Source organism: uncultured Maribacter sp. (assembly GCF_947500985.1).
Lineage (GTDB): Bacteria > Bacteroidota > Bacteroidia > Flavobacteriales > Flavobacteriaceae > Maribacter.
Genome location: NZ_CANMTX010000010.1, coordinates 1 through 57,671 on the forward strand (window position 1 = coordinate 1; position 57,671 = coordinate 57,671).

55 protein-coding genes and 5 tRNA genes (1 of these 60 running past the window's edge) are annotated in these 57,671 nt (G+C 34.2%); 26 read left to right on the forward strand and 34 right to left on the reverse strand.

Translation table 11 applies throughout. From position 1 onward, the window contains the following. The coding region (locus tag Q0871_RS16595) for an Ig-like domain-containing protein (RefSeq protein WP_299325654.1) at window positions 1–2,775 on the reverse strand (2,775 nt) is incomplete at its 3' end. A 377-nt stretch (window positions 2,776–3,152) separates the two neighbouring features. Here Q0871_RS16595 and Q0871_RS16600 point away from each other — a divergent pair. Then, window positions 3,153–4,742 (forward strand): peptide chain release factor 3, encoded by a 1,590-nt coding sequence (locus tag Q0871_RS16600; protein ID WP_299325657.1) that lies wholly within the window; start codon window positions 3,153–3,155, stop codon window positions 4,740–4,742. A 33-nt stretch (window positions 4,743–4,775) separates the two neighbouring features. Here the strand turns inward: Q0871_RS16600 and Q0871_RS16605 are convergent, their stop codons facing one another. The 25 genes from Q0871_RS16605 to Q0871_RS16725 form a co-directional block, all read right to left on the reverse strand. After that, the gene (locus Q0871_RS16605) at window positions 4,776–5,090 is read right to left on the reverse strand and encodes a DUF3467 domain-containing protein (RefSeq protein ID WP_073247363.1); all 315 of its coding nucleotides are present in this window, start codon (window positions 5,088–5,090) and stop codon (window positions 4,776–4,778) included. A 56-nt stretch (window positions 5,091–5,146) separates the two neighbouring features. Then, window positions 5,147–9,445 (reverse strand): DNA-directed RNA polymerase subunit beta', encoded by a 4,299-nt coding sequence (rpoC, locus tag Q0871_RS16610; protein WP_299325660.1) that lies wholly within the window; start codon window positions 9,443–9,445, stop codon window positions 5,147–5,149. Between the two features lie 62 nt (window positions 9,446–9,507). After that, complete coding sequence (gene rpoB, locus Q0871_RS16615) at window positions 9,508–13,317, reverse strand: DNA-directed RNA polymerase subunit beta (RefSeq protein ID WP_299325662.1); 3,810 nt, start codon at window positions 13,315–13,317, stop codon at window positions 9,508–9,510. Window positions 13,318–13,449: 132 nt separating this feature from the next. After that, a complete protein-coding gene (gene rplL, locus Q0871_RS16620) occupies window positions 13,450–13,824 on the reverse strand; it encodes a 50S ribosomal protein L7/L12 (protein WP_299325664.1) in 375 nt (124 codons plus the stop codon). Between the two features lie 51 nt (window positions 13,825–13,875). Continuing rightward, window positions 13,876–14,391, reverse strand: a complete 516-nt coding sequence (rplJ, locus tag Q0871_RS16625) for a 50S ribosomal protein L10 (protein ID WP_073247354.1) — start codon at window positions 14,389–14,391, stop codon at window positions 13,876–13,878. A gap of 25 nt (window positions 14,392–14,416) precedes the next feature. Then, window positions 14,417–15,106: a 50S ribosomal protein L1 gene (gene rplA, locus Q0871_RS16630; protein WP_299325669.1), complete on the reverse strand. Its 690-nt coding sequence runs from the start codon at window positions 15,104–15,106 to the stop codon at window positions 14,417–14,419. A gap of 18 nt (window positions 15,107–15,124) precedes the next feature. Further along, the gene (gene rplK, locus Q0871_RS16635) at window positions 15,125–15,562 is read right to left on the reverse strand and encodes a 50S ribosomal protein L11 (RefSeq protein WP_027067854.1); all 438 of its coding nucleotides are present in this window, start codon (window positions 15,560–15,562) and stop codon (window positions 15,125–15,127) included. Between the two features lie 79 nt (window positions 15,563–15,641). After that, window positions 15,642–16,193, reverse strand: coding sequence for a transcription termination/antitermination protein NusG (gene nusG / locus Q0871_RS16640; protein ID WP_073247351.1), 552 nt, complete (start codon window positions 16,191–16,193; stop codon window positions 15,642–15,644). Between the two features lie 8 nt (window positions 16,194–16,201). Next, window positions 16,202–16,390, reverse strand: coding sequence for a preprotein translocase subunit SecE (gene secE, locus Q0871_RS16645; protein WP_036155945.1), 189 nt, complete (start codon window positions 16,388–16,390; stop codon window positions 16,202–16,204). A 55-nt stretch (window positions 16,391–16,445) separates the two neighbouring features. Beyond that, window positions 16,446–16,521: transfer RNA gene (locus tag Q0871_RS16650), tRNA-Trp, on the reverse strand. A 99-nt stretch (window positions 16,522–16,620) separates the two neighbouring features. Then, the gene (tuf, locus tag Q0871_RS16655) at window positions 16,621–17,808 is read right to left on the reverse strand and encodes an elongation factor Tu (RefSeq protein WP_299325679.1); all 1,188 of its coding nucleotides are present in this window, start codon (window positions 17,806–17,808) and stop codon (window positions 16,621–16,623) included. Between the two features lie 55 nt (window positions 17,809–17,863). Further along, window positions 17,864–17,935 (reverse strand) — tRNA-Thr (locus Q0871_RS16660). Window positions 17,936–18,006: 71 nt separating this feature from the next. Beyond that, window positions 18,007–18,079: transfer RNA gene (locus Q0871_RS16665), tRNA-Gly, on the reverse strand. A gap of 47 nt (window positions 18,080–18,126) precedes the next feature. Beyond that, window positions 18,127–18,208, reverse strand: a tRNA-Tyr gene (locus Q0871_RS16670). 27 nt (window positions 18,209–18,235) lie between these two features. Continuing rightward, window positions 18,236–18,309: transfer RNA gene (locus tag Q0871_RS16675), tRNA-Thr, on the reverse strand. A gap of 104 nt (window positions 18,310–18,413) precedes the next feature. Further along, the gene (gene raiA, locus Q0871_RS16680; protein ID WP_299325684.1) at window positions 18,414–18,716 is read right to left on the reverse strand and encodes a ribosome-associated translation inhibitor RaiA; all 303 of its coding nucleotides are present in this window, start codon (window positions 18,714–18,716) and stop codon (window positions 18,414–18,416) included. Window positions 18,717–18,763: 47 nt separating this feature from the next. After that, complete coding sequence (locus tag Q0871_RS16685; RefSeq protein WP_299325686.1) at window positions 18,764–19,654, reverse strand: tyrosine-type recombinase/integrase; 891 nt, start codon at window positions 19,652–19,654, stop codon at window positions 18,764–18,766. Window positions 19,655–19,743: 89 nt separating this feature from the next. Further along, window positions 19,744–19,938: a 30S ribosomal protein S21 gene (gene rpsU / locus Q0871_RS16690; protein WP_027067859.1), complete on the reverse strand. Its 195-nt coding sequence runs from the start codon at window positions 19,936–19,938 to the stop codon at window positions 19,744–19,746. A 100-nt stretch (window positions 19,939–20,038) separates the two neighbouring features. Next, window positions 20,039–21,208: an acyl-CoA dehydrogenase family protein gene (locus Q0871_RS16695; RefSeq protein WP_299325689.1), complete on the reverse strand. Its 1,170-nt coding sequence runs from the start codon at window positions 21,206–21,208 to the stop codon at window positions 20,039–20,041. A gap of 10 nt (window positions 21,209–21,218) precedes the next feature. Further along, window positions 21,219–22,088, reverse strand: coding sequence for a helix-hairpin-helix domain-containing protein (locus tag Q0871_RS16700; protein ID WP_299325691.1), 870 nt, complete (start codon window positions 22,086–22,088; stop codon window positions 21,219–21,221). 8 nt (window positions 22,089–22,096) lie between these two features. Continuing rightward, a complete protein-coding gene (locus Q0871_RS16705) occupies window positions 22,097–23,785 on the reverse strand; it encodes an alanine/glycine:cation symporter family protein (protein WP_299325693.1) in 1,689 nt (562 codons plus the stop codon). A gap of 89 nt (window positions 23,786–23,874) precedes the next feature. Next, a complete protein-coding gene (locus tag Q0871_RS16710) occupies window positions 23,875–24,882 on the reverse strand; it encodes a TrkA family potassium uptake protein (protein ID WP_299325694.1) in 1,008 nt (335 codons plus the stop codon). A 3-nt stretch (window positions 24,883–24,885) separates the two neighbouring features. Next, window positions 24,886–25,113, reverse strand: a complete 228-nt coding sequence (locus tag Q0871_RS16715) for a PspC domain-containing protein (RefSeq protein WP_073247339.1) — start codon at window positions 25,111–25,113, stop codon at window positions 24,886–24,888. A gap of 11 nt (window positions 25,114–25,124) precedes the next feature. Further along, the gene (locus Q0871_RS16720; RefSeq protein ID WP_299325695.1) at window positions 25,125–26,411 is read right to left on the reverse strand and encodes a DUF2851 family protein; all 1,287 of its coding nucleotides are present in this window, start codon (window positions 26,409–26,411) and stop codon (window positions 25,125–25,127) included. A 58-nt stretch (window positions 26,412–26,469) separates the two neighbouring features. After that, window positions 26,470–26,778, reverse strand: a complete 309-nt coding sequence (locus Q0871_RS16725) for a rhodanese-like domain-containing protein (RefSeq protein ID WP_299325696.1) — start codon at window positions 26,776–26,778, stop codon at window positions 26,470–26,472. 139 nt (window positions 26,779–26,917) lie between these two features. Here Q0871_RS16725 and Q0871_RS16730 point away from each other — a divergent pair, with 139 nt between their 5' ends. The 14 genes from Q0871_RS16730 to Q0871_RS16795 all read left to right on the forward strand — a co-directional run bounded on the left by Q0871_RS16730 (window position 26,918) and on the right by Q0871_RS16795 (window position 40,096). Continuing rightward, entirely contained in the window at window positions 26,918–27,364 is a 447-nt protein-coding gene (locus tag Q0871_RS16730) for a MarR family transcriptional regulator (RefSeq protein WP_299325698.1), read from the forward strand. Window positions 27,365–27,373: 9 nt separating this feature from the next. Then, window positions 27,374–28,006 (forward strand): NAD(P)H-dependent oxidoreductase, encoded by a 633-nt coding sequence (locus Q0871_RS16735; protein WP_299325700.1) that lies wholly within the window; start codon window positions 27,374–27,376, stop codon window positions 28,004–28,006. 30 nt (window positions 28,007–28,036) lie between these two features. Next, window positions 28,037–28,618: a YceI family protein gene (locus Q0871_RS16740; RefSeq protein ID WP_299325703.1), complete on the forward strand. Its 582-nt coding sequence runs from the start codon at window positions 28,037–28,039 to the stop codon at window positions 28,616–28,618. Window positions 28,619–28,870: 252 nt separating this feature from the next. Next, on the forward strand, window positions 28,871–30,268 hold the full coding sequence (locus Q0871_RS16745; RefSeq protein ID WP_299325705.1) for an anthranilate synthase component I family protein: 1,398 nt from the start codon (window positions 28,871–28,873) through the stop codon (window positions 30,266–30,268). A gap of 1 nt (window position 30,269) precedes the next feature. Beyond that, window positions 30,270–30,839 (forward strand): aminodeoxychorismate/anthranilate synthase component II, encoded by a 570-nt coding sequence (locus tag Q0871_RS16750; protein ID WP_299325707.1) that lies wholly within the window; start codon window positions 30,270–30,272, stop codon window positions 30,837–30,839. A 69-nt stretch (window positions 30,840–30,908) separates the two neighbouring features. Further along, a complete protein-coding gene (trpD, locus tag Q0871_RS16755; protein WP_299325709.1) occupies window positions 30,909–31,904 on the forward strand; it encodes an anthranilate phosphoribosyltransferase in 996 nt (331 codons plus the stop codon). A gap of 51 nt (window positions 31,905–31,955) precedes the next feature. Then, window positions 31,956–32,741 carry an indole-3-glycerol phosphate synthase TrpC gene (gene trpC, locus Q0871_RS16760; RefSeq protein WP_299325711.1) on the forward strand — a complete coding sequence of 262 codons (786 nt, stop codon included), beginning with the start codon at window positions 31,956–31,958 and terminating at the stop codon, window positions 32,739–32,741. Next, window positions 32,741–33,367, forward strand: a complete 627-nt coding sequence (locus tag Q0871_RS16765) for a phosphoribosylanthranilate isomerase (RefSeq protein WP_299325713.1) — start codon at window positions 32,741–32,743, stop codon at window positions 33,365–33,367. Before trpC ends, Q0871_RS16765 begins: the two co-directional genes overlap by 1 nt. Beyond that, window positions 33,364–34,548: a tryptophan synthase subunit beta gene (gene trpB, locus Q0871_RS16770; protein WP_299325715.1), complete on the forward strand. Its 1,185-nt coding sequence runs from the start codon at window positions 33,364–33,366 to the stop codon at window positions 34,546–34,548. Before Q0871_RS16765 ends, trpB begins: the two co-directional genes overlap by 4 nt. A 6-nt stretch (window positions 34,549–34,554) precedes the next feature. Beyond that, window positions 34,555–35,319: a tryptophan synthase subunit alpha gene (gene trpA / locus Q0871_RS16775; RefSeq protein ID WP_299325716.1), complete on the forward strand. Its 765-nt coding sequence runs from the start codon at window positions 34,555–34,557 to the stop codon at window positions 35,317–35,319. A gap of 1 nt (window position 35,320) precedes the next feature. Beyond that, window positions 35,321–35,551 (forward strand): hypothetical protein, encoded by a 231-nt coding sequence (locus Q0871_RS16780; protein WP_299325717.1) that lies wholly within the window; start codon window positions 35,321–35,323, stop codon window positions 35,549–35,551. A gap of 231 nt (window positions 35,552–35,782) precedes the next feature. Further along, the gene (locus Q0871_RS16785; protein ID WP_299325718.1) at window positions 35,783–37,276 is read left to right on the forward strand and encodes a M20/M25/M40 family metallo-hydrolase; all 1,494 of its coding nucleotides are present in this window, start codon (window positions 35,783–35,785) and stop codon (window positions 37,274–37,276) included. Between the two features lie 103 nt (window positions 37,277–37,379). Further along, complete coding sequence (locus tag Q0871_RS16790) at window positions 37,380–37,820, forward strand: hypothetical protein (protein ID WP_299325720.1); 441 nt, start codon at window positions 37,380–37,382, stop codon at window positions 37,818–37,820. Between the two features lie 191 nt (window positions 37,821–38,011). Beyond that, a complete protein-coding gene (locus Q0871_RS16795; RefSeq protein ID WP_299325722.1) occupies window positions 38,012–40,096 on the forward strand; it encodes a hypothetical protein in 2,085 nt (694 codons plus the stop codon). A gap of 73 nt (window positions 40,097–40,169) precedes the next feature. Here Q0871_RS16795 and Q0871_RS16800 read toward each other — a convergent pair whose 3' ends face one another. Both Q0871_RS16800 and Q0871_RS16805 read right to left on the reverse strand, forming a co-directional pair. After that, the gene (locus Q0871_RS16800) at window positions 40,170–42,716 is read right to left on the reverse strand and encodes a phosphoenolpyruvate carboxylase (protein ID WP_299325724.1); all 2,547 of its coding nucleotides are present in this window, start codon (window positions 42,714–42,716) and stop codon (window positions 40,170–40,172) included. A gap of 297 nt (window positions 42,717–43,013) precedes the next feature. After that, on the reverse strand, window positions 43,014–43,682 hold the full coding sequence (locus Q0871_RS16805) for a uracil-DNA glycosylase family protein (protein ID WP_299325726.1): 669 nt from the start codon (window positions 43,680–43,682) through the stop codon (window positions 43,014–43,016). A gap of 83 nt (window positions 43,683–43,765) precedes the next feature. Between Q0871_RS16805 and Q0871_RS16810 the strand changes: the two genes are divergently transcribed. Next, window positions 43,766–43,894, forward strand: a complete 129-nt coding sequence (locus Q0871_RS16810) for a 30S ribosomal protein THX (RefSeq protein WP_073247302.1) — start codon at window positions 43,766–43,768, stop codon at window positions 43,892–43,894. 2 nt (window positions 43,895–43,896) lie between these two features. Here Q0871_RS16810 and Q0871_RS16815 read toward each other — a convergent pair whose 3' ends face one another. The 4 genes from Q0871_RS16815 to Q0871_RS16830 all read right to left on the reverse strand — a co-directional run bounded on the left by Q0871_RS16815 (window position 43,897) and on the right by Q0871_RS16830 (window position 46,782). Continuing rightward, complete coding sequence (locus Q0871_RS16815; RefSeq protein WP_299325729.1) at window positions 43,897–44,262, reverse strand: hypothetical protein; 366 nt, start codon at window positions 44,260–44,262, stop codon at window positions 43,897–43,899. Window positions 44,263–44,307: 45 nt separating this feature from the next. Continuing rightward, window positions 44,308–45,069: a peroxide stress protein YaaA gene (gene yaaA / locus Q0871_RS16820; RefSeq protein WP_299325730.1), complete on the reverse strand. Its 762-nt coding sequence runs from the start codon at window positions 45,067–45,069 to the stop codon at window positions 44,308–44,310. Window positions 45,070–45,159: 90 nt separating this feature from the next. Beyond that, on the reverse strand, window positions 45,160–46,191 hold the full coding sequence (locus Q0871_RS16825) for an RluA family pseudouridine synthase (RefSeq protein WP_299325732.1): 1,032 nt from the start codon (window positions 46,189–46,191) through the stop codon (window positions 45,160–45,162). Further along, window positions 46,192–46,782 carry a PASTA domain-containing protein gene (locus Q0871_RS16830; protein WP_299325735.1) on the reverse strand — a complete coding sequence of 197 codons (591 nt, stop codon included), beginning with the start codon at window positions 46,780–46,782 and terminating at the stop codon, window positions 46,192–46,194. A 175-nt stretch (window positions 46,783–46,957) separates the two neighbouring features. Here Q0871_RS16830 and Q0871_RS16835 point away from each other — a divergent pair, with 175 nt between their 5' ends. The 6 genes from Q0871_RS16835 (at window position 46,958) to Q0871_RS16860 (ending at window position 54,550) form a co-directional block, all read left to right on the forward strand. Next, the gene (locus Q0871_RS16835; RefSeq protein WP_299325737.1) at window positions 46,958–47,932 is read left to right on the forward strand and encodes a D-alanine--D-alanine ligase; all 975 of its coding nucleotides are present in this window, start codon (window positions 46,958–46,960) and stop codon (window positions 47,930–47,932) included. Between the two features lie 31 nt (window positions 47,933–47,963). Then, window positions 47,964–48,416: a pantetheine-phosphate adenylyltransferase gene (gene coaD, locus Q0871_RS16840; protein WP_133674577.1), complete on the forward strand. Its 453-nt coding sequence runs from the start codon at window positions 47,964–47,966 to the stop codon at window positions 48,414–48,416. Between the two features lie 123 nt (window positions 48,417–48,539). Beyond that, the gene (locus Q0871_RS16845) at window positions 48,540–50,381 is read left to right on the forward strand and encodes a PAS domain-containing protein (RefSeq protein ID WP_299325743.1); all 1,842 of its coding nucleotides are present in this window, start codon (window positions 48,540–48,542) and stop codon (window positions 50,379–50,381) included. A 63-nt stretch (window positions 50,382–50,444) separates the two neighbouring features. Then, window positions 50,445–52,349, forward strand: coding sequence for a PAS domain-containing sensor histidine kinase (locus tag Q0871_RS16850; RefSeq protein WP_299325745.1), 1,905 nt, complete (start codon window positions 50,445–50,447; stop codon window positions 52,347–52,349). After that, window positions 52,336–52,740: a response regulator gene (locus Q0871_RS16855; RefSeq protein ID WP_299325747.1), complete on the forward strand. Its 405-nt coding sequence runs from the start codon at window positions 52,336–52,338 to the stop codon at window positions 52,738–52,740. The genes Q0871_RS16850 and Q0871_RS16855 overlap by 14 nt, the downstream gene beginning before the upstream one ends. 67 nt (window positions 52,741–52,807) lie before the next feature. Beyond that, complete coding sequence (locus Q0871_RS16860) at window positions 52,808–54,550, forward strand: M14 family metallopeptidase (protein WP_299325749.1); 1,743 nt, start codon at window positions 52,808–52,810, stop codon at window positions 54,548–54,550. A gap of 3 nt (window positions 54,551–54,553) precedes the next feature. Here Q0871_RS16860 and Q0871_RS16865 read toward each other — a convergent pair whose 3' ends face one another. Further along, the gene (locus Q0871_RS16865) at window positions 54,554–55,144 is read right to left on the reverse strand and encodes an NUDIX domain-containing protein (protein ID WP_299325751.1); all 591 of its coding nucleotides are present in this window, start codon (window positions 55,142–55,144) and stop codon (window positions 54,554–54,556) included. A 7-nt stretch (window positions 55,145–55,151) separates the two neighbouring features. On the opposite strand from Q0871_RS16865, the gene pyrE reads away from it, so the two are divergent. Then, a complete protein-coding gene (gene pyrE, locus Q0871_RS16870; protein WP_299325753.1) occupies window positions 55,152–55,796 on the forward strand; it encodes an orotate phosphoribosyltransferase in 645 nt (214 codons plus the stop codon). 2 nt (window positions 55,797–55,798) lie between these two features. Beyond that, window positions 55,799–56,191, forward strand: coding sequence for an SRPBCC family protein (locus Q0871_RS16875; protein ID WP_299325755.1), 393 nt, complete (start codon window positions 55,799–55,801; stop codon window positions 56,189–56,191). Here Q0871_RS16875 and Q0871_RS16880 read toward each other — a convergent pair. Further along, the gene (locus tag Q0871_RS16880) at window positions 56,188–56,919 is read right to left on the reverse strand and encodes a biotin--[acetyl-CoA-carboxylase] ligase (protein ID WP_299325757.1); all 732 of its coding nucleotides are present in this window, start codon (window positions 56,917–56,919) and stop codon (window positions 56,188–56,190) included. The genes Q0871_RS16875 and Q0871_RS16880 overlap by 4 nt on opposite strands. Before the next feature lie 93 nt (window positions 56,920–57,012). Between Q0871_RS16880 and rsfS the strand changes: the two genes are divergently transcribed. Both rsfS and ftsH read left to right on the forward strand, forming a co-directional pair. Next, window positions 57,013–57,387, forward strand: a complete 375-nt coding sequence (gene rsfS, locus Q0871_RS16885; protein WP_133674568.1) for a ribosome silencing factor — start codon at window positions 57,013–57,015, stop codon at window positions 57,385–57,387. A 12-nt stretch (window positions 57,388–57,399) separates the two neighbouring features. Further along, window positions 57,400–57,671 carry the 5' portion of an ATP-dependent zinc metalloprotease FtsH gene (ftsH, locus tag Q0871_RS16890; RefSeq protein ID WP_299325762.1) on the forward strand. 1,753 nt of this gene lie beyond the right edge of the window, so 272 of the gene's 2,025 nt are visible here — the first part of the coding sequence; the start codon lies at window positions 57,400–57,402; its stop codon lies off the right edge, out of view.

Here is a 57,671-nt window from a genome sequence, read left to right on the forward strand (position 1 = left end):
TACAGTTGCCGTGTCACAATTTCCTTCCGCATCACATACCGTATACTCTATTACATCGGTTCCTTCAAAACCATCGTCCGGAGTATATGTAATCGTATCATCTGAAATATCATCAGGTGTACCACCATCATTAATTTCAACAGTTCCATTTGATGGATCGGTTACCGTTAACGTACCATCACTAGGAATACCAAAATCGTTATCTAAAATATCTATATCAATTGGAGTATCTATTGGAGTAGATACAGTATCGTCCACAACATCTAGAGCTACCGGTTCCCCTACAGTAATTGTTACAGTTGTCGTGTCACAATTTCCTTCCGCATCACATACCGTATACTCTATTACATCGGTTCCTTCAAAACCATCGTTCGGAGTATATGTAATCGTATCATCTGAAATATCATCAGGTGTACCACCATCATTAATTTCAACAGTTCCATTTGATGGATCGGTTACCGTTAACGTACCATCACTAGGAATACCAAAATCGTTATCTAAAATATCTATATCAATTGGAGTATCTATTGGAGTAGATACAGTATCGTCTACAACATCTAACTCTTCTATAGGAGTATTATCAGGATCTAAATAATCCGGAGTACCATCATTATCCGTATCGTCATTTGTTGGATCACCATCGTTGTTCGCATCCTCGTCCGATGTATCCAAACCATCACCATCATCGTCCAAATCCCTATAGTTTACGTCCTCCGTACCATCGGTGTCAGGCAGATCGTTAGCAGGGTCGTTGATCTCATCGTTGACATCAAAACCGTCATTTACATCAGAACCTTCATAACCATCGTCAAGTCCATCACCATCGGTATCTATACCGGTAAAGGTCTGATCAGGGATTCCGTCAAAATTAAAATCGTTGCCCTCATTGTTATCGGCAACAGAATCGTTATCACTATCTAAATCAAGGTAATCTACATTATCGATTCCATCTGTATTGACAGGTGTTAGCCCATCCGGATATGCACTGTTAACTCCATCGTTAGATGCATACGTTGCGGCATCGTCCTCGTTAGGAGCTATATAGCCATCTGTAGTCTGTGCCTCTGCATTATCTGGAATTCCATCGTTATCACTATCAATATCCAAATGGTTCGGTATTCCATCATCATCACTATCTAATGAATCAGTTAACGGATCGTTGTCGCCATCTAAATTAGGATCTTCAACACTGTCCAATATACCATCGTTGTCATCATCAAGATCTGCACTATCCGCTACTCCATCGCCATCAGTATCAGGACCAGTATTGGTGTCAGGATCTAAATAATCTGGAGTACCATCATTATCACTATCGTCATTTGTTGGATCACCATCGTTGTTGGCATCCTCATCAGGTGTATCCACACCGTCACCGTCATCGTCCAAATCCCTGTAGTTTACATCCTCAGTACCATCGGTATCAGGCAGATCATTAGCAGGGTCGTTGATCTCATCATTGACATCAAAACCGTCATTTACATCAGAACCTTCGTAACCATCGTCAAGTCCATCACCATCTGTATCTATACCGGTAAAGGTCTGATCAGGGATTCCGTCAAAATTAAAATCGTTGCCCTCATTGTTATCGGCAACAGAATCGTTATCACTATCTAAATCTCTATAATCGGGCTCAGCATCACCATCTGTATTAATCATATCAATACCTTGATTTCCAGAACCTTCATACGCATCGTCAAGACCATCCTTATCACTATCCAATCCTGAAGGAGGCACATATCCATTAGTTAACTGACCTTCAATATTATCAGGAATACCATCATTATCAGAATCTATATCCCTATAATCTGGTTTAGCATCACCATCTGTATTGTATTGAGGTTCAATACCCCCTTGACCGTAAACTTCATCTAAACCATCGCGTGTACTATCAATACCATCTGGTGCTAAATAACCAGCAGTAGATTGTGCTTCGTAATTATCTAAAATTCCATCATTATCAGAATCTATATCATGAAAATCAGGAATTCCATCACCGTCAGTATCTATAGGAGACAACCCAGCCTCATAAGAATCATCGATACCATTGTTATCATTATCACCAGTTGGTGGAATATACCCTTCAGAAGTTTGAGCCTCTACCTTATCTTTAATACCGTCATTATCTGAATCAAAGTCTCTATAATCAGGATACTGATCACTATCGGAATTTATCGGTATAATACCAAAACCAAAACTACCTTCATAAGCATCATCTAAACCATTTTGGTTTACATCGATACCTAAAGGAGCCACATATTCTAAATAAGGTTGAGATTCAACATTATCTCTTATACCATCAATATCAGAATCAAAATCTAAATAATCTACTATCGCAGCCCTATCAGAGTTAATAGGAATGATACCAAAACCATATGAGCCTTCGTAAGCGTCATCTAATCCATTATTATTATCATCAATACCAGAAGGAGCGACATAACTAATAGTACGCTGACCTTCATAATTATCTAATATACCATCTCCGTCAGAATCAATATCTAAATAATTCGGTATACCATCACCGTCCCTATCAGAAGGGTTCGTTAAGTAATCCCCATCACCATCTTCATTCTGATCTTCAACAGTATCTAAAATACCATCATCATCTTTATCTATATCTTCTACCGATTGTTCAAAAAACAGAATTGATGTATTGACTTCTTTAGATTCAAATCCGAAAACTTGAATACCAAGAAGCAATATCATTGAAAAAATAAATAGAAAAGAAAATCTGTCGGTATTAAAACCGTTAATTTTTATAAAAGAAATTTTACCCATAAGTGTTAGTGTTTTACTAATCACCATGGCATTACGCAGGATTTTTAAAATGTTCGTTATAAGAAAGTGGGGCTGTCTTATTTAACGATGCTAAGATATATTATAATTGAATCAACTCAAATTCTTTTTCGATTAACCAAGGAATTAAATGGGTAATCGACAGAAAAAGCAGGCTTTTTAATTAAGAATATTTAACATTTCAATTTTATTTACGATGAATTCTTAATAAAAGATCATAGAATATTTAAAATAGTAACCTTTAAAAACCTAAAACCCAATTAATCAAATAGATATAAAAAATAATAATTTAAAATTATCATACCTACAACCTAAATGTTAAGAATTGAATTTATATTACTTTTGCACAAATTTTGTATATGACCTTTAAGCAAGAAATAGAACGTAGAAGAACCTTCGGAATAATTTCTCACCCAGATGCGGGTAAAACTACATTGACTGAAAAATTATTACTTTTTGGTGGCGCAATACAAGAAGCAGGTGCTGTTAAGAATAATAAAATTAAAAAAACAGCTACTAGTGATTTCATGGAAATTGAAAGACAAAGAGGTATTTCAGTTGCCACTTCTGTTCTTGCATTTAACTACAAGGGTAAAAAAATCAATATACTTGATACGCCTGGTCACAAAGATTTCGCAGAAGATACTTTTAGAACCTTAACTGCCGTAGATAGTGTTATTGTTGTAATCGACGTTGCAAAAGGTGTTGAGGAACAAACAGTTAAATTGGTTGAAGTTTGTAGAATGCGTAAAATACCGATATTGGTGTTTATAAACAAAATGGATAGGGAAGGTCAAGATGCTTTTGACCTACTTGACGAATTAGAACAGAAATTAGGTCTTTCTGTAACTCCGTTAAGTTTTCCTATAGGTATGGGATATGACTTTAAAGGTATCTACAATATTTTCGAAAAGAATATCAACTTATTTAGTGGAGATAATAAAAAGAACATTGAAGAGACTATAGCATTTGATGATGTTACCAATCCTGAGTTGGATAAAATTATAGGAAATAAGGCAGCAACTGAATTAAGAGAAAACCTAGAACTGGTTTGGGGTGTCTACCCTAGCTTTGATAAAGAGCTTTATTTAAAAGGAGAACAGCAACCCGTATTTTTTGGTTCTGCATTAAATAATTTCGGAGTAAGAGAGCTTTTAGACTGCTTTATTCAAATTGCTCCTACTCCACGTTCAAAGAATGCCGAAGAACGTCTTGTAGCAGCTAACGAAAAAGAAATGACAGGGTTTGTCTTTAAAATTCATGCTAATATGGATCCAAAGCACAGAGACCGTCTTGCATTTATAAAAATCGTATCTGGTACTTTTGAACGTAACAAACCTTATTTACATGTAAGAAATGGTAAAAACTTAAAATTCTCTAGTCCGAATGCATTTTTTGCCGAAAAGAAAGAAATAGTTGATATCTCTTACCCAGGAGATATTGTAGGGCTGCATGATACTGGCAATTTTAAAATAGGAGATACATTAACTGAAGGAGAAAGTCTGCACTACAAGGGTATACCTAGCTTCTCTCCTGAACACTTTAGATATATAAACAATGCTGACCCAATGAAGTCTAAACAACTTAATAAAGGTATTGATCAGTTAATGGACGAAGGTGTTGCCCAATTGTTCACCTTAGAACTAAATGGAAGAAAAATAATCGGTACTGTAGGAGCTTTACAGTTTGAAGTGATACAATATAGGCTTGAGCATGAATATGGTGCAAAATGTAGCTACGAAAACTTTAACGTACACAAAGCCTGTTGGGTGGGTACTGAGAATAGAAAAACAGATGAATTCAAAGAATTTGAACGAGTAAAGCAAAAATTCTTAGCGAAAGACAAAAAAGGACAATTGGTTTTTCTAGCAGACTCTCAATTTTCTTTGCAAATGACACAGCAGAAATATCCATCAGTGAAATTTCATTTTACTTCTGAATTTGAATAAAAAAAAGCCCAACTTTAAAAGTTGGGCTTTTTTTTATGCTTCACCGGTCGGACCAAAATTCATTGGTATAGAAGGTTGTTCATAATCTTTTATAGTACCATTAGCTTTTTCAAACCGTTGTACATTATCATTCAATGCTTTTAAAAACTTTTTAGCATGTTGCGGAGTAAGTATAATTCTACTCTTAACCTTTGCCTTTGGAGCTCCTGGCATCATACTTATGAAATCAACTACAAATTCAGATACTGAATGATTTATTATGGCTAGGTTAGAATATATACCCTCTGCCATCTTCTCATCCAATTCAATATTAATTTGTTTTTGATTCGGATTCTTATTGTCACTCATATTACAGTTTTATTAGAAAAATAACCCCCAAATAAAATTTGAGGGTTAATATAAAATTAGAATCTTAATGCCTCTTTTCTGGCCATTATTTCATCATATTCTTCTTTGGACCCAACGATAATACTATCGTAGTCTCTCATACCCGTACCAGCCGGAATCTTATGACCAACGATTACATTTTCCTTAAGACCTTCTAATGTATCAATCTTACCACTTACAGCAGCTTCATTCAATACTTTAGTCGTTTCTTGGAACGATGCAGCAGAGATAAATGATTTCGTCTGTAACGATGCTCTAGTAATACCTTGTAGAATTGGAGTAGCAGTTGCTGAGACAGCATCTCTTGCTTCTACCAATGCCTTATCACCACGTCTCAATAAAGAATTTTCATCTCTCAACTCTCTTGGAGTTACAATTTGACCTGGTTTAAGGTTATCAGAATCACCCGCTTCCATTACTACTTTCTTACCAAATATTTCATCATTTTCCATAATGAAATCATCTTTATGAATCAATTGATTCTCTAAGAAAATAGTATCACCCGGATCTTGAATTCTTACTTTACGCATCATCTGCCTAACAACTACTTCGAAGTGCTTATCATTAATCTTCACACCTTGAAGTCTATAAACTTCCTGTACTTCGTTTACCAAGTACTGTTGTACTGCAGAAGGACCTTTAATTGCTAAGATATCTTCTGGAGTAATTGAACCATCTGACAATGGCATACCAGCTCTTACGTAATCATTCTCCTGAACTAAGATTTGATTAGAAAGTTTTACAAGATATTTCTTCACTTCACCTAATTTAGATTCAATGATGATTTCTCTGTTACCTCTCTTAATCTTACCAAAAGAAACAACACCGTCAATTTCAGATACAACTGCTGGGTTTGATGGATTTCTTGCTTCGAATAATTCAGTAACTCTTGGAAGACCACCCGTAATATCACCTGCTTTTGCAGATTTACGAGGAATTTTAACCAAAATCTTACCTTCTTTAATCTTATCACCATCATCTACCATAATGTGCGAACCTACAGGTAGGTTATATGAACGTAATGTTTCACCTTTAGCATCTTGAATCAATAATGTTGGTATCAACTTCTTGTTTCTAGACTCAGAAATTACTTTCTCTTGGAAACCTGTTTGCTCATCAATTTCAACTTGGTAAGTTACACCTTGCTCAATATTCTCATAAGCTATCTTACCCGGGAATTCTGAAACGATAACACCGTTATATGGATCCCAAGAACAAATAACATCACCTTTAGCAACCTTAGCTCCGTTTTCAATAAATAATTGAGAACCGTAAGGAATATTACTTGTACTTAAAGTAATACCTGTTTTAGCATCTACTACTTTTATTTCACTCGTTCTAGAGATTACAATTTCAGCAGGTTTACCGTCTGAACCTTCTCCTGTTACTGTTCGTAAATCTTCAATCTCAGCAACACCAGAGAATCTTACTTCTAGTTTATTATCTTCAGAAATGTTACCTGCAATACCACCTACGTGGAATGTTCTAAGTGTAAGCTGTGTACCTGGCTCCCCAATTGATTGAGCAGCAACAACACCAACAGCTTCACCTCTTTGAACCATCTTATTAGTAGAAAGGTTTCTACCATAACATTTAGCACAAATTCCTTTATCCGCCTCACATGTAAGTGCCGAGCGAACTTCGATTTTCTCAACCGGAGAAGCTTCAACTCTTTTCACATCAGCTTCCATAATTTGCTGACCAGCCTGAAGAATTAACTCTTCAGTCATTGGGTTATAAACATCATGCAATGAAACACGACCTAAAATTCTTTCACCTAAAGTTTCAACGATCTCTTCATTCTTCTTAAGCGCCTGAACTTCTACACCTCTTAATGTTTCACAATCTTCAGTGTTAATAATAACATCTTGAGAAACATCAACTAGTCTTCTAGTTAAATAACCTGCATCTGCAGTTTTCAAAGCGGTATCAGCAAGACCCTTACGAGCACCGTGAGTAGAAATAAAGTATTCCAGAATTGAAAGACCTTCCTTAAAGTTAGAAAGAATCGGGTTTTCAATAATTTCACCACCACCGGCAGTAGATTTTTTAGGCTTAGCCATCAAACCACGCATACCTGTTAACTGACGAATTTGCTCCTTAGAACCCCTTGCACCAGAATCAAGCATCATATATACCGAGTTGAAACCTTGCTGATCCTCACGGATACGCTTCATAGCCAACTCTGTTAACTGAGCGTTAGTAGATGTCCAAACATCAATAACTTGATTATATCTCTCGTTGTTGGTTATAAGACCCATGTTATAATTGGCCATAATACCGTCAACTTGAACATTGGCTTCACCAATCATGTCCATTTTTTCAGCAGGAATAATAATATCCCCCAAACTAAAGGACAATCCACCTTTAAAAGCGAATTCATAACCCATAGTCTTAATCTTATCCAAGAACGCGGCTGTAACTGGTACACTTGTTACAGCTAAAATATCTCCAATAATATTTCTTAAGGCTTTCTTATTAAGAACTTGGTTAATATAACCTGCCGCTTCTGGCACGTGATTATTAAATAATACACGACCTACAGTTGTAGGTATGATTTTATAAACCAACTCACCTTCTTCATTGAAATCTTTTGCTCTAACTTTTATTCCAGCATTCAGGTTAACCATGCCTTCATTGAAAGCAATCTCTACCTCTTCTGCTGAATAAAAAGTTAAACCTTCACCAATAATTGGAACTTCTGGTGTTGATTTACGCTCTTTGGTCATATAATATAGACCCAAGACCATATCCTGTGATGGAACCGTAATTGGTGAACCGTTCGCAGGGTTTAATATGTTTTGAGAAGCAAGCATTAATAATTGCGCTTCTAAAATTGCCTCTGGTCCTAATGGTAAATGAACCGCCATTTGATCCCCATCAAAATCCGCATTAAATGCAGTACATGCTAATGGGTGAAGACGAATCGCTTTACCTTCTATTAATTTAGGTTGGAATGCTTGAATACCTAAACGGTGTAATGTAGGAGCCCTGTTTAATAATACTGGGTGACCTTTCAATACATTCTCTAAAATATCCCAAACTACAGGTTCTTTTTTATCTATAATTTTCTTAGCGGACTTCACTGTTTTTACAATACCTCTTTCTATCAACTTTCTGATAACAAAAGGTTTGTACAATTCAGCTGCCATATCTTTTGGAAGACCACATTCGAACAAGTTCAATTCTGGTCCAACAACGATTACCGAACGTGCAGAATAATCAACACGCTTACCAAGTAAGTTTTGACGGAAACGACCTTGCTTACCTTTTAATGAATCTGAAAGTGACTTTAATGGTCTATTAGATTCAGTTTTTACAGCAGATGCCTTTCTTGTGTTATCAAACAAAGAATCAACAGCTTCCTGAAGCATACGTTTTTCATTACGCAAAATCACCTCTGGTGCTTTTATCTCTACTAATCTTTTAAGACGGTTATTACGAATAATTACCCTTCTATAAAGATCATTTAAATCTGAAGTCGCAAAACGACCACCATCTAATGGAACTAATGGACGCAATTCTGGTGGTATAACCGGAATTACTTTCATAATCATCCACTCTGGCTCGTTTTCTCTATTCTCTTGAGATTCTCTTAATGCCTCTACAACCTGTAAACGTTTTAAAGCTTCAGTTTTACGTTGCTTAGAAGTTTCTGTATTTGCCTTATGTCTTAACTCGAAAGAAAGTTCTTTAAGATCTATTCTACCCAATAAATCAATTAAACACTCTGCTCCCATTTTAGCTATGAACTTGTTAGGGTCAGAATCTTCTAAATATTGATTTTCTTGAGGAATAGTATCTATTATATTTAAATACTCTTCTTCTGTTAAGAAATCCATTTTTTGAATTTCTTCACCTTCAGGACCTTTAGCAATACCTGGTTGAATTACTACATAACGCTCGTAGTAAATAATCATATCCAATTTCTTGGATGGCAAACCTAATAAGTACCCTATTTTGTTAGGCAAAGAACGGAAATACCAAATATGAGCAACTGGCACTACCAAGTTAATATGACCTACACGGTCTCTACGTACTTTTTTCTCAGTAACCTCTACACCACAACGGTCACATACGATACCACGGTAACGTATACGCTTATATTTACCACAAGCACACTCGTAATCCTTTACAGGACCGAAAATACGCTCACAGAACAAACCATCGCGTTCTGGTTTATGAGTTCTATAGTTAATTGTTTCAGGCTTTAAAACTTCACCTCTAGACTCTGCCAAAATAGATTCTGGCGAAGCTAATCCTATTGAAATTTTATCAAACCTTTTTACTGGGTTATTATCTTTTATTCTAGCCATAATAGCGTGCTGATAATGTTTTAATTTGTTTTACTTAATAGTCTTCAATATAAAATATTGAACTATTCCTCAAGTCTAATATCCAAACCTAATCCCTTAAGTTCGTGCATTAAAACGTTGAAAGATTCTGGTAAACCAGGCTCAGGCATAGTTTCTCCTTTAACGATAGATTCATAGGTTTTTGCTCTTCCGATAACATCATCAGATTTAACCGTTAAAATCTCACGTAAAGTTGCCGATGCACCATATGCTTCAAGTGCCCATACTTCCATCTCTCCAAAACGCTGACCACCAAATTGAGCTTTACCACCCAATGGTTGTTGTGTAATTAATGAGTATGGTCCTATAGAACGTGCATGCATCTTATCATCTACCATGTGTCCAAGTTTCAACATATAGATCACACCTACTGTTGCAGGTTGATCAAAACGTTGTCCAGTACCACCATCATATAAGTATGTATGTCCAAATCTTGGAATACCCGCTTCGTCTGTGTAAGCATTAATCTGATCTAATGTAGCACCATCAAAAATTGGAGTTGCATACTTTCTACCAAGCTTAAGACCTGCCCAACCTAATACGGTTTCGTAAATTTGACCAATGTTCATACGAGAAGGTACACCCAGTGGATTAAGAACGATATCAACAGGAGTTCCATCTTCCAAAAACGGCATATCTTCATGACGCACTATTCTAGATACAATACCTTTGTTACCGTGTCTACCTGCCATCTTATCACCAACCTTAAGCTTACGCTTTTTAGCAATATAGACTTTAGCCAACTTCATAATACCAGCTGGCAACTCATCACCAACAGATATTGTAAACTTATCTCTTCTCAAGTTACCTTGTAAATCGTTAAGTTTAATTTTATAGTTATGAAGTAAATCTGCTACTAATGAATTAGTCTCGTTATCTGTAGTCCAGCTTCCACCAACTAAGTGAGCGAAATCATCAACAGAATTTAACATTTTCATTGTATACTTCTTACCCTTAGGTAATACTTCTTCACCTAAATCATTAAGAACACCTTGAGAAGTTTTGCCATTAACTATGGTAAATAATTTCTCAACAAGAACATCTTTCAATTCTTGGAATTTTACTTCGTATTCTAATTCTAATTTAGAAAGCTCTTCTTTATCTTCTGAACGTTTTCTCTTATCTTTTACTGATCTAGAGAATAATTTCTTATCAATAACAACACCTCTTAAAGAAGGTGAAGCTTTTAAAGAAGCATCCTTTACATCGCCAGCTTTGTCACCAAAAATAGCACGTAATAATTTTTCTTCAGGAGTTGGATCCGATTCCCCTTTTGGAGTAATCTTACCTATTAGAATATCACCAGGCTTAACCTCTGCACCAATTCTAATCATACCATTTTCATCAAGGTCTTTTGTAGCCTCTTCAGAAACGTTTGGTATATCATGTGTAAGCTCTTCAGCTCCTAATTTAGTATCTCTAACATCTAAAGAATATTCATCAACATGTATAGATGTAAATATATCTTCACGAACAACTTTTTCAGAAATTACAATTGCATCCTCAAAGTTATACCCTTTCCAAGGCATAAAAGCTACTACTAAGTTTCTACCTAATGCCAACTCTCCTTTTTCGGTTGCATAACCTTCACAAAGAACTTGTCCTTTCTTAACTCTATCTCCTTTTTGTACAATAGGTTTTAGGTTAATGTTCGTACCTTGGTTAGTTTTTCTAAACTTAACTAAGAAATACGTTTTACTATCTTCTTCAAAGCTGATCAATCTTTCGTTATCAGTTCTATCATATTTGATAGTAACTTTCTGAGCATCTACATACTCTATAACTCCATCACCTTCTGCATTGATCAATACTCTAGAATCTGAAGCAACTTGGCGCTCTAAACCTGTACCAACAATCGGTGATTGTGGCTTCAATAAAGGAACTGCCTGACGCATCATGTTTGATCCCATCAAAGCCCTGTTGGCATCATCATGTTCCAAGAAAGGAATTAAAGATGCAGAAATAGATGCAATTTGATTAGGAGCAACATCGGTATATTGAATTTCTGATGGATCTACAACAGGGAAATCACCTTCTTCTCTAGCAATAACCTTTTCAGCATCAATAGTACCATCTTCCTTCATAGGAATGTTTGCTTGCGCAATCTTCATTCCTTCTTCTTCTTCTGCACTTAAATAAGTAAAGTTCTTATAATCAACAACAGAATCAGTAACTTTTCTATAAGGTGTCTCTAAGAAGCCCATTGGGTTTACTTTCGCAAACACAGACAATGAAGATATCAAACCAATGTTTGGACCTTCAGGAGTTTCAATAGGACATAAACGACCGTAATGTGTATAGTGAACATCACGTACTTCGAAACCAGCACGCTCTCTAGATAAACCACCTGGACCTAATGCCGATAGCCTTCTCTTGTGCGTAATCTCTGCTAATGGATTCGTTTGATCCATAAACTGAGATAACTGATTCGTACCAAAGAAAGAATTAATAACAGAAGACAACGTCTTCGCATTAATCAAATCTATAGGTGTAAATACTTCGTTATCACGAACGTTCATACGCTCACGAATTGTTCTTGCCATACGTGCAAGACCAACACCAAACTGAGAAGATAATTGTTCACCTACAGTTCTAACACGACGGTTAGATAAGTGGTCAATATCATCAATCTCTGCTTTTGAGTTAATTAATTCAATTAAATATTTTATTATAGTAATGATATCAATTTTAGTCAAGACTTGCTTGTCCATACCAATATCCAACTGTAATTTCTTATTCATTCTATAACGACCAACTTCACCTAAGTTGTAACGTTGATCAGAAAAGAATAATTTATCAATAATACCACGTGCTGTTTCCTCATCTGGCGGCTCAGCATTACGTAATTGACGATAGATATGTTCAACGGCTTCTTTTTCAGAGTTCGTTGGATCTTTTTGTAATGTATTATGAATAATTGCGTAATCCGATTGCGCATTATTTTCTTTATGTAAAAGAACAGTCTTTACATCTGCATCTATAATCTCAGCAATATGTTCTTTCTCTAAAATAGTATCACGATCTAGAACAATTTCATTACGCTCAATAGATACTACTTCACCAGTATCCTCATCAACGAAATCTTCATGCCATGTATTCAAGACTCTAGCCGCTAATTTACGACCAAGTACTTTTTTAAGTCCGGCATTAGAAACCTTTACTTCTTCCGATAGGTCGAAAATCTCTAATATATCTTTATCACGTTCAAAGCCAATAGCTCTAAACAATGTAGTAACCGGTAATTTTTTCTTTCTATCGATATAAGCATACATAACTCCATTAATATCGGTAGCAAACTCTATCCAAGAACCTTTAAAAGGTATTACTCTTGCAGAATATAATTTTGTTCCATTTGCATGGAAAGACTGTCCAAAGAATACACCAGGAGAACGGTGTAACTGAGAAACAACAACCCTTTCTGCACCATTGATAACGAATGTACCACTTGGTGTCATATAAGGAATCGTACCTAAATACACATCTTGTACAATTGTTTCGAAATCCTCATGCTCAGGATCCGTACAATATAATTTTAAACGTGCTTTTAAAGGAACGCTGTAAGTAAGACCACGTTCGATACATTCTTGAATAGAATATCTTGGTGGATCTATGAAATAATCTAAAAATTCCAATACAAACTGATTTCTAGTATCAGTGATTGGAAAGTTTTCCATGAAGGTGTTATAAAGACCTTCATTACCTCTTTCATCTGATTTAGTCTCTAGTTGAAAAAAGTCTTGGAAAGATTTAATCTGAATATCTAAGAAATCCGGGTAATCCGGTGTGTTTCTTGCGGAAGCGAAGCTTATTCTTTCAGTATTATTTGTGAACATCTACGGACAGTGTTTTGATCGTGAGTACTAAATGAGTAGTATACCTCTTAATATACCTAATTCTATAAAATGGCTTAGGTCTAAACGCAAAAAGCGCAAAGACCTAAACCAAAAGTAATATGGTTGTTGCTATTATTTAAGCTCAACTTCTGCTCCAGCTTCTTCCAATGATTTTTTGATACCTTCAGCTTCATCTTTAGTAACTGCTTCTTTAACAGCTTTTGGTGCGCTATCAACGATATCTTTCGCATCTTTCAAACCTAAACCAGTTAATTCTTTAACCAATTTAACAACTGCTAATTTAGAAGCACCTGCTGCTTTCAAAATTACATCAAATTCAGTTTTCTCTTCTGCTGCTTCACCAGCTTCACCACCACCGGCAGCTACTGCTACTGCTGCTGCTGCAGGCTCAATACCGTATTCATCTTTTAATATATCAGCTAACTCGTTTACTTCTTTAACTGTTAAGTTAACTAATTGTTCTGCGAAATCTTTTAAATCTGCCATTTTCTATCGTTTAATAAAATTTTTAAAATATACTTAGTTTATTGTGCGTACTTATCTTTCAGATAATGTTTTAAGGATTCCAGCGATTTTTCCACCACCAGATTTAAGACCAGAAATAACATTCTTGGCTGGAGATTGTAACAATCCAATAATTTCGCCAATCATTTCTTCTTTAGACTTAATGCTAACTAAAGCATCCAAGTTTTCATCACCTATGTAAATTGCTTCTTCTACAAAAGCTCCCTTCAATAAAGGCTTCTTAGATTTTTTTCTAAAATTCTTTATCAATTTTGCAGGGGCATTGGCAACATCAGAAAACATAAGAGATGTATTCCCTTTTAATGTCTCTGGTAATTCACCAAATTCTTTCTCTGAAGCTTCCATCGCTTTTGCAAGCAATGTATTTTTAACTACAGCTAGCCTAATATTAGCTTTGAAACAAGCTCTTCTTAAATCAGAAGTTGTACCTGCGTCTAAACCTGAAATATCAGCCACATAAATTGTGGTGCTATCTGCCAACTGCGTAGTCAAATCTTTTATAACCGTTGCTTTTTCTTCTCTTGTCATACTTTTAATTTTTAACTACCAGCCGTTAAACTGACTTTGGATCTAATTGCAAACTAGGACTCATTGTGCTAGACATGAAAATTGATTTCATATAAACACCTTTTGCCGCAGTTGGCTTCATCTTATTCAAAGTATCTAACAACTCATTAGCATTATCCGCTATTTTATCAGCAGAAAAAGAAGCCTTACCTATCGCAGCGTGTACGATACCAGTTTTATCAACTTTAAAATCTATTTTACCTGCCTTCACTTCAGATACAGCCTTAGCCACATCCATAGTTACAGTTCCTGTTTTTGGATTAGGCATTAAACCTCTTGGTCCTAATACTCGACCTAAAGGACCTAATTTACCCATAACACTTGGCATAGTGATAATAACATCAACATCTGTCCAACCGCCTTTTATTTTCTCCAAATACTCATCTAACCCAACATAATCAGCACCTGCTTCTTGAGCCTCTGCTTCTTTGTCTGGTGTTACCAAAGCCAAAACCTTAACATCTTTACCAGTTCCATGAGGTAATGTTACCACACCACGAACCATTTGATTAGCTTTTCTTGGATCTACACCCAAACGAATCGCTAAATCTACAGATGCGTCAAATTTTGTATTGGTTATCTCTTTAATTAAAGCTGAAGCTTCTGTAACAGAGTATAATTTATCTTTCTCTATCTTCGAATGCGCTTCTTTTTGCTTCTTAGTTAACTTTGCCATTTAATTACTTTTAAGATTTTAAAAAGGTTTCTTTCCTGCTACCTTCATACCCATAGAACGTGCAGTACCAGCTATCATACTCATAGCAGATTCTACTGTAAATGCATTAAGGTCAACCATTTTATCTTCGGCAATTGCCTTGATTTGGTCCCAGGTAACACTACCTAATTTTACTCTGTTAGGTTCGCCAGATCCTTTTTTAATCTTAGCCGCTTCCAATAGCTGAATTGCCGCCGGTGGAGTTTTTACAACGAAGTCGAAAGACTTATCCTTGTAAACGGTGATAACAACTGGTAATATCTTACCTGGTTTATCCTGTGTACGAGCATTAAACTGCTTACAGAATTCCATTATGTTAACACCAGCAGCTCCTAAGGCAGGTCCAACCGGTGGCGATGGATTCGCTGCACCTCCCTTAACTTGTAGTTTAACTACTTTACCTATTTCTTTTGCCATTGTTTAAAATTAAATTGAAAGTGTGTTTACGGAAGCAACACTACTTTAATTATATGTATGTAACACTTATTCTAAATACTTATACTTTCTCTACTTGCATGTAACTAAGCTCTAATGGTGTTTTTCTTCCAAAAATTTTCACCATAACTTCAAGCTTACGTTTTTCTTCATTTATCTTTTCAACAGTACCATTGAAGCCATTAAAAGGACCATCAATTACTTTTACCGTTTCACCAAAGACAAATGGGATAGCAACACTATCTGTATTAACAGCTAGCTCATCTACCTTACCAAGCATTCTATTTACTTCATTCTTTCTTAACGGAACAGGATCTCCCCCTTTAGTTTCACCTAAAAAACCTATAACATTAGTAATAGACCTAATAATATGCACCATTTCTCCACCTAAATTGGCTTTGATCATGATATAACCAGGAAAATAAACTCTTTCTTTATTTATCTTCTTGCCATTTCTAATCTGAATAACCTTTTCAGTAGGAACAAGAACATCTTCTAAATAGTCAGAGAAACCATGACGCTCCACTTCACTCTCAATGTATCCTTTGATCTTATTCTCTTGACCACTGACAGCTCTTACAACGTACCATTTTTTATCCAATACTTCTGACATAGTCCTATCTAGTTTAAAACAAAGTTGAAATAAGATTTAATCACTTTACTAAAGACCGTATCTACTCCCCAAGTTGCCAAAGCAAAAAGGATAGAAAACACAGCTACAATAACCATCAAGTTAGATGATTCTGCACGTGACGGAAGAGTAACATTATTCCTTAACTCTTCAACGGATTCTTTTATATATGTGAACATTTAAATTCTTTTTACAATTTCAACAAATAGGATACCTATATTCCAAATTCTATTGTGGCACGGGAGGAGAGACTCGAACTCCCGACACCTGGTTTTGGAGACCAGTGCTCTACCAACTGAGCTACACCCGTATGAATAGCGATTATTAAATCACCTATTCTATTATTTGCATGTAAAGGTGTCCCGCTTGAGCAAGACACCCTTATACACAATACTCTTTTAGATTAAAATTAATCTATAATCTTAGTTACCTGACCAGCACCTACTGTTCTACCACCTTCACGTATAGCGAAACGTAGACCGATACTCAAAGCAATAGGCTGAATAAGCTCTACCGTAATAGTAAGGTTATCACCTGGCATTACCATTTCAACTCCTGAAGGAAGTGCAATGTTACCAGTTACATCTGTAGTTCTTACATAGAACTGTGGACGATAGTTATTATGAAATGGGGTATGACGACCACCTTCTTCTTTTTTCAATACATAAACCTCAGCTTCAAACTTAGCATGTGGCTTAACAGAACCTGGCTTACAGATTACCATACCTCTACTAATCTGAGATTTTTCAATACCTCTTAGCAAGATACCTACGTTATCACCAGCTTCACCTCTATCCAAAATCTTACGGAACATTTCAACACCAGTAACAGTAGAAGTCAATTTCTCAGCTCCCATACCGATAATCTCAACTGGATCACCTGTATTTGCAACACCAGTTTCAATACGACCAGTTGCAACAGTACCACGACCAGTAATTGTAAATACATCTTCAACAGGCATTAAGAAATCTTTTTCAACATCTCTCTTTGGAAGTTCGATCCACTCATCAACAGCAGCCATCAATTCCATAACTGTATCAACCCATTTTTGCTCACCGTTCAATGCACCTAATGCAGAACCAGCGATTACAGGTCCATTATCACCATCATACTCATAAAAAGAAAGTAATTCTCTTACTTCCATTTCAACAAGCTCGATTAATTCCTCATCATCAACCATATCCACTTTATTCATGAATACAACCATTCTTGGAATACCTACCTGACGACCTAATAAGATGTGCTCACGAGTTTGTGGCATAGGACCATCTGTAGCAGCAACAACTAATATAGCACCATCCATTTGAGCAGCACCAGTAACCATGTTCTTCACATAATCCGCGTGACCAGGACAGTCAACGTGTGCATAGTGACGATTAGCCGTAGAGTACTCTACGTGTGAAGTGTTAATTGTAATACCTCTTTCTTTTTCCTCAGGAGCGTTATCGATAGAATCGAAACTTCTCAATTCAGAAAGACCTGCATTTGCCAAAACAGTAGTAATAGCAGCAGTCAATGTAGTTTTACCGTGATCCACGTGTCCAATAGTACCTATATTTAAGTGCGGTTTGGAACGATCGAAAGTTTCCTTTGCCATGTTTAATGTATTTTATTCTTAGTTTATATTAGTGTACAAATTTATACCTTAATTGAGCCAATGACGAGAATTGAACTCGTGACCTCTTCCTTACCAAGGAAACGCTCTACCCCTGAGCTACACCGGCGTAAAGTGTTGAACCCACCCAAAAGATAGATTCCTGCCTTCGCAGGGACGACATTACTGTCAAATTTATAGAGCGGGAGACCGGGTTCGAACCGGCGACATTCAGCTTGGAAGGCTGACGCTCTACCAACTGAGCTACTCCCGCTTATAATATTACAATATTTCAATAAAATTCTTTAGAAAATAGTTTTGTGGGGAGAGCAGGATTCGAACCTGCGAAGACGTAGTCAGCAGATTTACAGTCTGCCCTCGTTGGCCGCTTGAGTATCTCCCCTCAAACTAATATTTTAAAGATCTTAAGAGCCGATGGAGGGACTCGAACCCACGACCTGCTGATTACAAATCAGCTGCTCTAGCCAGCTGAGCTACATCGGCTTATTTTACAACTATTTCTGTCATAAAAAAGCCCGCTATTTCTAACGGACTGCAAATGTATACTAGTTTTTTGTTTATTCAAAACAAATTTTAAAAAATTTTCATCAAGCTTGTAATCTTATTTTCTCTTTTTGCTTTATTAGCCTACGTTCCAGCGTACTACATGCAGAGTCTACAGCCTCTTCAAATGATTTACATTGTTTTTTTACCACAAATTTATCTTTAGGAACCGTAATCTTAATTTCAACTATTTTATTTTCTTTAGCACTAGTATTCTCCACTTTCATATAAACATCTGAGCTAATTACCTTAGAATAAAAGGTTTCCACCTTATCAAGTCTATTTTGAAGGAAATTAATCAACTTATCGTCTGCATTAAAATTTACCGATTGCGTATTTACTTTCATAGTCAGAAAATTTATGGCTTTAAGAATTCAGCCTGATTTTACAATAATTATTTATTTCCCCTAGGATGAGCCTTTGCATGAACCTTTTTCAACTCTGCAATACTATTATGGGTATACACCTGAGTGGATGCCAAACTAGAATGACCTAACAATTCTTTAACAGCATTTAAATCTGCACCCTTATTCAAAAGATGCGTTGCAAAGGTGTGTCTAAGAATATGCGGACTCGTCTTTACCTTTGAAGACACCTCTCTAAAGTACTTTTTTATTAATCTATAAACAAGAGTTTCATACAATTTATTGCCTGATTTCGTTAAGAACATAAATTTATCATCAATCACTTCATTCAGTCTTTTACGATTTAATAGATATTCTATAAATTTTTCTTTGGTTTCAGCGAGCATAGGTATAATTCTCTCTTTATTACGCTTACCTAAGACTTTTATAGTCATTGTTTCAAAATCTACATCTGACACTTTCAAAGCAATAACCTCTGCCCTACGCATACCGGTAACATAAAGAACATCTATTAACAGCTCATCTCTTATACCCTCAAAATCTTCTTTATATTCTATTTGCGATAGCACATTCTCCATTTCTAATTCAGAAAAAGGAATCTCAACCTTCTTTGCTGTCTTCAACGCCCTATGCTTACTCAACGGATTAATTTCAGTTATCTCAATTTTTTGAAGAAACTTGAAATAAGCTTTTAATGATGATATTTTTCTATTAATAGATCTATTGTTGATTTTTCTTTCTGATAAATCAACAATCCAAAATCGAACAATGTTGTATTCCACGATATCAATATCGCTTAAATCGTAATTAGACAAGCAGAAACCACTAAATTCAAGAATATCATTCTCATACGCCTTTGTAGTATGCGTAGAATAATTTTTCTCTAAGGTTAGATAAGAAATAAACTCTGTTAAAAACATAATCTAAAGGTATCAAAGTTTTAGGTCTGTTGAGATTTGAGCAAAAAAAATCCCGCAAATTGCGGGATTTTTATTTTATAAAACAAAATTTAGATTTCTTCTTGATCTCTAAGACCTTGAATGTACTCTGCTTTTTGTATTTGTGCTCTACGAACAACTGACGGCTTATTAAACTGTTGACGCTTACGTAACTGTCTCATTGTACCTGTCTTATCGAACTTACGTTTGAAACGCTTTAAAGCTCTATCGATGTTTTCTCCTTCTTTTACTGGTATTATTAACATGGGCTAAACCTCCTCTCTTTTGTGATTAAGGCTGCAAATATAACAACTAAATTGAAACAAGCAACCTTTAAACTGATTTTTAAAATTTTAATTAAGCTAACTATACTGTAGCTGGCTTATATTCTTTCTTATCGATAATAATTTTAGAAATAATTTCTCTCAATATTTCTGATGTTCCACCACCAATAGGCCCTAATCTACTATCTCTAAAGTTACGTGCCATTGGATAATCTTCAATATAACCGTAACCACCTAAAAACTGTAAACATTCGTAAGCGACCTCGTCTGCAACCTTTGTTGATTTTAATTTAGAGATTGTAGCTTCTTTAACTACATACTGCCCCTTATCTAAGCGATAAGCTACAGAGTAGTTATACTCTTTACACATATCTATATCTGCGTGAAGATCCACGACTCTATGTCTTAATGCCTGAAATTGATTGATAGATTTACCAAAAGCCTCTCTTTCTGACATATAATTTAGAGCATAGTCTAAAACATGCTCTGACCTAGCATGAGCATTAACACCCATTATCAATCGTTCTAATGAGAAATGTTCCATTATATATGAAAAACCCATGTTTTCGTCACCCATAAGATTCTCTGCAGGAATTTTTACATTATCAAATGCCAACTCGGCAGTATCCGATGCTCTCCAACCTAGTTTATTCAATTTATTTGCAGTTACGCCTTCACTATTTCTGTCTACTGCGAAAATACTGATACCCTTATTACCCAAATCAGGACTTGTTTTTGCCGCCACAATCATGTAATCAGCATATACACCATTGGTAATAAATGTTTTCGAACCATTCAATATATAATGATCACCTTGCTTTACAGCAGTGGTTCTCATCGCAGCAACATCGCTACCGCCAAAAGGTTCTGATATACAAAGACAGCCAATTTTATCTCCATCTACACTTGGTCGCAAGTACTTTTCCTTTAAAAATGAATCTGCTTCTTTATTTAAATGTGTCATTGCCAAGTATGTATGAGCCCACATTGCAGCTGCGAATCCGCCAGAATTTATCTTTTGTAATTCTTCTAAAAAAATAATAGTATAAAAAAGATCAAGACCAAGACCACCATCTTCTTCAGGAGTTAAAAGACCGAAATAGCCCATATCACCGAATTTCTTCCAAATAAACCTTTCTATTGTTCCTGTTTCTTCCCATTTATCAATATGAGGAACCACTTCTTTCTGTAAAAAATCTTTTAGGCTGTTCCTAAATAATTGATGTTCTTCTGTGAAGTACATACTCTGCATAGCGTTTTTTTTATAATGACAAATATAAAGCAATTCTATTAATACGCTCTGCCGGAAATTCTTCAACTTTCACTAAATCGTTCAAAGAATTAATACTTCCGTTGAGATTACGATAATTTACTATACTCACAGCGACGTGTTTTTGCAGATATATCAATTTAGACAATTCTTCTGCCGTTGCGGTATTTACATTTATTTTTATAATATCCGGTTTCGTTATCACCTTAAACTGTTTTAAAGCTCTTTCAACAACATCTGCCTCAAGACCATAAACATCAAACAATTGGTCGTCGATTAAAAAGCCACCCAAACGGTCTCTAAATTTTATTATTCTAGCTGATAACTTCTCCCCTATTCCACTAATCTTTTTTAAATCTTCTGCCGTGGCTGTATTCAAATCTTTCCAAATAACTTTCTTAGCCTTATAATTAGAAGTTGATGCGTTGGAAGTTTTACTCTTTCTGTTTTGAGTCCACTCTGGAAACTTAAAATATGGAGAGATTATATTAAGTAATGAATCGGAAACTTTTGTGATGTTTTGAAATTCTATTACAGAATTAACAAATTTATCTTTCCTTCTAAAATCATGTAATCTATCTATTTCCTCAACTGACATACCAAGTGTATAGCCCTTAAAATCAGTTATAAAATTAGGATTAAATGGATAAATCCGAATAGTATCTTTTTGTAACGAAATAACTGCTAAAGAATCAATTTTAGCCTGAACTACCGCATCATGCTTTAATAGTGAAGATTGATTTTCTGTATTAGATTGAAACAGATAATACCCCAGCTGAATACTAATTATAAAAAATAATAAAAAGAAAATCCCACTTCGTTCCTGTTTATTGAACTTGAAGTGGGATTTAAATGAAGTCATATTAAAACTTAATTATCTATAGCATCATATTTTAGCTTGATAGCGTCTAAGTATCTAGTCAATTGCTTTTTCACCACTGGGAATAAAAAGAATAGACCTACCATATTAGGGAATACCATTGCAAATATCATAGCATCTGAGAAATCCCAAATAGATTTCATACTTGCTGCCGCTCCAATAACAATAAACGTTAAGAATAATAATTTATAAACCATATCAGCTGTCTTACCTCTACCGAATAAATATTTCCAAGATTGCAAGCCATAGTAAGACCAAGATATCATCGTAGATACTGCAAATAATACCACAGCAATTGTTAAAAATACATTTGAGTAAGGAATGTATTCAGCAAAAGCTACAGCAGTAATACCTGCACCTTCATAAGGAACACCATCAATTAAAACTGAACCACTACCATCACCACCATAAGTGAAAGCTCCTCCAAAATTAAATATAATAATTACTATTGCCGTCATTGAACAAATAACCACAGTATCGATAAATGGCTCTAACAAAGCTACTAAACCTTCAGAAGCAGAATACTTTGTCCTAACTGCAGAGTGAGCAATTGAGGCAGAACCTGCACCGGCTTCATTTGAAAATGCCGCTCTTTTAAAACCTACCAATAAAACACCTATAAGACTACCAACACCTATTGCAGTTGGCTTAAATGCTTCTTCTACAATTAAAGCTATAGCGTCATCTACTAATGTATAGTTACTTAAAATGATATACAAACAAGCAACAACATACATTATTGCCATAAACGGAACCACTTTTTCGGTTACTTGAGCAATACGTTTTATACCACCAATAATAATAACACCAACAAGTATAGCTAAAACAAGACCTACTATAGCTCCTGCTGCAGTACTTTGCCAATTAAAAAGTTCTTTTATAACAATTGTCGCCTGGTTAGATTGAGCTGCATTACCTCCTCCAAAAGAGCCTCCAATACAAAAAATGGCAAAAATAACTGCCGCTACTTTACCCAAATTTTTAAAACCCTTTTCTTTTAAACCTTTACTTATATAATACATAGGACCGCCATAAACAGTACCATCTTCACCTACATCTCTATACTGAACCCCTAGCGTACATTCAACAAATTTTGTTGACATACCAAGAAGACCGCAGACTATCATCCAAAAAGTAGCTCCTGGACCACCTAGCGCAATTGCTAAAGCAACACCAGCTATATTACCATTACCTACTGTACCAGAAACTGCAGTTGCCAAGGCTTGAAAGTGACTTACCTCACCATCAGTACTTTCATCCCTAATCGTATCAATGATATCACCACTAACGGCAAGATCATTTTCCATACTTACAAGATGATCTTCAATATCGACATTTGATAAATCTTGACCTTGTGCAATACCATCTTCCCCATACAAATTTTGGGCTCCATGTTTTTCAATATCTTCATATTTACCGCGAACAGTATTAATGGCCTTACCAAAAAATCTAATATTTGGAAAACCAAAATATATAGTAAAAAACAAAGCACTACCTACCAATAACACTAATACAAATGGTATATCTGGATCGTGCCAAACATTGAAGAAAATAACTGCTGAGAAGAAATCTGAAATAGGCTTAAAAGCTTGATCTATTTGTTGATCTAATCCTACTTCTTGAGAAAAAATTAGAAAGGGAAATAAAAAGGTAAACAGGGTTAGAAGTTTATACTTCATAAGTTTAAAATTTATTTTGAATTAGTTAGTTTGTCTAGCAATATCCTAAAAATAATGGATGCAATCAAATATAAACGACAGAAAGATTATTATTCGATATTGAACATTTCGTTCAATATCTTTATTTGCTCAGGTCTACCTAACACTATGACCTTACTTTTTGGCTGTAGTTTCATATCTGCTTCAGGGTTTATGGTATACTCACCATCAGGAGAAATGTAACCTATAATAGTACACCCAGTTTTTCTTCGTAAATCTAAATCTCTCAACGAATTACAGTCTATCTGATTTGCAAAATCTTCAATAGCCACTTCTTCTAAATTGGTCGTATGCTCCCCTTCCATAGAAAGCTTATCCATAAATGTGATAAGGTCTGGCATAACTACCAAAGATGCCATATGATCACCTCCAATTTTATCTGGCATAATAACTTTATTTGCACCTGCCAAAATTAATTTCTTTTGAGAATTGACTAATGATGCTCTACTAATGATAAAAAGATTTTTTTTCATTTGTCTGGCTGACAAAACAACAAATAAATTTGCAGCATCATCTGGCAAGGTGGCAATTAAATACTTAGACCTCTCAATACCGGCTTCCAATAACACATCATCATCATTTGCATCACCTTCTATAAATAACACATCGTCTTCATATCGCTCTATTACCTCCTTATCTTTTTCTATAACTACAAATGGTCTTTTATATGCTTTTAGCCGCTCTGCTGCCTGCATACCATTTCGACCAAAGCCACAGACGATTACATGCTGATTTAAATTTGCGATGGCATTCTTCATTTTTTTCTTTTTTAGCAGTTCTACTGAATTTCTTGAGAGTAGGTATTCGGTAACGATTGATATAGCGAAACCGACTATAAATACACTTGTAACAATAAGAATTATTGTAAATATCTTGCCTTCAGGTCCCATTGGCCTAACCTCTGAAAAACCTACGGTGGTTACTGTAATTATGGTCATATAAAAAGCATCGACCCAAGAATAGTCGGCAACAATTCTATACCCGAGCACACCGAATGTCAAAACCATTAGCATTAATGCCAATGCCAAATAAATTTTAGACCGAAATAATTGCATCATATATTACAAATCAAAAACAGAATTTCGTTTCGTATAAATCAAATCTTTTATTCTAAGCCAGAAAGCCAAAAATAAATAAAGTGCAAACCCGAAGCCTACAGTTACAAAAGTGAGATAAATGAACGATGTTCTTACTACTCTTGCACGTATACCTAAACGTTCGGCTATTCTACCACAAACCTCATACCCTCGTTTCTGAAAATAATGCAGTAATTTATAAAATACGTTCATGGGGTATAAAATTAGACTTTTATATTCATTAAAGAAGCCCCAATAGCACAATCTAAACATTTGTCTTTTGCGCAATAATTTGTATACAGCTGTAGATATGTTTGAGAATCTTTTGCACTTTTAATAGATGTTCCCAATTTACCAAAGTTAGCTATAATACTGTTTTCTTCTTTTTTAATTTCTGACATCATCTTTAAAAACTTCTCGTTCTCTGAACCGCCTTTATACCGGCTGTACGCAAACTTCAACGGAATTATAGTGTTTATCATTAACAAGTTTAAAAAGGAATTTGAAATAACCTTTTTGCTCTTTTTTGAAATTTTACCAAAATTAAAATGGGTTTCCCAATACTCACTTGTTCCCGATTTTAAGATATGAGAAAAATTAGGCTCGTCATTTTCGATTAATGCATGAAATAAATTATTATTATTATTATTATTAGAGTAAATAGAGCTTAATTGAGCTAATCTAATGGTAGGAAAATTTGGCGGTCTCAACCTAAAAAACTCTGGAGACTTGAATACGGGACTTAAATTAAACTTATGTTTTAAAAATTGATATTCCTTTATCAACTCATTATAATACGTATCGCCTTCAATAGTAGTACTAAGTAAATTTGCTTGTCCTAAAAACAAGCTTTCCATTTGAAGTGGTTTATCATTTAATTTTCTGATTATTGAAAAATCAATTAATTTACCTATTTCAATAAATGCTTCTCTATTTATTTTGGACCCAAAAGTTTTTAAAAGCATTAAAAATAATACTTGCTCCCAGTCATTATTCGTAAAATCTAATAGCTCTTTGATAAAGATAGACTTCTGCTCTAACCGTTCTACAAACAAACGATCCAACCAATTGTTCTTTATAAATTCATCAACCTCATTAAACTCATTTTCACAATTAATGAATTTATAATTCTTTCTATCAAAAAGATTTTGATAGTTATTTAGCATAGCTAACGGTATATATTCTTTTAAAGATAAAGTAGGAATTTCACTTCCGTCTTTTCTGTATACTGCGATATCATCTTCCCAAACAACATGCAAAATTACATTGTCATAATTAGTATCATCTTGGTGATTATGCGCATACCAATCTGATGATTTTATATGAATCTCTACATTACCTGCCCACAATTGCCCATTTAACTCTATTTGAGCATTAAAAAAATCAGGTCCGCTTAAATGATTATGCATACCTGTTGAAACCACATGTACCTCCTCACCAGATGTAGACACGAGTTGGTTAATGGGATACTTTTTGTACTTCCATATAAAATGAAGTAAGTCTTCCTTCATTCTATAAAAATAAAAAACCCGCCGTTAAGCGGGTCAATTTTTTTTAAAAGAAATAAAATTATGCGGTTTCTCCTTCCCAATTCATAAAACCTCCTTGAAGATTAAATGCCTTATCAAAACCTAAACTATTCATTATTGCACATGCCTGACCACTTCTGGCACCAGATCTACAATACACATAATAGTTTTTTGTTTTGTCTAATTTCTCTAGCTCTGCTACAAACTCTTGACCTTTATAAATATCAATATTTATAGAATTTGGAATTATACCTTCTTCTATTTCTTCTTCTGTTCTTACATCGAGAATTACTGCATTAGAATCTTTCTCTAACTGCGCTTCCCATTCTTGTTGTGATAAATCTGCCATAGTATAAATTATATATTGTAAAAATAACCGATTTTTCCTTATCTGATTACCTCAGGTATTTTTAACAAAAATTTAATCTCTTTAAAAAACAGAACATCAAAATTACAATTACATTTGTATATACAATTATTGTATCAACATGAATGTAGAAGAAATCATTAAAACAAACCAAAGCATGCCTTTGCCAAAACGGACATTAATTCATATGGCATTGGTTGCAAATAAAATTGACGAAGAAATAGCAACGGTACTTAAACCTTTTGATATTTCAATTCAACAGTTTAATGTTTTAAGAATTTTAAGAGGGCAAAATGGCAAGCCTGCTAATCTTTCTACTATTAACGAACGCATGGTTACTAAAATGAGTAACACTACCCGCTTAGTCGATAAATTAATTTCAAAAGACTTTGTCAACAGAACTGTTTGTTTAAAAAACAGAAGAAAAGTTGAAATAGTAATCACAGAAGGCGGTTTGAATATGCTGAATAAAATTGATGGAATACTTTTTGAAGCAGAGAAGAGAATACTTAAAAACTTTGCCGAAGCCGAATTGCATGAACTCAATGAACTATTAAATAAATTTTAAGTTTTACCAATGAATTCAATATTAGAGAAATTAAACTGGCGTTATGCCACTAAAAAATTTGACAGCTCTAAAAAAGTGAGCAAAGAGAATTTAGAAACTTTATTAGACGCTGCTAATTTAACAGCTTCTTCTTACGGTTTACAACCTTATAAAATTTATGTAATTGAAGATGCAGACATTAGAACAAAACTAAGAGCTGCCTCATATGACCAATCTCAAATAACAGATGCATCATATGTTATTGTTTTAGCCAATAAGCCTACTTTTGACGATACTATGATTGATGATTACATTAATAACATCATGAAAATTAGAGGACTATCTAAAGATGATCTTGAAGGATTTTCGCAAACTATGAAATCTACTCTTTTAGATTTACCTGATGCGCAAAAGAACGCTTGGACATCTAACCAAGCTTATATTGTATTAGGTAATCTAATGACCATAGCCGCTGAAATGGAAATTGACACCTGCCCAATGGAAGGTTTTGATAAAGCTCAGTACAATGAAATTCTAGGTCTTACCGACAATGGGTTGAATGCTGCCGTAGTTTTAGCTGTTGGCTATAGATCTGCTGAAGATGAAACTCAAAATTACCCTAAGGTGAGATATTCTAAAGAACAAATTATCACTCATATATAAATTAAACACAATCATTTTAAAATTAGAAACATGAAAAAATCATTATTAAGTTTAGCATTCGTAGCCATTTTCGGATTTAGCGCTACAGCCTCTACACCAATTGATGGAGAGAAAAAAGAAATTAACGTTAGCGAAAGTACTGTTACATGGAAAGGTTACAAGGTTACCGGATCACATGATGGTAGCATCAACCTAAAATCTGGTCATCTAGAAATGAACGGAAAGAAATTAACTGGTGGTGAATTTGTTGTAGACATGACTACAATTTCTAATAATGATCTTGAAGCAGGGAGTGGAAAAGAAAAACTTGAAGGTCATTTAAAATCTGCTGATTTCTTTGGCGTAGAAAGTAACCCAACTGCAAAATTGGTTTTCACTTCTGTTAAGGCCATGAACGACAATTCATATACCGTAACAGGAGACTTAACTATTAAAGGTATTACAAAACCTATAACCCTAGTGGTTTCTATGTTTGAAAATAAAGCTACTGCAACACTTAAAGTAGACAGAACAAAATTTGATATTAAATATGGTTCTGGAAGCTTTTTTGATAATCTAGGAGATAAAGCAATCTACGATGATTTTGATTTAGTAGTAGACTTAGTACTATAATCGTTTTAATACAATCAAATTACAACAATTTAAAATCCCTTTGATAAATTTCAAAGGGATTTTTATTTTTGACTAGCTAAAGTTTGATAGTTTAAATTTCCTCTTTATATTTGATGCTCAATGAAAAATTTAATCGCAAATACTTGGTGGTGGAACAACTTACGAAAAACATCGTGAGCAAAGCATCATTGTAGTAAAACTATATAAAGGCTTGTCATCACGACAAGCCTTCTTTATTTTATAAAAGTACCTATGACCTATCAATTTAAGACATATCATAAAAAAATTCTTGCCGACACCATGACGCCGGTAAGCGTTTATTTGAAAATAAGAGACCGTTTTCCAAATAGTATTTTATTAGAGAGTAGTGACTATCACGCTAATAACAATAGCTTTTCGTACATCTGCTGCAACCCTATTGCATCTATTAAAGTGGAGAATGAGATTATTACAAAACAGTTTCCTGATGGCGCTATTGAAGAGATTCAAATTACAGTAGATACCAATGTTGTTGATATTATTGATACGTTCAGTAAAACGTTCAAGGCAGACACTAACGACTTTAAATTTATAAATAATGGTCTGTTCGGCTATATGGCTTACGATGCCGTTCGGTATTTCGAAGATGTAGATATATCTGTTAAAGATGACTCGATTCATATTCCAGATATTTACTATGCAGTATATCAAAACATTATTGCTATAAATCATTATAAGAACGAAGCTTATCTTTTTGCGCATTGCTATAACACAGAGAATAATATTCCTGAATTAGAACAACTGTTAAGTATTAGAAATTTTGCCACGTATAACTTTAAAATAGAAGGTGACAGAGAATCTAATCTAGAAGATGAAGAATATAGAGAACATGTAGACTTAGCAAAAAAGCATTGTCAACGTGGCGATGTTTTTCAATTGGTATTGAGCCGTCGTTTTTCTCAAGGTTTTAAAGGTGATGAGTTCAATGTTTATAGAGCGTTACGTTCTGTAAATCCTTCACCATATTTGTTCTATTTCGATTATGGAGATTTTAAGATATTTGGTAGTTCACCAGAAGCACAACTGATTGTTAGCGATGGTAAGGCAGAAATTCACCCCATTGCTGGTACTTTTAAAAGAACCGGAAACGATGAACAAGATGCACAACTTGCTAAAGAGTTAAAGACAGACGATAAAGAAAATAGTGAGCATGTAATGTTAGTAGATCTTGCACGTAACGACCTTAGTAGAAATGGTAGCGTAGTACAGGTAGAAAACTATAGAGAAGTACAGTTTTTCTCTCATGTAATTCACTTAGTTTCAAAGGTTACCGGAATAAAGAAAAGTGATATACCTACTATGAAGGTTGTCGCTGACACTTTCCCCGCAGGTACTTTAAGTGGCGCGCCTAAACATATGGCAATGCAACTTATTGAAAAATATGAAAAAACGAGTCGTGGGTATTATGGTGGCGCTATCGGTTTCATGGATTTCTCAGGAAACTTCAACCATGCCATCATGATCAGAACTTTTTTAAGTAAAAATCACAAACTACATTATCAGGCTGGCGCCGGATTGGTCGCTGCATCAAACCCAGAAAGCGAACTACAAGAAACATATAACAAACTAGGAGCTTTGACCAAGGCATTAGAAATAGCTGAAGAAATATAAGATGAAGAAAATATTAGTTATAGATAATTACGATAGTTTCACTTATAACCTAGTGCATTATTTAGAGGAATTAGGTTGTGAGGTTATTGTAAAACGTAATGACCAACTTACTCTAGAAGAGGTTGATGCTTTTGATAAAATTGTACTTTCTCCAGGTCCTGGTATTCCTGATGAAGCGGGATTATTAAAACAAATCATCGAAAAATATGCACCTACCAAAAGTATATTCGGTGTTTGTTTGGGGCAACAGGCTATAGCTGAAGTATTCGGTGGTTCGTTAATAAATTTGGATGAAGTGTACCACGGTATTGCAACTAAAATAAAAATCACAAAAGATGATATTATTTTTGAAGGGCTGCCTAATGAAATCGAAGTAGGTAGATACCATTCTTGGGTGGTGAATCCTAATTTACCAGAAGTTTTAGAAGCTACTTCTATAGATAAAAACGGACAAATCATGTCACTCCGTCATAAAACTTATGATGTACGTGCCGTACAATTTCATCCAGAATCTGTTTTAACTCCGCAAGGAAAAAAAATGCTTGAGAATTGGGTAAATGCAAAAGCATAGTAATGAGTATCAAGTACAAAGTAAAAACTTCTTTGTACCCTATACAAACTACTTAATAGTATTAAAAAAATGAAAGAGACACTTAATAAACTTATAAATCACGAAATACTTTCCAAAGAAGATGCGAAACGCATTTTGGTAAATATTGCGAAAGGTGATTACAACACAAGTCAGATTGCTGCTTTTTTAACAGTATATATGATGCGTAGTATTACTATTGAAGAACTTGAAGGATTTAGAGATGCATTATTAGATTTATGTTTGGCAGTAGATTTATCTGCCTATAACCCTATTGATCTTTGCGGTACTGGTGGTGATGGAAAAGATACTTTTAATATTTCTACTCTTGCCTCTTTTGTTACAGCAGGCGCAGGAGTAAAAGTTACTAAGCATGGTAATTACGGAGTATCTTCTAAATGTGGTAGTAGTAATGTGATGGAATTTCTAGGGATAAAATTCAGTAACGACGCTGGCTTCCTAGAAAAATGTATAGATGAAGCTGGTATTTGTGTTTTACACGCTCCCCTATTTCACCCTGCCATGAAAAATGTGGCTCCTATTCGTAAAGATTTAGGCGTAAAAACGTTCTTCAATATGCTCGGTCCAATGGTAAATCCTGCTTTTCCTAAAAATCAAATGGTAGGTGTTTTCAACTTAGAGCTTGCCCGTATGTACGGATATTTATATCAGAAAACCGATAAGAATTTCACCGTTCTGCATGCTTTAGATGGGTATGATGAAATTTCTTTAACGGGAAGTACTAAAACCATTTCTAACCATACAGAAAGCATGCTAAAACCATCTGATTTTGGTGTAAAACAAATTAAACAAAGTGATATTGTAGGCGGAGATTCTATTGATACTTCTGCTCAGATTTTCTTGAATGTTTTACAAGGCAGAGGTACAGAGCCGCAAAACAATGTTGTGTGTGCTAATGCCGGTATTGCAATAGCTACTGTAAATAACCTAACACCTTTAGAAGGTTTTGAAAAAGCTAAAGAATCGCTTTTAGGTGGACACGGACTAGCAGCTTTGAAGAAAATACAAGAACTAAGCAGAAATTAAGCAGATTACTTCATACCTTGAAATGACGAGGTAATAAAGAACATATATTTCATGAACATTCTAGATAAAATAGTAGCCGATAAACGCAAAGAAGTTGAATTGAAAAAATCGATCATTCCAGTGTCTCAATATGAAGCATCTGTACTTTTTAATCGAAAAACCAACTCTTTAGCTCAAGCACTTAAAAATAGTGATACGGGTATTATAGCTGAATTTAAACGTAGGTCTCCGTCCAAAGAAAGTATTAATCAAAATGCTAATGTTGGTCAAGTTGCCAAAGGTTATGAGAATGCCGGAGTTTGCGGAATGAGCGTACTTACAGATATTAAATATTTTGGTGGTGCTATCGAAGATTTAATTTTAGCACGCGCATCGGTTAATCTTCCATTACTACGTAAAGAATTTATCATTAGTGAATATCAAATAATCGAAGCCAAAGCATATGGTGCAGATGTTATTTTACTTATCGCAGCAATTCTAACAAAGCAAGAAATTAAGACCTATTCTGAACTGGCTAAAAGCTTAGGCTTAGATGTTTTATTAGAGGTACATAATGAAGAGGAACTTCATAAATCTATTATGCCAAGTTTAGATATGTTAGGCGTAAACAATAGAAACCTAAAGACTTTCGAGGTAAGTTTAGATACTAGTAAATCTTTATCAAAATTGATACCAGATGATTTTGTAAAAATTTCTGAAAGCGGAATTAGTTCTATTGATGCCATCAAAGAATTAAAACCTTATGGTTATGAAGGTTTTTTAATTGGTGAGAATTTTATGAAGACAGATAACCCTGGGAAAAGTGCCATTCAATTCATCAAAAACTTGAAAAACTAATGAAACTGAAAATTTGTGGAATGAAACTGAATACGACTGAAGTTGCGCAATTGCGACCAGACTATTTGGGCTTTATTTTCTGGGAACCCTCTTCTAGATTTTTTGAAGGTAAAATCTCCGAACTTCCGCATACGATTAGTAAAGTGGGCGTTTTTGTTGATGCAGAGTTAGATTATATCATTAATACAGTTCAGAAATATCAGTTACAAGGACTGCAATTGCACGGCCATGAAACTCCAGATTATTGTACTAAAATTGCAGCTGAATTAAAGAAATTGAATCATAAAGTCGACATTATAAAAGTATTCTCCATTAAAGAGGAATTCAACTTTGATGTTTTGACGCCGTATGAAAATGTGTGCGACTATTACCTTTTTGATACTAAAGGAAAATTACCCGGCGGAAATGGATATACCTTTAATTGGTCTGTTCTTAAAAATTACCCTTCTACAAAACCTTTCTTTTTAAGCGGAGGTATTGGTTTAAATAATCTGGATAAGATTAATGAATTTATGAAAACACCTGAATCTAAATATTGCTATGCCATTGATGTCAATAGCTCTTTCGAAATAGAACCAGGATTGAAAAATATTGAAGAATTACAAAAGTTTAAAGAAGCGCTATGAATTATAATGCTGACGAAAAAGGATACTACGGTGAATTTGGTGGTGCCTTTATACCTGAAATGTTGTACCCAAACGTTGAGGAACTACGACAAAATTATTTAAAACTGATGTATGAAGATTCTTTTCAGAAAGAATTTAATCAGCTTTTAAAAGACTATGTTGGTAGACCTTCTCCCCTATATTTTGCTAAACGTCTTTCTGAAAAGCACGGTTGTAAAATTTATTTAAAAAGAGAAGACTTAAACCATACTGGTGCCCACAAGATTAATAACACTATCGGTCAAATTCTTATGGCCCAAAAATTGGGTAAAACTAGAATTATCGCCGAAACTGGTGCTGGTCAACATGGTGTTGCTACCGCTACCGTTTGTGCTTTAATGGGCATGGAATGTATCGTTTACATGGGTGAAATTGATATTGCCCGTCAAGCTCCTAATGTTGCCCGTATGAAAATGCTTGGCGCAGAAGTAAGACCGGCAAAATCTGGTAGTAGAACATTAAAAGATGCAACAAACGAGGCTATTAGAGATTGGATAAACAATCCTATAGACACCCATTACATTATTGGTTCTGCAATTGGTCCGCATCCTTACCCAGATATGGTTACACGTTTTCAATCTATAATATCAGAAGAGATAAAATGGCAACTGAAAGAACATGAAGGGCGAGAAAATCCTGATTACGTAGTGGCATGTATTGGTGGTGGCAGTAATGCCGCTGGCACTTATTACCACTTCTTAGATCAACCTGAAGTTGGAATTATTGCCGTTGAAGCTGCTGGTAAAGGAGTAAATTCTGGCGAAAGTGCTGCAACATCTGCTCTTGGTAAAGTAGGTATTATTCATGGTTGCAAAACCATGTTGATGCAAACAACAGATGGTCAAATTACAGAACCCTATTCTATTTCTGCGGGATTAGATTATCCTGGCGTAGGTCCTATGCATTCGCATTTATTCAAATCTGGTCGTGCTGAATTTTACTCTGCAACAGATGACGAGGCTATGGCTGCAGGGTTAGAATTATCGCAATTAGAGGGAATTATACCTGCTATTGAAACAGGACATGCGTTTGCCATTTTTGAACATAAAAAATTCAAGAAAGATGACGTTGTCGTTATCAGCCTTTCTGGTCGAGGCGATAAAGATTTGAATACATATATTGATTATTTTAAGCTAGCATAACCTATTATGAGCAATAGAATTACAACAAAATTACAAGAAGACAAAAAGCTTCTTTCTATATATTTTACGGCTGGTTATCCTGCATTGAATGATACCGTTCAAATCATTCAAGATTTGGAAAAGAACGGCGTAGATATGATCGAAATAGGATTACCATTTAGTGATCCTCTTGCAGACGGACCTACTATTCAAGAAAGCTCCACTGCCGCCTTGAAAAATGGAATGACTACCGAAATAATTTTCAACCAATTAAAAGATATTCGCAAAACGGTCTCTATCCCTTTAATTATAATGGGATACTTTAACCCAATGTTACAATACGGTGTTGAGGCATTCTGTAAAAAATGTCAAGAAATTGGTATTGACGGATTGATTATGCCAGATTTACCTTTAGATGTGTACAAAGAGGATTATGAGGCAACTTTTAAAAAATACGGACTTATAAATATTTTTCTAATTACACCACAAACTAGTGATGCTCGTATTCGTCAAATTGATGATGCTTCTAACGGGTTTATCTATATGGTCAGTTCTGCTAGTGTTACAGGTTCAAAATCGGGTTTTGGTCAAGAACAAGAAAATTATTTTGAGCGAATAGCTTCCATGAATTTAAAGAATCCACAAATAGTTGGTTTTGGTATTAAGGACGAAGAAACTTTTAAGCAGGCAACTAAAACCGCCAAAGGTGCTATTATAGGTTCTGCTTTTATTAAGCATTTGACTGCTAATGGAACTGATAAAACTGCTGAGTTCACCAAACTAATACGATAATTTGAAAGAGTTTATAAACAATTGGAAACTAATTATTCTACTTTGCCTTACCTTAGGTTTAGCACCCTTTTTTCCTGAGCCACATATTGTAGGCAAATTAAAATGGATTTTTGGTGGTGCTAATGACATGGTTTTTATGGATTGGTTTGATGTTGTATCACATGGATTTCCGTTTATACTTTTAATTCGTTTAATTATCATGAAGATAATCAGCTCAAAAACCGGAAATTAAATTGATAATTTTTTAATCATTTAAATAATTGTTAGCATATCCCATATTTAAAATAATGAACGAGGTTGCCTTAATAGGGCAACCTCGTTCATTTTCTACCCTACTTCTAAAACAGCCTTAAATAGTTTATTCATTTTTTATATAGAAAATCTTAACAAATGCAACCATCTAATTAGAGTACAGTTCCCTCCATTTTGCTTACATTTAAAGAATATATCCACGAGAACGAACATGAAAAAATCACTTACCCTTCTATTAATTATTACTCTTTATTCCGGGTACTCACAAGACTCTATCCTAATAAAATCTAAAGTTGCCAATGCAATTGTAGAATTAAGAGAATTTGTTGCCTTACCTAATGATGCCTTAAACGCAGATGATATAGATACAAACCTTTATTGGCTTAGAAAAAAGTTTACCGAACGCGGCTTCAATAGTACCATTTTAGAGACAGAAGGATTACCACTTTTCTTTGCTGCCCTACCAATGGATGATACTAAACCTACCATCTTATTTTACATGCATTTAGATGGGCAATCTGTTGATGCTACTAAATGGGATCAGCCTGATCCTTACGCAGTAGTGCTAAAATCTAAGACTGATGATGGTTGGAAAAAAGAATCATTTTCAGATTTAGAAGATGACATTAATTATGACTGGAGACTTTTCGGAAGATCTACTTCTGACGATAAAGGACCTATTGTTATGTTTTTAAACGCCATTGATGCACTAAAAAAAGACGGTATTGAAATACCTTATAACGTAAAGGTCATTTTAGATAGTGAAGAAGAGAAAAGTAGTGCACCATTACCGCAAGCTGTGCGCACATATAAAGATTTACTTAAAGCTGACTTCTTAGTCATTAATGATGGTCCGGTTCATGTTTCTGGTAAACCTACCGTTATTTATGGTTGCAGAGGTATCACTACATTATCTATCACCACTCACGGACCAATAAAACCTCAGCATAGTGGTCATTACGGAAATTACGCTCCTAACCCTGGTTTTCAATTATCGCAACTTCTAGCTACTATGAAAGATGCTGATGGCAGAGTTTTAATCAAAGGATATTATGACGGAATAACCTTGGATGAAGCTACGTTAGAAATATTAAAAAGTGTACCTGATAATATAGAAGAGATCAATAAAAACTTAGCAATTTTTACTCCTGAAAAAGTAGGTAGCTTTTACCAAGAAGCATTGCAATATCCTTCTTTAAACATAAGAGGATTGGGTTCTGGATGGATTGGTGATCAGGCTAGAACAATTTTACCAGCTACAGCAACTGCAGAATTAGACTTAAGATTAGTTCCAGAATCTGATGGCAACAGACTTAAAAAATTAGTAAAGGAGCATATTAAAAACCAAGGCTTTCATGTAATGAGTACAGAACCAACTATGGAAGACCGTCTTAAATATGATAAGATTGTAACCATTAAAGAAGGTACGGTTACAGATGCCTTCCGTACAGATTTGAATAATCCGTTTGGTAATAGCATCGTTAAAACCATAGAAACTAAATTCGGAGAAAAACCCGTTCAAATAAGAATAATGGGTGGTACCGTCCCTATTTCTCCTTTCATCAATGAATTAAAGATTCCGGCATTTATTGTACCAATGGTTAACGCAGATAACAATCAACACAGCCCCAATGAGAATTTAAAAATTGGGCAAATAGCATATGGTATCGAAACATTTTATGCGCTATTAAGTTCTAAAATGTAATATTCTACCACATTAGAAACTTTTTACAGTCTTTTAAGTAAATGCCGATTCTTCTGCCTTCAACCAGCAAAATTATCGGCATAATAATTGAATTAAAACTATTATGATATTTAAAAAGCATCCCTGGTTATTTTTACTTTCCATTTTTATATTAACTACAAGTTTTAAAGTAGACGATTCTATAGTAACTGCTGATTATAAATACTCAACAGATCGATTGCCGACAATGGTTGAAATGTTACAACATGGCGAACACTATTCTATTCAAATTACTTCTATTGGTTGTTTTCATGGCAAACGCCAAACCATTACTGTTTTAAACAAAGAAGGTATTTTAACTGCTAGCTTAAATAACAAAAGAAAAATTCTATCTCCATCCGATGTTAATGAGCTTATTCATTTTGAACTTCAATTGAGAGAAATACCACTGGGTGGTTGTACGACCATAGACACCTATACTATCAGTAATGACTACGAAACTTTTACAACTAGCGATGGCACTTGCAGCTGGCAAGGGTATAAATCACTAGTTGCCATTTTTTAGATAGATAAAAAAGTGTAAACAACCATCTTTCTAATAATCAACATATTACCGTGACGATTGTCAAAATAGGTAATACTCTATAAATATCACGAAACTATCACAAGAGTTATCACAATAAGTTGATATTCTTGTGATTACCTTGTAATATGATTTTTATTCATTTGTCTGTAACCAAAAAAAAAACAGAACATATGAAAAATTTCAACTTTTTATCAATTTTAATGCTTTTGCTGATTATAGCAAGTTGCTCAGATGACGACAATGCCGTATCCAACGTAATCATACCAGCATCTGGTGACATCGCCGGCGGACCCTTTACTTTTTGTGTAGACGGTGTACCTGATATGGTAAGTGGCATAACCCTTAATAGTGAAAGCGCTACAGGTACTAGCAGCACATGGGTAATTACTGATGACCAAAATAATATTCTTGGTATTCCTCCAACTTTAGAAGCAGTACAAGGTGTTGATTTTGACGCTGCGGGTGCAGGTACTTGTTTTATTTGGTACTTAAGATATGAAGAAGGGCTAACCGGACTCGAAATGGGTTTGAATACCAATGGTTTTGAAGGCTCTTTTGATTTATCGAACTCCATCGAGGTCCAAAGAAACGAAACCATGGCAGGTGTTCTTTCAGGTGGACCTTATGAATTTACCGTTGATGGTAATGCCGATTTCGTTACCGATATTTCTTTAGATGGTGAAAATGCAATAGGTAGCAATAGTACTTTTGTCATTACCGATGATGAACTCAATATTCTTGGATTACCACCAACATTAGAAGCTGTAAAAGAAGTTGATTTTGACATGGCAGGTGCAGGTGTTTGTCTTATCTGGTATTTACGATATGAAGATGATTTGATCGGTGCCGAAGCAGGTATGAATGCGGGAGAACTTGAAGGCTGTTTTAGTTTATCTAATTCTATTCAAGTTACTCGATTAGATGCTGCAAATGCTGGAATAATTTCAGGAGGTCCATTTAACTTTTGTGTAGATGGTGAAGTAGATAACGTTTATGGAATTACTTTAGACAGCTCAGAATCTACAGGTAGCAGTAGCAGCTGGGTTATTACAGATGAGCAAGGAAAAATTCTAGGTCTTCCACCTACATTAGAAGCAGTAGAAGGGGTGAATTTTGATGGAGCAGGTGCTGGTACTTGCTTAATATGGTATTTACGCTATGAAGGTGAATTGAACGGACTAGCTGTTGATATGAATGCAAATGACCTACAGGGGAATTTTAATTTATCTAATTCAATTGAAGTGGTTAGAAGTAAAACCGAAGCCGGAGTTTTAACTGGTGGACCATATAAATTCTATGTAGATGGTGAAGCTGACCATGTAACCGATATTATGCTAGATGCCTCTGAAGCTTCAGGAACAAATAGCACATGGGTTATTACAGATGAAGAATTGAATATTCTTGGTCTTCCACCAACTATTGATGCTGTTAAAGGTGTAAACTTTGATGCTGCAGGTGTTGGTACTTGTTTAATTTGGTATTTAAGATATGAAGATGGTTTAGAAGGTGCCGCCATGGGCTATAACGCTGCAGACTTAAACGGATGCTTTGATCTGTCTAACCCTATTGAAGTTCAAAGAGTACAAGGTGTAAATGCAGGTACTTTAGAAGGAGGTCCATTTAGCTTTTGTGTTGACGGTGAAGTTGATAATGTATATGGCATTACGCTAGATAATTCCAACGCAACGGGAACTCAAAACACTTGGGTTATTACTGATGATCAAGGAAAAATATTGGGTCTACCTCCAACACTTGAAGCTGTAGAAGGCGTAAACTTTGATGGTGCCGGTGCAGGAACTTGTTTAATTTGGTACGCACGTTACGAAGGTGAAATTACAGGACTTGCGGTAGATATGAATGCAAATAACGTTACAGGAAATTTTGCGCTATCGAACCCATTGACAGTGGTAAGAACAAAACCTGAAGCCGGTACAATTACGGGAGGTCCGTTTGAATTTATTGTCGATGAAACTGCTGATTTCGTTACTGGTATTACTTTAACCAACGAAAATGCGTCAGGAGCAAATAGCTCTTGGATAATTACAGATGAATCTGGTAGAATACTTGGATTGCCACCAACTTTAGCAGATGTACAAGCTGTAGATTTTAACGCTGCCGGTGAAGGAACATGCTTTATCTATTACATTAGATACGAAGATGGATTAACAGGTATGGAACCTGGCTGGACATTTGATGAGTTCAATGGCTGTTTTGATATTTCAAACAATATAAAAGTGGTTCGCAAGGTTCATTAATTTAAAACGAATTCAATAAAAAAAGGCTCTGTAATTAAATTTACAGAGCCTTTTTAAATTTTACTAAAAAATATTATGCCGAATTCCTACTAGCATTAATATTACCATATAAAGATCGTGTTACAATTTTCTCATATAACTCTTTATACTCCGTTCCCTCACCTATTCTTTGAAGTGCATATTGTTGTATAACCAATAACGGTAAAACAATATTCTCTCTAATCTTAATAGACTCTCTAGAAATTGCCTCTTTTTGCATTAAAATTTCCATTCCTGATAATTTCAACAACATTGCTTTAGAAAGCTGGTATTCTGCCAATAAAATCTCCCAGAATACCCCGTATTCCTCATTCTCTTTCATATAACTGGTCAATTCAAAATAACATTTAGAAAGACTCATCATACTATTCATCATTAAAGCTTGAAAGAATGGTACCTCTTGGTAAAGTTTCTGAGCTTCAGCAAATCTTCCACTGTCTTCTAAGTTTTTTAAAGCTGTACCTATACCATAATATCCTGGTACATTTTGCTTTAATTGGCTCCAAGAACCTACAAAAGAAATTGCACGTAAATCTGACAACTCTAACTTAGCCTTATTCCCTCTTTTACCTGGTCTACTACCAATATTTGCTTTTGTATAATATTTAAGCGTACTCATATTTTCTAAATATGGCATAAACTTATCATGATGCTTTAAGTCGTCATATTTTTCAAAACTCATTTCAGATAACTCTTCTATCAGCTCTCTATCTGAATCTGATATAACAATTTCCTTCTCTAAAATTGTATTTGATAGTCCGGCTGTCAATAACTGCTCACTGTTATAAATGAACTGTTCTTTTGTACCATACGTACTAGTAATGGTCTGCCCTTGAATGGTCAGTTGAATTTCGTTATTCGCAACTTTATTTGTCTGTGCTGCATAAAAACGATGCGTTTTACCACCACCTCTTGCTGGTGGTCCACCCCTACCGTCAAAGAATATAGCTGCTATACCATGTTCGTCGCAAACTTCTGAAAGTTCTTCTTTAGTTTTTAAAATAGACCAGTTCGCTTTTAGGTAACCACCATCTTTTGTACCATCAGAAAAACCAAGCATAATAGTCTGCTTATCATTTCTATTTTTAACGTGCGCTTTATACTCTGGTAAATTGAATAAAAGCTGCATGGTAGCCTGCGCATTATCCATTCCGTTCATTGTTTCAAACAATGGTACGATATCAAAAGTAATATCTTTACCTGCCCAACCACACCATCTAAATAGTGCATAAACAAAAAGAATAGAGAATACATCTTCAGAATTACTAATGATGTATCTATTACAACCTTCTTCGCCATTCTTATCTTGAATGGTCTGTAGTTGAAGTATGTTCTTAACAGTATCTTTTACAATATCTTCTTCATAATCATCTGCTACTAAATTCAAATTCTCATGTAAAAGAATATCAATCAATTTTTCTTCAGATAATTCACTTAGGTCTTCTTTGATCAATCCGTTCTTTTTCAAAACCTCAACCATCACCTTAGTATGCATACTATGGTCTTGACGAATATCTATCGTTGCAAAGTGAACTTTAAAGATTTTCACCTTATCAATTAACAGCTCTAAATCTTTTAAATAAAGGCTCTGATATTTTTCAATAAGTATTAATCTGATTTCTTCTAACGGTATAATTAAATCTTCATAACCAATATCTTTAGAGCTATCGAACATAGCGGTATAAAGATTAGATCTTAACTTTTGTAATGGTTCTTGAACATCTTTAAAGGTAAGTTTATGAACCAGCCCTTTTAAATCGTTGTAATAGCACTTCATTAAAGTTAAACGAAGCTCGTTCATTACATCTCTAGTAATATCTGCTGTTACGAACGGATTACCGTCACGGTCACCACCAGGCCAAAAACCTAATTTTACTATATCATGATTTTCAAAGGCTTTTGATCCTACACTACCTTTGATATATGCATACATTTCACCAATAGCATCATAGTATACATGTCTTAATGTATAAATAATATTTTTTGCTTCATCTAAAGGTGTAGGCTTCTTAGCGTTTATTAAAGATGTGAGTCCTAATTGTTGTAGACCTACATCGATCTCATCTATTTTATCTTCTAAGATTAATGTTCTAAGATTGGTGATTATATCTAAAACTGCTGGTGTATAGAACTGTGTTGGGTGCGCTGTAAGCACTATTCTTGCGCTGAAATTACTCAGTTTATCCCAAATAGTATCCCATGAATTATTTTTCTCAACTAACTGAAAATAATCTTTCAATGATAAAGAACTAGAATGTTTTTGCAACTTCGGGAACGCAGCATCTTCTACACTATCATAAAGAACCACTTGGCGCTCTACGTACTGGATAATACGGAACATAAAATCTATCTGCTCTTTTTCTGATTTTATTTCTACAAAGTTCTCAAAAAAGTTTTCTAGAATTTCTTTCGGATTAAGACCTTCGCTCAATCCCTTTTCAGATTGATTCAGCAATAACGGAATCAACATACCCACATTCTCAATATTCTTATAGGGTAGGTTTAAAAATAGACTGTTATAGACATTAAACTTATTTTGGACAGATTTCTTAAATTCTGCCAACCTTTCTTGTTGTTGCATATATTAAAAACTTTGGACCATACCGTTATGGCAAACTTGCTAAAATTCGAACATAAATATCGCTATTCCAAGAGAATTTGGAGAATGATTTTTGTGAAATATCAATTTCATAGAAGTATACCACAAAATAGTGCGTATTGACAACAAATATTCCATAAAACAGCTAATGCTTTCTACCTTTACATTGTAAATAAGTAATAAAATTTTTCATTTTCATATAGTGTTCTCGTAAAAGAGTCTTGTTTTAAAAGCAAGACTCTTTTTAGTTTTAAGAAGTTTTGAAAATATCTTTTCGGGTCAGAAATAATCTTTATACTGTAGCACTCTAAAATCTATCGTATTAAAAGTAAGATCTTGCATCTTCATCTTCTTATAACCAACAAGACTACCCACTGCCCTATTTGCCGCCCCAGAAGGTGCAATTAAACAAACTGTTTTAATAGTTTTACCAGTGATGGGATGAGTGAATTCATGAATTCTAGGTACTTCATCAGAAATTCTTACTAGCGACACCGAGTACTCTTTTAAATGCTTTCTAAAAAAGTATTCAGGACCATTTTTGCTGTTACCTCCTGTAAATAAAAGCGTATGTACTTTGGTATACTTTTCTAAATAACTCAACACATCTCTTAATTCAATATTTTGCATACCAATATCTGAGGCATCTATTTTTGTACGTTCTGCTGAAGCTACAATATCACATACTCCGATCTTTCTATCTCTCAAAAATGCTTTGCGTTGTTCTATTGCCTGATCAGTAGTTTCAAATGCTAGATTTAAATCGAAAATTTTATTTAGAATAGGCCATAACTGTCCGTCTTTACTACCATAACAGAAATCAACATCACCTTTTTTCAACTCGCCAGTAGTAAAACGTGGCGGTGGCAAAGTACCTACAATTAGTTTTTCGGTAGTATGGTCAATAAAAGGTTCGTAAGGGTGCGTATGGTTAAATACGTATTGCATTAGTGATTTATTTTCATGAGTCTATTATACAGACAAATGATTTCTAAATTACTAACTTTAAAAGAAACCTAATTAAACGAGTTATGGGAAAGGGAGATAAAAAATCAAAAAAAGGGAAAATATCTAATAATTCTTACGGGGCAAGACGACCACGTAAAATTAAAAAAAGACCTACTATTGAAGAAAAGATAAAAATTAGTAAAAAGAAATAACCTTAATCATCTATTCTAAATGTTAGCCCTACTTGATTTTCTTCATCTAAAGTAATCTCGTAGGTATAAAAACCTAATGGTAATGAGTCTGAAGATACTTCTGCAGGGGTATAATTCAAACTAGTTGAATCTGTAAGAATTGATATTGTAGTATTGGCATAGCCAGTTTCAAATTCCATATACTCAGAAAACTTACCAGCTTCTACATTCTCATAAACAGTATCTTTCTCTGCTACACGAACTTCTGTAAACAAAAGTTCTGTACTGTTTAGAATACGAATATTAACCAAGTTAACTTCGTCATCTCTATCTGTGCAAGAGAATAGTAATACAACACAAATTACAGAAAGCAATAGAACCCTTTTCATAGACGTATTTTATATAGCTAAGAACGAAAAAGAGTAGATTATATTTTATCTAATAAAGACTGGCTGGTTTTCTTTTAAGGTATGCTCTTGACTAAATTCATAATCGTCTAGATTAAAACCTTTTATATCGGTAAGTGTTTTTGCGTCTGAGTCTAAAATATATCTTACCATAGCACCTCTAGCTTTCTTGGCAAAGAAGCTTATTATTTTCAATTTATCATTTTTCCAATCTTTGAAAATCGGTGTAATAATTTCTGCTTTAATATGCTTTGGTTGTAGCGCACTATAATATTCATTACTTGCCAAATTAACAAGCAATTCACCATCGGTCATTTCATCATTTAAATGATCAGTAAGCCTACTACCCCAATATTCATATAAGTTCTTATTTCTACCAATTTTTAATGAAGTACCCATTTCTAAACGGTAAGGCTGCATTAAATCTAGAGGTTTCAGCATACCATATTGTCCCGATAAAATTCTAAGGCTTTGTTGTAGCTTATCCATTTTTTCTTCGGATAAAGTGTAAGCGTCTAACCCTGTATATACATCACCGCTAAAGGCATATATTGCCGGTCTAGAATTCTCTGGTGTAAACGGTGTTGTAAAATCTTGATTACGCTGCCAGTTCAGTTGCGCCAAATTATCTGAAATAGACATCAATTCTGAAAGTGCTACCGGCTTCTTTTTCTTTAGAATTTTATTTAGCTTTTCAGCATCTTCTATAAATTTTGGAGAAGTAAATTTTGCCATCGGAAGTTCACTTTCGTAATTCAATGACTTAGCCGGAGAAATAACAATTTTCATAGTGCAATTTTAGATGCCCAAAAATAAACAGGATAAGTAGGAAGACCTACAAAAGATAAAAAAGAGTTTAAATAGCGGTATCGAAGAAACTTATTCTGTGCTGTTTTTAGTGTAACCACGCCATTTTTCAATAGCTTTGGTCATATCTTCTGGCACTTCTGAATCGAAACTCATACGTTCACCGGTTACTGGGTGTACAAAACCTAATGTCTTCGCATGTAACGCCTGCCTAGGTAATAATTTAAAAGTGTTCTCAACAAATTGCTTGTATTTTGTAAAGGTTGTTCCTTTTAAAATTTTCTCACCACCATAACGTTCATCATTAAATAACGTATGGCCTATGTACTTCATATGCACACGAATTTGATGTGTTCTACCTGTCTCCAATTTACATGACACAAGTGTAACATACCCTAATCTTTCTAATACCTTGAAATGAGTAACGGCTGCTTTACCTTCTTCCCCTTCAGGAAAAACATGCATTTGTAGACGGTTTTTAGGGTTTCTACCTACATGACCTACTACTGTACCTTCGTCTTCTTCTACATTACCCCAAACTAAAGCTACATACTCTCGTTCAGAAGTTTTATCGAAAAATTGTTTTGCCAAATGGGTCATGGCAGCTTCGGTCTTTGCTACTACTAATAAACCAGAAGTATCTTTATCTATACGATGCACCAAACCTGGTCTCTCATTACTATTTGCCGGTAAATTATCGGTATGAAAAATTAAGGCATTTATTAATGTACCCGAATAATTACCATGACCTGGGTGAACCACCATACCTGCAGGTTTGTTAACTACCAAGAGTACATCATCTTCATAGACGATATCTAATGGAATATCTTCTGGTACCAACAAAAACTCATGTGGCGGATGCTCAAATAATACCTTGACCTCATCGCCTGCTTTGACCTTATAATTAGATTTTACAATCTCATCATTAACCCAAACATGACCGCCTTTTGCAGATTGTTGTATTTTATTTCTTGTAGCATTTTCAATGAAATTCATTAAAAATTTATCTACACGTAAAGGCTCTTGCCCTTTTGACGCTACTACCCTATGGTGCTCAAAAAGCTCTCCATCTTCATTCTCTGGCTGCACAATATTCTCCTCCATCTAATCTTCAGATTCCGATTTAATTACCGCTCTTTCTGTAATACTACCATTACCACAAATCAACTCTATTTTAGAAGTTTTAGGTAGCTTATCGCCAGGCTTAACATACTTGCCCTTAAATTTTATTTGGTATACCATATCCTTACCCAACTCGTCTACATAGGTTACCCTTTGTACATCTAAACCCACTGCCTTCAACATAGAAGATGCGTTACGCTTGGTTACTTGAATAATTTTAGGAACGGTTACTTTTTTATATCCTGACGGATTAACGGTAAAATATATTTTTCTATTCTCCTTTACTTTTGAACCTGCAGTAGGATCCTGCTCAATGATAGAAAACCTAGGGTAATCTGGATTGTAATTTGCCGAATCAAGCACTTCATATCTTAAGCCTGCTTCTTCAATAGATTTTCTCATATCCATAACAGATTTTTTTGAGAAATCTGGCACTTCTACAAACTCACCATGATTGGTGGTACTGTTCAGGTATCTTAATGTGACAAAAATCACAATCGTCAATACCAACAACGCAAGACCAAGCTGAATTAAAAAAGTCTTACTTTTTAAAAAATTGAAAAAATTCCTCATACATATTATTTGACCAGACAAATATAGTAAATGCCCACATACCTTTTAGCAGCTTCGGTTTATAGTTACATCTTACTTAAAAAATTTAATTCATTTTTTATGAATGCTGTTCGTTTTCTTTTTTATTTTATTTCAATACTTCATCTTTGCTTTCACATTCTTAATAGACCATAAAATGAAAAAAAATATAGCAATTATAATGGGCGGGTATTCTAGTGAATATGAAATATCGCTTAAAAGTGGAAATGTGGTCTATGATTACCTGAACAAAGAAAAATTCAATCTTTACAGAATACATATTTTCAAGAGCAAATGGGTCTATGTAGATGATGCCGGTAACGAAACGGCAATTGATCGAAACGACTTCTCCATCCCTTTAAACGGCACATCAATAACGTTTGATTGTGTTTTTAACGCCATACATGGTTCGCCTGGTGAAGACGGACTCATGCAGGCTTATTTTGAACTATTAGAGATAAAACACACCTCTTGCGATTTTTATCAAGCAGCCCTTACGTTCAATAAAAGAGATTTGCTTAGTGTATTGAAACCTTACGGAATTAAGGCTGCACCATCTTACTACCTAAATTTAGGCGATGAAATAAATGAAGCAGAAATAATAAATAAAGTAAAGCTACCTTGTTTCGTAAAGGCAAATAAGTCTGGTAGTAGTTTCGGTATTACTAAAGTCTATAAAGCAGAAGAGCTAAAAAGTGCTATAGAAACTGCTTATAAAGAAGATGATGAAATTATTATTGAAGGTTTTCTTGACGGTACAGAAGTATCTGTGGGCGTTCTAAAACTAAATGGCAAAACAACAGTTTTCCCGATTACAGAAATTGTTTCTGAAAATGACTTCTTTGACTACCAAGCAAAATATGAAGGTAAGTCGCAAGAAATTACTCCTGCAAGAATAAATCCTGAACAATTAGAAAAAGTAACGATCGCATCTAAAAGAATATACGATGTTCTTAAAATGACAGGCTTTTCTAGAAGTGAATTTATATTTATCGGCAACGAACCTTTCTTGTTAGAGATGAACACTACACCTGGTCTTACTACAGAAAGTATACTACCACAACAAGCTAAAGAAGCTGGCATTGAGCTAGGTATGTTATTTGAGTATGCAATTAACGAGGCATTGGCTTAAATTAACTATATTTAAAACGTAAAACCCACCTATGAGACGCGCAATTTTTCCTGGTTCTTTTGATCCTTTAACATTAGGGCATCATGATATTATTATGCGTGGCATAACGCTGTTCGACGAAATAATAATCGCCATTGGAAAAAATGCAGATAAAAAATACATGTTCAGTTTAGAACAGCGTATTTCATTTATAGAAGAGGCATTTAAAGACGTGCCTTCTATTTCAGTAAAGTCATATACAGGTCTAACAGTTGATTTTTGTAAGAAAGTAGATGCAAATTTTATTTTAAGGGGATTACGTAATCCTGGTGATTTTGAATTTGAGAAGGCAATTGCCCATACTAACCGTAAGTTATCGGAGATAGAAACCGTGTTTTTATTGACCTCATCGGGGAAATCATATATAAGCTCATCTATTGTAAGAGACGTAATACGCAACGGTGGTGACTATACGGGCTTAGTACCCGATTCTGTAAGAAAATAGATGTAGTTCATCGGCCTCACAACATCATAGACCACTTCAACCACACTTTTAAGCAAAAACACAACAAAAGCTAAACGTAAGTTAGAATATTCCTATAAATTAGTAGGAAAATTCAACAAAAATATGTTTAAATCACAAAATAGCTCATCTTTTTCTTTAGATTGGATAAATCAGATTCCGTCATCTATAGTTATAATTGATACAGATTTCAAACTGATCAGTGCCTCTCCAAGATGGCAAGCAAATTTTGAATTGGATTTGAATGATATTGAAGGAAAATACTTTCTTGATCTTTTTTCTGAATTATCTCAAGATTTAAAGTCTAGACTTAATTATAGCTTAGAGGGATTAAGAGATATTAAGTTTAAATATAATGCTAAAGATTGCCAATACTCTTCTAAAGATTCTATTTGGCACTTAAACCCTTGGAAAGATGGTTATGGCAATATTATAGGTGTTATAATTAAAGTAGATCCAATTTCAAAAACTCAAGAACTTGAAATGGAACTTAGCAAGACTAAACTTATTCTAAACCAAAAGAGTTCTGTTGCGAAAATAGGTAGTTGGGACTATGATGTACAAAAAGAAGAATTACATTGGACCCCAATAGTAAATAAAATCTACGGTTTACCTTCAGAGTATCAACCTACGCTAGAAAATTCTATCAATTTCTATCTTAAAGAATCTCAAGAAATAATTAAAAAACTAGTTACTGAAGCAATTGATTCAGGTAAACCATGGAATGAAAAATTGCGGTTAAGAAAATCTGATGGAGAAGTTATATGGGTTAATACTATTGGCAGACCCAAATTCAAGGAAAGTAAATGCACCAGAATAATAGGTACAATTCAAAATATTGATGAAAGCACATTACAGAAAAAAAATGCTTTAAATCAATCGCCTACCGAGTATCCTTTATTTGAGAAAGTACCATTCGGACTAGCAATTATAAATTTTACTACCGGTAAACTTTTAGATGTAAATGAACAATTTATAAAACTTACCTCGTTTGAAAAAGAACATTTTTTAGGTCATAATTTTAAAAATTTTGTAAACTCACATATCAAAAGCAAAGGCGCTGAACTTAAAAACCAACTAAAAGAACATGGTTCTTTTAAACCTGTTAAGTTCACCTATACCAACCAAAAGAAACATAATATCAATATTAAGATGACAGGTACTCTAGTAGAAGGTAACTCTGGCGTCACAAGTGTGCTATGCACCTTTGAAAACATTACTTCTCAGACAAAACTAGAGAGAAACCTAAAGAGCACCATTGCATCCTCAAGAGAGAAAAATGAGCAACTACTTAATTTTGCGCACATGGTTTCTCATAATTTAAAAACTCATGCTACTAACTTCTCGTTGTTACTTAATTTCTTAAATGATGAAACCGGAAAGATTCAACGTAACAAATACATGAATATGTTGTTCAGCGCTTCAGATAACTTATCTGAAACCATAAAAGGGCTTCGAGAGATTGTTGCTGTAAAGTCTAGTATTAATGAAGAGAAAAAATTACTTTCTTTAAATGAAAGCCTATTTGTTGTTGAACAGAACGTCACTGGCTTATTAAAAGAAACTTATGGTAAAATTATTAATGAAATACCAGAGACAACTCAAGTAAAGGCATTACCCGCGTATCTTAATAGTATTTTGACTAATTGTATTACCAACTCTATTAAATATAGAAGTCATGATAAAAAACCTATTATCATATTAAGTATTGAAGAGAATAAAAACTATACTGTTTTAAGTATTGAAGATAACGGTCTGGGTATTGATTTAGAAAAATATGGTAATCAGTTGTTTGGGCTTTACAAAACTTTCCACAGAAATAAAGATTCTAGAGGTATTGGTCTATACATTACTAAAAACCAAATGGAAGCTATGAACGGAAAAATAACCGTAGAGAGTATGCCAAATGAAGGAACCACTTTTAGGTTTCACTTCAACAAAAAATAAAATTAATTGAATAAATAGATTATTGATTGTTTTACAACGCAAATGATAACATTCACAACAATTATGTCCCAACAAATAAACAATCCCACTACATTCGTAGGAAATTACATCGGTATGATAAAAGTTCCCCAGGTATCTAATACCTCGTACCTAATTAGACAATTGCCAACACCAACGGCTTTCGTAGACACTAATTATAACATTGTTCAGACATCTGACAAGTGGACGAGTATTTTTAATGAAAATGAGGAGTGTGATAACTCTAGAAGCTTATTTGCGGTTTTTCCGAATTTAAGTGAAAAATGGAAAATGGTATTAGAAAACTGCTTTAAAGGTAATCCTCAGCCTATGGGTATTCATAAAACCATAGATACTAAAAATAATGAACTTTGGTTCGAATGGATCAATGCACCTTGGTATGATACCAATGAGAATATTGTAGGAGCAATTATACAATTAAATAATATTACCGACGCCGTTAGTAATGAATTAGAACTCAATAAAAAAGATTTATTATTACAACAACAAGCAGAAATTACCAAAATTGGAAGATGGGAATATAACATTGTTGATAACCAACTATTTTGGTGTTCTACCACAAAAGCTATTCATGAAGTACCTGAACATTTTTCTCCAAATATTGAAACTGCTCTTTTTTATTATAAAGAAGGGCATAGTAGAAACGCTATATCTATGGCTCTTTTTGAAGCTCAAGATAAAGGAAAACCATGGAGCAATCTAAAGCTACAAATTATTACAACAACAGGTAAGGAAAAGTGGGTAATGGCCGGGGGAAAACCTATTTTTAACAAAGGTGAAATGGTCGGATTAATCGGTACCTTTCAAGACATACACGAACAGGTAGAAGCTGACATAAAAATTATTAATAATGAAAAACTATTAAGAACACTCATTGACAATTTACCTGTAAACGTTTACATAAAGGATACGGAATCAAGAAAGATTCTAATCAACAAAGCAGAATGTGAATATTTAGGAGTTAACGACCCAAAAGAAATTATCGGTAAGAGTGATTTTGAACTCTACCCTTATGAAGCAGCCGAAAAATCTAGAGAAGAAGATTTAGAGGTAATGAATACTCTTAAACCTGTAATTGGAAAAGAAACCGTTAAAACCACTATAGACGGTAAACAAACTTCTTTTTTGAGTTCTAAAATACCATTATTAAATAACAAAGGTTTTGCTTATGGGCTTGTGGGTATTAGTCTAGATATTTCTAAACTAAAAGAAAAAGAAAAAGAGCTTAGAAATATTATAAATATTGCGTCGGTACAGAACAAAAAGTTATTAAACTTTGCACATATTGTTTCGCATAATTTACGTTCCCACTCGGCTAATTTTTCAATGCTTTTAAATTTTTTAGAAACCGAAAAAGATGAGGGAGAAAAGAAAAATATAATATCAATGCTTACTACGGCTTCAAATAATTTATTGGAAACATTAGATAACCTTAATGAAGTTGTTTCAATAAATACAAATACAAATATTGCAATCAAAGAAATAAATCTAAATAATAAAGTAATTGACTTGTGTGATAATCTTTCTCCTTTTATTGCTATAAATAGTGGGAAGATTGAAAACAACATTCCGGATAATTTCAACATAAAATCCGTACCAGCATACTTAGATAGTATATTAACAAACTTTATCACTAATGCGATAAAATACAAACATCCAGATAGAGAAGCCCTTGTAATTTTAAGTGCAGAGAAAAAGGGAGGCTATTCTATTTTAACCATTACTGATAACGGTTTAGGTATTGATTTAGATAAATATGGAAAAAAACTATTTGGTATGTACAACACATTTCATGAACACAAAGATGCTAGAGGTATCGGTTTATACCTTACTAAAAATCAAATTGATGCCATGAACGGTAAAGTGGAAGTAACTAGCGAAACTGGAAAAGGAACAGAATTTAAAATTTTCTTCAATGACAAAAATTAGTGATATTACCATTATTGACGATGATGCTATAACGGTCTTCGGTTTACGTAAATTAATAACTTCAAGTGTTGAATACAACACTATTGAATCTTATTCCAATGGTAAAATTGCATTAGACGCAATAACAGCTTTTTTAAATAATAACCAGCAAATACCTCAGATTATATTTTTAGATATTAACATGCCAATTATGGATGGATGGGAATTTCTAAAAGCTTTTCTCGAGCTTCCAATTACCCAAACTATTAGAATAAATATTGTAACATCATCAATCGACCCTCGCGATTATAAACAATGGGAGTTTTTTAAAAATAAAAGCCACCATTTAATCACTTTCAATCAAAAACCAATCGACAGAAATAAAATAACAGAAATTACTCAACTTGCTTAATGCTATAAAGTAATCGTTATTTTTACAATCAATTATTGGCACTAATCACCTCTTTAATTGTTTGTACATGAAATATATATCACTCTTCTTTTTGGCTATTTTATTTTTCTCTTGCGAGAGTAAAGTTGAAAATACCAAAACCAATTACCCGACTCCTTTCGAAACTTCGAACAAGACAGAAACTGCGACCTATGAACAGGTACTAGATTTTTACCTAAAACTGTCTCAAGAGTTTTCTACTATAAACATACAGACCATTGGCACAACTGATAGCGGAAAACCATTACACGTAGTCACCTATAGTACAAAGGGTGATTTTGATTTTAAAAAATTAGGTGAAAATAATACCATGATGTTGATTAACAACGGTATTCACCCAGGTGAAAGTGATGGTATTGATGCCACCATGTTACTTTTTCGTGATTTGGCAAGCAATGAAATTGAAACACCGAAAGAGACGATCATAGCTACTATACCTATTTACAACGTTGGTGGTGCATTAAACAGAAATAGTACTTCTAGAGCTAACCAAAATGGACCTCTGGAATACGGATTTAGAGGTAATGCCAAAAATTATGATCTTAATAGAGATTTCATTAAAACCGATACCAAGAACGCTGCAACTTTTGCCGAAATATTTCATCTTATAAATCCTGATGTGTTTATAGACAATCATGTTAGCAATGGTGCCGATTACCAATATGCCTTAACCCATCTCTTTACACAACATAATAAATTAGGCGGAAAATTAGGTGAATATATTCATGATTCATTGATGCCTCAATTACAAGAATCATTAGCAAAATCGAATTGGGATATTACTCCGTATGTGAATGTATTTAATACTCCACCAGAAAAGGGATTTCAACAATTTATGGACCACCCAAGATATTCTACCGGCTATACTACACTGTTCAATACTGTAGGTATGATGGTCGAGACACATATGTTAAAACCATACGACAAGCGTGTAGCAGGAACTTATGAATTGATGCGAAAAATGATTGCCATAACTGAAAAAGATGGCGATAAAATTAGAAAGCTACGTGATGCCGCTTTATCATCTTTTGACGAAGATGAATATTACTACATAGCATGGACAATTGATACCACCAAAGTATCTAATTATATTTTCAAAGGCTTTAAGGCAGATACTATTATTAGTGCGGTTACTGGTTTAAAAAGGCTAAAGTACAACCGAGAGTTGCCGATTGAAACCGAAGTTGCTTATCAAGATTATTATAAATCTTCAGATTCCGTTAAAATTCCTAAAGCATATATTTTAGGTAGACAATGGCAAAATGTAATTGAAAAATTAGAATTAAATAAGATCCTATACACCACGCTTCAAAAAGATTCGACACTTGCAGTAGAATCTTATAAAATCAATGATTATAAAACGTACACATCGCCCTATGAAGGGCACTACCCTCATTATAATACTACCGTAAACGTCACAAATAGCACTAAAGAATTTCATGCGGGAGATATTATAATACCTACCAATCAACCAGGTTTTAGATATCTTTTAGAAACATTAGAACCCGCTGCAATTGACTCCTTTTTTAATTGGAATTTCTTTGACACTATACTACAGCAAAAAGAAGGATTCTCACCTTATGTGTTTGAAGATACCGCATTAAAAATGCTAGAAAATGATGCTGTTTTGAAAGCCAAATTTGAAAATAAAAAAAAGCTTGATTCAGATTTCAATGAAAACTGGCACAAGCAATTAGACTGGCTTTTTAAACAAAGTGAACTTTATGAAAAGGCACATTTACAATATCCTGTGTATAGAATAAAAAAGTAAAACCTAATCTTCGCCGAACAAGATTTTAATATTTACATAAGAATTCTCAAGAGCCTTTTGAATTTTAGCTGGGCCTTTCCATTTCACTTTAAATATTCCTTCCTTTTTTTCAGGTTTTAATGTACCTTCAAAATCGGTACTCATAGCGTACCAATATACTTGCTTCAGTTTATTGACTCCGTTACGTTTAAAAATGTGATATGTGGTACGTATATAACTATCAATAACAAGATTTCTTACGCCAGTTTCTTCTTCAACTTCGCGAATAGCACATTCTTCTATAGATTCACCCTTATCTAACTTACCTTTTGGTAAATCCCATTTATCGTTTCTATAGATAAAAAGTACTTTTCCTTTCTTATTTTTAACCACGCCACCACCAGCAATGACCATAGGAATTTCTTTAGTGAACTTCTTTAAAATTTCATCGTGGTTAGGGTGATAAATGAACGCTTCTTTCAACTTCCCTTTCCTCAATGAACTTATTGCATCTTCAATAGATTCTTGATTTAACAAAAAATACTCCCCATTTGTAGTATCAGAGAGTTTATTTGTCAAAATCAAAGGCAATTCATTAACAAAAACTTTATACATTTGCGTCATGGTTTTAGACAAAAACACTGCAAAAAAAACAGCAGAGCTTCTCCTGCAAATTAATGCAATAAAATTGAAACCCGAAAATCCTTTTACATGGGCTTCGGGCTGGAAATCTCCAATATATTGCGACAATAGAATTTTACTCTCTTATCCTATCATCAGAAACTACGTTCGCGATGAAATGGCAAAGCAAGTTGAACAACTTTATGGCAAGCCAGATTGTATCGTTGGGGTTGCTACAGGAGCAATAGGAATAGGAGCTCTAGTTGCCGATAAACTTAATTTACCTTTCGTATACGTAAGACCTGAGCCTAAATCTCATGGTCGTCAAAATCAGATAGAAGGTCATTTAGAAGCACACCAAACAGTTGTCGTCATTGAAGATTTGATTAGTACTGGCAAAAGTAGTTTAAACGCTGTTGATGCTTTAAGAGCTGTTGATGCGAACGTAAAAGGTATGTTAGCCGTTTTCACTTACGGTTTTGAAACAGCTGCAAATAACTTTAAAGAAAAAAATACCGAACTGCACACTTTAAGTAGCTACGAATATCTTATTGAACAAGCATCTGATACTGGTTATGTAAAAGAAGAGCAGTTAATTACATTAATGGAATGGAGGAAAGACCCTTCAAAATGGACAAATAAATAGTTATGTTAATAGAAACACCAAAGACACAAGTATCTAAAAGTACAGAAGATACTTTCAACTTTTTGAATGACCTGCCTAATTTTAGACAGTTAATGCCAGAGAATATTGACAAATTTGAAGTTTTGAACGAGAATAGATTTCTTTTTGCTTTAAAAGGAATGCCAGAAATTGTTTTGGAGAAAAAAGAACAAACACCTTTTACCCAAATTGTTTTAGGTGCTGCCAGCGAAAAACTACCATTTACGTTAACTGCAGATATTATAGAAATAGAAAGCGACAAAAGTGAGGTCGTTTTAAGTTTTAAAGGTGAATTCAATGCTATGATGGCGATGATGATAAAAAAACCTATCACTAATTTCATAAATACATTATCAACAAATTTGGGTACAGTTTAATACAACAGTTGTATTTCTTTCAACCCATACTCTTGATAATCACCATTTTCAAGTTTCACTATAAGCTTACCGCTAATTGAAACTTCCTCTATTGTTCCTTTAAATAGTGTATCATGTCGGTTCTTAAAAGTACTCTTCTCTCCTATTTTAAATAATTGAGAATGATATTGAGCGTACAATTCATTCTCTAGAGATTGTATTGGCTTATTTAAATAGCTATGCAATTGTTCTATTAAAGAATAAAATACCGAATCAAGATCAAATACGGTACCCACAATATTTTTTAATGAAGACGCATTTGGAGCTTTTTCGAACACTTCTTGATTCACATTCAACCCAAAACCAACTATACTTCGTTTTATTTTAGATCCAGATAAAATATTTTCGATAAGAATACCTCCTATTTTATTATTACCTGACAGAATGTCGTTAGGCCATTTTATACTCAAATCAGGTATACCTAAACGTTTTAAACCATCTATTATCGCAAGAGACACACAAACACTTACCAAAAAAACTTCTTTAATAGGTACATCTATATTACTCTTCAATACACTGAAAGCTAGGTTTTTACCTGGCTCAGATTCCCATTTTGCATTCATTTGACCTCTGCCAGAAGTTTGATTCCTAGTTGTAATTACAGTAAAATCTTTCAATTCTTTTTGAAATGATAACTCTTTTAAATAGGTGTTTGTAGATTGCGTGGCATCAAGTTTGATTATTTGCATTTACTGTTCTTATTGTGAATCTATAATCTATTGTTAAAAACTAGTCCTAAAAGAACAAAAAAATAATAACTTTGTAAAAATTAAAATTTTTGAATGCAGGAAAGTAAAACTAGCAAAGATGAGTTAATTGCATTAATAATTCAGGGAATTGACGAAGTAAAAGGTCATAACATTAACCTATTAGATTTAAGAGAAATTGAGAATACCGTTTGTGACTACTTCATAGTTTGTAACGGTACTTCAAATACGCATGTAAATGCGATTGTAGGTTCTATCCAAAAAACAGTAAGTAAAGCGATTCAAGATAAACCTTGGCACGTAGAAGGCGAAGACAATGCCGAATGGGTATTAATGGACTATGTTAATGTAGTAGTTCATGTATTCCAGAAGCAAGTACGAGAATTTTATGATATAGAAGGTTTATGGGGAGATGCAAAATTCACAACCATAGAAAGTAGCGTAAACTAATAAAAAATTAAAATGGCAAAAGAAAACAAAACAAATCCGAAAAAACCAAAATTTAGCTCTTGGTGGATTTATGGATTAGTAGCAGTATTACTAATTGGATTTCAATTATTCAATAGTGATGATTTAGCTAGTACCAATAAAACGACTACTTCAGAATTACAACAGTACTTAAGAAATGGTGATGTAAAGAAGATTCTAATTATTACGAATACCAATCAAGCAAAAGTCTTTTTAAAAGATGAAGCTATTGCTAAAGATGTTCATAAAGATTTGAATGAAAAATC

What these genes read in the sequence shown, in the direction of transcription:
- pyrE (WP_299325753.1), top strand. Translation starts at nt 55,152, where the DNA reads ATGGTTTTAGACAAAAACACTGCAAAAAAAACAGCAGAGCTTCTCCTG.
- Q0871_RS16735 (WP_299325700.1), top strand. Translation starts at nt 27,374, where the DNA reads ATGAATTCAATATTAGAGAAATTAAACTGGCGTTATGCCACTAAAAAA.
- Q0871_RS16765 (WP_299325713.1), top strand. Translation starts at nt 32,741, where the DNA reads ATGAAACTGAAAATTTGTGGAATGAAACTGAATACGACTGAAGTTGCG.
- Q0871_RS16855 (WP_299325747.1), top strand. Translation starts at nt 52,336, where the DNA reads ATGACAAAAATTAGTGATATTACCATTATTGACGATGATGCTATAACG.
- Q0871_RS16850 (WP_299325745.1), top strand. Translation starts at nt 50,445, where the DNA reads ATGTCCCAACAAATAAACAATCCCACTACATTCGTAGGAAATTACATC.
- Q0871_RS16740 (WP_299325703.1), top strand. Translation starts at nt 28,037, where the DNA reads ATGAAAAAATCATTATTAAGTTTAGCATTCGTAGCCATTTTCGGATTT.
- rplK (WP_027067854.1), bottom strand. Translation starts at nt 15,562, where the DNA reads ATGGCAAAAGAAATAGGTAAAGTAGTTAAACTACAAGTTAAGGGAGGT.
- Q0871_RS16695 (WP_299325689.1), bottom strand. Translation starts at nt 21,208, where the DNA reads ATGCAGAGTATGTACTTCACAGAAGAACATCAATTATTTAGGAACAGC.
- rplJ (WP_073247354.1), bottom strand. Translation starts at nt 14,391, where the DNA reads ATGACAAGAGAAGAAAAAGCAACGGTTATAAAAGATTTGACTACGCAG.
- trpC (WP_299325711.1), top strand. Translation starts at nt 31,956, where the DNA reads ATGAACATTCTAGATAAAATAGTAGCCGATAAACGCAAAGAAGTTGAA.
- Q0871_RS16880 (WP_299325757.1), bottom strand. Translation starts at nt 56,919, where the DNA reads ATGCAAATAATCAAACTTGATGCCACGCAATCTACAAACACCTATTTA.
- Q0871_RS16785 (WP_299325718.1), top strand. Translation starts at nt 35,783, where the DNA reads ATGAAAAAATCACTTACCCTTCTATTAATTATTACTCTTTATTCCGGG.
- trpD (WP_299325709.1), top strand. Translation starts at nt 30,909, where the DNA reads ATGAAAGAGACACTTAATAAACTTATAAATCACGAAATACTTTCCAAA.
- Q0871_RS16795 (WP_299325722.1), top strand. Translation starts at nt 38,012, where the DNA reads ATGAAAAATTTCAACTTTTTATCAATTTTAATGCTTTTGCTGATTATA.
- rpsU (WP_027067859.1), bottom strand. Translation starts at nt 19,938, where the DNA reads ATGTTAATAATACCAGTAAAAGAAGGAGAAAACATCGATAGAGCTTTA.
- Q0871_RS16815 (WP_299325729.1), bottom strand. Translation starts at nt 44,262, where the DNA reads ATGAAAAGGGTTCTATTGCTTTCTGTAATTTGTGTTGTATTACTATTC.
- coaD (WP_133674577.1), top strand. Translation starts at nt 47,964, where the DNA reads ATGAGACGCGCAATTTTTCCTGGTTCTTTTGATCCTTTAACATTAGGG.
- tuf (WP_299325679.1), bottom strand. Translation starts at nt 17,808, where the DNA reads ATGGCAAAGGAAACTTTCGATCGTTCCAAACCGCACTTAAATATAGGT.
- rpoB (WP_299325662.1), bottom strand. Translation starts at nt 13,317, where the DNA reads ATGTTCACAAATAATACTGAAAGAATAAGCTTCGCTTCCGCAAGAAAC.
- Q0871_RS16825 (WP_299325732.1), bottom strand. Translation starts at nt 46,191, where the DNA reads ATGGAGGAGAATATTGTGCAGCCAGAGAATGAAGATGGAGAGCTTTTT.
- Q0871_RS16705 (WP_299325693.1), bottom strand. Translation starts at nt 23,785, where the DNA reads ATGAAGTATAAACTTCTAACCCTGTTTACCTTTTTATTTCCCTTTCTA.
- Q0871_RS16800 (WP_299325724.1), bottom strand. Translation starts at nt 42,716, where the DNA reads ATGCAACAACAAGAAAGGTTGGCAGAATTTAAGAAATCTGTCCAAAAT.
- Q0871_RS16710 (WP_299325694.1), bottom strand. Translation starts at nt 24,882, where the DNA reads ATGATGCAATTATTTCGGTCTAAAATTTATTTGGCATTGGCATTAATG.
- Q0871_RS16750 (WP_299325707.1), top strand. Translation starts at nt 30,270, where the DNA reads ATGAAGAAAATATTAGTTATAGATAATTACGATAGTTTCACTTATAAC.
- Q0871_RS16720 (WP_299325695.1), bottom strand. Translation starts at nt 26,411, where the DNA reads ATGAAGGAAGACTTACTTCATTTTATATGGAAGTACAAAAAGTATCCC.
- Q0871_RS16875 (WP_299325755.1), top strand. Translation starts at nt 55,799, where the DNA reads ATGTTAATAGAAACACCAAAGACACAAGTATCTAAAAGTACAGAAGAT.
- secE (WP_036155945.1), bottom strand. Translation starts at nt 16,390, where the DNA reads ATGTTCACATATATAAAAGAATCCGTTGAAGAGTTAAGGAATAATGTT.
- Q0871_RS16790 (WP_299325720.1), top strand. Translation starts at nt 37,380, where the DNA reads ATGATATTTAAAAAGCATCCCTGGTTATTTTTACTTTCCATTTTTATA.
- nusG (WP_073247351.1), bottom strand. Translation starts at nt 16,193, where the DNA reads ATGTCAGAAGTATTGGATAAAAAATGGTACGTTGTAAGAGCTGTCAGT.
- rplA (WP_299325669.1), bottom strand. Translation starts at nt 15,106, where the DNA reads ATGGCAAAGTTAACTAAGAAGCAAAAAGAAGCGCATTCGAAGATAGAG.
- yaaA (WP_299325730.1), bottom strand. Translation starts at nt 45,069, where the DNA reads ATGAAAATTGTTATTTCTCCGGCTAAGTCATTGAATTACGAAAGTGAA.
- rsfS (WP_133674568.1), top strand. Translation starts at nt 57,013, where the DNA reads ATGCAGGAAAGTAAAACTAGCAAAGATGAGTTAATTGCATTAATAATT.
- Q0871_RS16865 (WP_299325751.1), bottom strand. Translation starts at nt 55,144, where the DNA reads ATGTATAAAGTTTTTGTTAATGAATTGCCTTTGATTTTGACAAATAAA.
- Q0871_RS16830 (WP_299325735.1), bottom strand. Translation starts at nt 46,782, where the DNA reads ATGAGGAATTTTTTCAATTTTTTAAAAAGTAAGACTTTTTTAATTCAG.
- Q0871_RS16605 (WP_073247363.1), bottom strand. Translation starts at nt 5,090, where the DNA reads ATGAGTGACAATAAGAATCCGAATCAAAAACAAATTAATATTGAATTG.
- Q0871_RS16725 (WP_299325696.1), bottom strand. Translation starts at nt 26,778, where the DNA reads ATGGCAGATTTATCACAACAAGAATGGGAAGCGCAGTTAGAGAAAGAT.
- rpoC (WP_299325660.1), bottom strand. Translation starts at nt 9,445, where the DNA reads ATGGCTAGAATAAAAGATAATAACCCAGTAAAAAGGTTTGATAAAATT.
- Q0871_RS16715 (WP_073247339.1), bottom strand. Translation starts at nt 25,113, where the DNA reads ATGAACGTATTTTATAAATTACTGCATTATTTTCAGAAACGAGGGTAT.
- Q0871_RS16835 (WP_299325737.1), top strand. Translation starts at nt 46,958, where the DNA reads ATGAAAAAAAATATAGCAATTATAATGGGCGGGTATTCTAGTGAATAT.
- raiA (WP_299325684.1), bottom strand. Translation starts at nt 18,716, where the DNA reads ATGAAAGTAAATACGCAATCGGTAAATTTTAATGCAGACGATAAGTTG.
- trpB (WP_299325715.1), top strand. Translation starts at nt 33,364, where the DNA reads ATGAATTATAATGCTGACGAAAAAGGATACTACGGTGAATTTGGTGGT.
- Q0871_RS16810 (WP_073247302.1), top strand. Translation starts at nt 43,766, where the DNA reads ATGGGAAAGGGAGATAAAAAATCAAAAAAAGGGAAAATATCTAATAAT.
- Q0871_RS16730 (WP_299325698.1), top strand. Translation starts at nt 26,918, where the DNA reads ATGAATGTAGAAGAAATCATTAAAACAAACCAAAGCATGCCTTTGCCA.
- Q0871_RS16805 (WP_299325726.1), bottom strand. Translation starts at nt 43,682, where the DNA reads ATGCAATACGTATTTAACCATACGCACCCTTACGAACCTTTTATTGAC.
- rplL (WP_299325664.1), bottom strand. Translation starts at nt 13,824, where the DNA reads ATGGCAGATTTAAAAGATTTCGCAGAACAATTAGTTAACTTAACAGTT.
- trpA (WP_299325716.1), top strand. Translation starts at nt 34,555, where the DNA reads ATGAGCAATAGAATTACAACAAAATTACAAGAAGACAAAAAGCTTCTT.
- Q0871_RS16745 (WP_299325705.1), top strand. Translation starts at nt 28,871, where the DNA reads ATGACCTATCAATTTAAGACATATCATAAAAAAATTCTTGCCGACACC.
- Q0871_RS16845 (WP_299325743.1), top strand. Translation starts at nt 48,540, where the DNA reads ATGTTTAAATCACAAAATAGCTCATCTTTTTCTTTAGATTGGATAAAT.
- Q0871_RS16600 (WP_299325657.1), top strand. Translation starts at nt 3,153, where the DNA reads ATGACCTTTAAGCAAGAAATAGAACGTAGAAGAACCTTCGGAATAATT.
- Q0871_RS16685 (WP_299325686.1), bottom strand. Translation starts at nt 19,654, where the DNA reads ATGTTTTTAACAGAGTTTATTTCTTATCTAACCTTAGAGAAAAATTAT.
- Q0871_RS16700 (WP_299325691.1), bottom strand. Translation starts at nt 22,088, where the DNA reads ATGACTTCATTTAAATCCCACTTCAAGTTCAATAAACAGGAACGAAGT.
- Q0871_RS16860 (WP_299325749.1), top strand. Translation starts at nt 52,808, where the DNA reads ATGAAATATATATCACTCTTCTTTTTGGCTATTTTATTTTTCTCTTGC.